This is a genomic window from Sphingobium sp. Ant17, assembly GCF_000588875.1.
GTDB lineage: Bacteria > Pseudomonadota > Alphaproteobacteria > Sphingomonadales > Sphingomonadaceae > Sphingobium.
The window spans coordinates 1-57671 of the sequence record NZ_JEMV01000013.1 but is presented as its reverse complement, the minus strand read 5'-3'; the positions used below and the strand labels follow the sequence as shown (position 1 = coordinate 57671).

At 63.2% G+C, this 57671-nt stretch carries 43 protein-coding genes and 7 pseudogenes (1 of these 50 running past the window's edge); 27 read left to right on the top strand and 23 right to left on the bottom strand.

Annotation, left to right across the window (positions count from 1 at the left end; all coding sequences use genetic code 11):
• The 10 genes and pseudogenes from gnd to BF95_RS28165 all read right to left on the bottom strand — a co-directional run.
• Window positions 1–68 carry the 5' portion of a phosphogluconate dehydrogenase (NAD(+)-dependent, decarboxylating) gene (gene gnd, locus BF95_RS08115; RefSeq protein ID WP_043150666.1) on the bottom strand. Its footprint begins 919 nt before the window's first position, so only the first 68 of its 987 coding nucleotides appear in the window; it begins with the start codon at window positions 66–68; its stop codon lies off the left edge, out of view.
• 15 nt (window positions 69–83) lie between these two features.
• Window positions 84–1745: a hypothetical protein gene (locus BF95_RS28175; RefSeq protein ID WP_235209634.1), complete on the bottom strand. Its 1662-nt coding sequence runs from the start codon at window positions 1743–1745 to the stop codon at window positions 84–86.
• Between the two features lie 5 nt (window positions 1746–1750).
• Window positions 1751–2818: pseudogene (gene tal / locus BF95_RS28170) on the bottom strand (transaldolase); the annotation flags it as partial.
• A 78-nt stretch (window positions 2819–2896) separates the two neighbouring features.
• Window positions 2897–4954: pseudogene (tkt, locus tag BF95_RS08105) on the bottom strand (transketolase); the annotation flags it as partial.
• Between the two features lie 289 nt (window positions 4955–5243).
• Window positions 5244–8930, bottom strand: a pseudogene (locus BF95_RS08100) (GH36-type glycosyl hydrolase domain-containing protein); the annotation flags it as partial.
• A gap of 59 nt (window positions 8931–8989) precedes the next feature.
• A complete protein-coding gene (locus BF95_RS08095; protein ID WP_043150663.1) occupies window positions 8990–9994 on the bottom strand; it encodes an IS30 family transposase in 1005 nt (334 codons plus the stop codon).
• 20 nt (window positions 9995–10014) lie between these two features.
• A complete protein-coding gene (locus tag BF95_RS08090) occupies window positions 10015–14580 on the bottom strand; it encodes a glucoamylase family protein (RefSeq protein ID WP_235209633.1) in 4566 nt (1521 codons plus the stop codon).
• A gap of 2 nt (window positions 14581–14582) precedes the next feature.
• Complete coding sequence (locus BF95_RS26210) at window positions 14583–15593, bottom strand: universal stress protein (RefSeq protein ID WP_081659635.1); 1011 nt, start codon at window positions 15591–15593, stop codon at window positions 14583–14585.
• Window positions 15594–16752: 1159 nt separating this feature from the next.
• Window positions 16753–18219 (bottom strand): multicopper oxidase family protein, encoded by a 1467-nt coding sequence (locus BF95_RS08080; protein WP_009823982.1) that lies wholly within the window; start codon window positions 18217–18219, stop codon window positions 16753–16755.
• A 621-nt stretch (window positions 18220–18840) separates the two neighbouring features.
• The gene (locus tag BF95_RS28165) at window positions 18841–19062 is read right to left on the bottom strand and encodes a hypothetical protein (RefSeq protein ID WP_037479748.1); all 222 of its coding nucleotides are present in this window, start codon (window positions 19060–19062) and stop codon (window positions 18841–18843) included.
• 396 nt (window positions 19063–19458) lie between these two features.
• On the opposite strand from BF95_RS28165, the gene BF95_RS28160 reads away from it, so the two are divergent.
• The 4 genes and pseudogenes from BF95_RS28160 to adhP all read left to right on the top strand — a co-directional run bounded on the left by BF95_RS28160 (window position 19459) and on the right by adhP (window position 23184).
• Window positions 19459–19875 (top strand): hypothetical protein, encoded by a 417-nt coding sequence (locus BF95_RS28160; RefSeq protein ID WP_043150657.1) that lies wholly within the window; start codon window positions 19459–19461, stop codon window positions 19873–19875.
• A gap of 151 nt (window positions 19876–20026) precedes the next feature.
• Window positions 20027–20356 (top strand): hypothetical protein, encoded by a 330-nt coding sequence (locus tag BF95_RS08065; protein WP_043150735.1) that lies wholly within the window; start codon window positions 20027–20029, stop codon window positions 20354–20356.
• A 253-nt stretch (window positions 20357–20609) separates the two neighbouring features.
• Window positions 20610–22130 carry an aldehyde dehydrogenase family protein gene (locus BF95_RS08060; protein WP_043150655.1) on the top strand — a complete coding sequence of 507 codons (1521 nt, stop codon included), beginning with the start codon at window positions 20610–20612 and terminating at the stop codon, window positions 22128–22130.
• A 26-nt stretch (window positions 22131–22156) separates the two neighbouring features.
• Window positions 22157–23184 (top strand): annotated as a pseudogene (gene adhP / locus BF95_RS08055) (alcohol dehydrogenase AdhP).
• A gap of 256 nt (window positions 23185–23440) precedes the next feature.
• On the opposite strand, the gene soxR reads toward adhP, so the two are convergent.
• Both soxR and BF95_RS08045 read right to left on the bottom strand, forming a co-directional pair.
• Entirely contained in the window at window positions 23441–23908 is a 468-nt protein-coding gene (gene soxR, locus BF95_RS08050) for a redox-sensitive transcriptional activator SoxR (protein ID WP_043150653.1), read from the bottom strand.
• Between the two features lie 84 nt (window positions 23909–23992).
• A complete protein-coding gene (locus BF95_RS08045; protein ID WP_152542613.1) occupies window positions 23993–24595 on the bottom strand; it encodes a helix-turn-helix transcriptional regulator in 603 nt (200 codons plus the stop codon).
• Here BF95_RS08045 and BF95_RS28070 point away from each other — a divergent pair.
• The 7 genes from BF95_RS28070 to BF95_RS08015 all read left to right on the top strand — a co-directional run bounded on the left by BF95_RS28070 (window position 24585) and on the right by BF95_RS08015 (window position 31805).
• Entirely contained in the window at window positions 24585–24755 is a 171-nt protein-coding gene (locus tag BF95_RS28070) for a hypothetical protein (protein WP_162472454.1), read from the top strand. The genes BF95_RS08045 and BF95_RS28070 overlap by 11 nt on opposite strands.
• Window positions 24748–26271: an efflux transporter outer membrane subunit gene (locus BF95_RS08040; RefSeq protein WP_081764079.1), complete on the top strand. Its 1524-nt coding sequence runs from the start codon at window positions 24748–24750 to the stop codon at window positions 26269–26271. The genes BF95_RS28070 and BF95_RS08040 overlap by 8 nt, the downstream gene beginning before the upstream one ends.
• A 43-nt stretch (window positions 26272–26314) precedes the next feature.
• Entirely contained in the window at window positions 26315–26944 is a 630-nt protein-coding gene (locus BF95_RS08035; RefSeq protein WP_043150650.1) for a superoxide dismutase, read from the top strand.
• A 420-nt stretch (window positions 26945–27364) separates the two neighbouring features.
• Window positions 27365–29071, top strand: a complete 1707-nt coding sequence (locus BF95_RS08030) for a copper resistance system multicopper oxidase (RefSeq protein WP_043150648.1) — start codon at window positions 27365–27367, stop codon at window positions 29069–29071.
• 178 nt (window positions 29072–29249) lie between these two features.
• Complete coding sequence (locus tag BF95_RS08025) at window positions 29250–30053, top strand: copper resistance protein B (RefSeq protein WP_043150646.1); 804 nt, start codon at window positions 29250–29252, stop codon at window positions 30051–30053.
• On the top strand, window positions 30047–31291 hold the full coding sequence (locus BF95_RS08020; protein WP_043150645.1) for an MFS transporter: 1245 nt from the start codon (window positions 30047–30049) through the stop codon (window positions 31289–31291). The genes BF95_RS08025 and BF95_RS08020 overlap by 7 nt, the downstream gene beginning before the upstream one ends.
• A gap of 76 nt (window positions 31292–31367) precedes the next feature.
• Window positions 31368–31805 (top strand): DUF411 domain-containing protein, encoded by a 438-nt coding sequence (locus BF95_RS08015; RefSeq protein WP_043150644.1) that lies wholly within the window; start codon window positions 31368–31370, stop codon window positions 31803–31805.
• A gap of 23 nt (window positions 31806–31828) precedes the next feature.
• On the opposite strand, the gene BF95_RS08010 is transcribed toward BF95_RS08015, so the two are convergent.
• Entirely contained in the window at window positions 31829–32707 is an 879-nt protein-coding gene (locus tag BF95_RS08010; RefSeq protein ID WP_081764078.1) for an APC family permease, read from the bottom strand.
• A 94-nt stretch (window positions 32708–32801) separates the two neighbouring features.
• On the opposite strand from BF95_RS08010, the gene BF95_RS08005 reads away from it, so the two are divergent.
• The 11 genes from BF95_RS08005 (at window position 32802) to BF95_RS07960 (ending at window position 42880) form a co-directional block, all read left to right on the top strand.
• Entirely contained in the window at window positions 32802–33398 is a 597-nt protein-coding gene (locus BF95_RS08005) for a recombinase family protein (protein ID WP_021245550.1), read from the top strand.
• Window positions 33399–33608: 210 nt separating this feature from the next.
• Window positions 33609–35759, top strand: a complete 2151-nt coding sequence (locus BF95_RS08000) for a TonB-dependent receptor (RefSeq protein ID WP_043150640.1) — start codon at window positions 33609–33611, stop codon at window positions 35757–35759.
• A 589-nt stretch (window positions 35760–36348) separates the two neighbouring features.
• A complete protein-coding gene (locus BF95_RS07995) occupies window positions 36349–36633 on the top strand; it encodes a hypothetical protein (protein WP_043150728.1) in 285 nt (94 codons plus the stop codon).
• 20 nt (window positions 36634–36653) lie between these two features.
• On the top strand, window positions 36654–37073 hold the full coding sequence (locus tag BF95_RS07990; protein ID WP_037473048.1) for a periplasmic heavy metal sensor: 420 nt from the start codon (window positions 36654–36656) through the stop codon (window positions 37071–37073).
• Window positions 37070–37642, top strand: a complete 573-nt coding sequence (locus BF95_RS07985; RefSeq protein WP_043150638.1) for an RNA polymerase sigma factor — start codon at window positions 37070–37072, stop codon at window positions 37640–37642. The genes BF95_RS07990 and BF95_RS07985 overlap by 4 nt, the downstream gene beginning before the upstream one ends.
• 88 nt (window positions 37643–37730) lie before the next feature.
• Window positions 37731–39791, top strand: coding sequence for a copper resistance system multicopper oxidase (locus BF95_RS07980; protein ID WP_043150636.1), 2061 nt, complete (start codon window positions 37731–37733; stop codon window positions 39789–39791).
• Window positions 39781–40452 carry a hypothetical protein gene (locus BF95_RS30965; RefSeq protein ID WP_443018349.1) on the top strand — a complete coding sequence of 224 codons (672 nt, stop codon included), beginning with the start codon at window positions 39781–39783 and terminating at the stop codon, window positions 40450–40452. Before BF95_RS07980 ends, BF95_RS30965 begins: the two co-directional genes overlap by 11 nt.
• Window positions 40445–41056 carry a copper resistance protein B gene (locus BF95_RS30960; RefSeq protein WP_443018348.1) on the top strand — a complete coding sequence of 204 codons (612 nt, stop codon included), beginning with the start codon at window positions 40445–40447 and terminating at the stop codon, window positions 41054–41056. The genes BF95_RS30965 and BF95_RS30960 overlap by 8 nt, the downstream gene beginning before the upstream one ends.
• Before the next feature lie 48 nt (window positions 41057–41104).
• Complete coding sequence (locus tag BF95_RS07970; protein ID WP_037472990.1) at window positions 41105–41488, top strand: DUF305 domain-containing protein; 384 nt, start codon at window positions 41105–41107, stop codon at window positions 41486–41488.
• Window positions 41489–41546: 58 nt separating this feature from the next.
• The gene (locus BF95_RS07965; protein WP_051519909.1) at window positions 41547–41996 is read left to right on the top strand and encodes a DUF411 domain-containing protein; all 450 of its coding nucleotides are present in this window, start codon (window positions 41547–41549) and stop codon (window positions 41994–41996) included.
• Window positions 41997–42154: 158 nt separating this feature from the next.
• Window positions 42155–42880 carry a DUF2231 domain-containing protein gene (locus BF95_RS07960; protein ID WP_235209632.1) on the top strand — a complete coding sequence of 242 codons (726 nt, stop codon included), beginning with the start codon at window positions 42155–42157 and terminating at the stop codon, window positions 42878–42880.
• Between the two features lie 87 nt (window positions 42881–42967).
• Here BF95_RS07960 and BF95_RS07955 read toward each other — a convergent pair whose 3' ends face one another.
• Together BF95_RS07955 and BF95_RS07950 are read right to left on the bottom strand one after the other, a co-directional pair.
• The gene (locus BF95_RS07955; RefSeq protein ID WP_043150631.1) at window positions 42968–43372 is read right to left on the bottom strand and encodes a four-helix bundle copper-binding protein; all 405 of its coding nucleotides are present in this window, start codon (window positions 43370–43372) and stop codon (window positions 42968–42970) included.
• 253 nt (window positions 43373–43625) lie between these two features.
• Window positions 43626–44636, bottom strand: a complete 1011-nt coding sequence (locus BF95_RS07950; RefSeq protein ID WP_327195431.1) for an NAD(P)/FAD-dependent oxidoreductase — start codon at window positions 44634–44636, stop codon at window positions 43626–43628.
• Between the two features lie 220 nt (window positions 44637–44856).
• On the opposite strand from BF95_RS07950, the gene copC reads away from it, so the two are divergent.
• The 4 genes and pseudogenes from copC to BF95_RS07930 all read left to right on the top strand — a co-directional run bounded on the left by copC (window position 44857) and on the right by BF95_RS07930 (window position 51079).
• Window positions 44857–45225 carry a copper homeostasis periplasmic binding protein CopC gene (gene copC, locus BF95_RS07945; RefSeq protein WP_037475981.1) on the top strand — a complete coding sequence of 123 codons (369 nt, stop codon included), beginning with the start codon at window positions 44857–44859 and terminating at the stop codon, window positions 45223–45225.
• Window positions 45226–45429: 204 nt separating this feature from the next.
• A complete protein-coding gene (copD, locus tag BF95_RS07940) occupies window positions 45430–46155 on the top strand; it encodes a copper homeostasis membrane protein CopD (protein WP_235209631.1) in 726 nt (241 codons plus the stop codon).
• Between the two features lie 63 nt (window positions 46156–46218).
• Window positions 46219–48906, top strand: coding sequence for a vitamin K epoxide reductase family protein (locus tag BF95_RS07935; RefSeq protein ID WP_043150630.1), 2688 nt, complete (start codon window positions 46219–46221; stop codon window positions 48904–48906).
• Window positions 48907–49214: 308 nt separating this feature from the next.
• Window positions 49215–51079, top strand: a pseudogene (locus BF95_RS07930) (FTR1 family protein).
• 63 nt (window positions 51080–51142) lie between these two features.
• Here the strand turns inward: BF95_RS07930 and BF95_RS07925 are convergent.
• Window positions 51143–51349 (bottom strand): DUF6118 family protein, encoded by a 207-nt coding sequence (locus BF95_RS07925; protein WP_051519908.1) that lies wholly within the window; start codon window positions 51347–51349, stop codon window positions 51143–51145.
• 256 nt (window positions 51350–51605) lie between these two features.
• Here BF95_RS07925 and BF95_RS07920 point away from each other — a divergent pair, with 256 nt between their 5' ends.
• Window positions 51606–52115 (top strand): YybH family protein, encoded by a 510-nt coding sequence (locus BF95_RS07920; RefSeq protein WP_235209630.1) that lies wholly within the window; start codon window positions 51606–51608, stop codon window positions 52113–52115.
• Window positions 52116–52471: 356 nt separating this feature from the next.
• Here BF95_RS07920 and BF95_RS25540 read toward each other — a convergent pair whose 3' ends face one another.
• The 7 genes and pseudogenes from BF95_RS25540 to tnpA form a co-directional block, all read right to left on the bottom strand.
• Window positions 52472–52921 (bottom strand): flagellar hook-basal body complex protein FliE, encoded by a 450-nt coding sequence (locus BF95_RS25540; RefSeq protein ID WP_235209629.1) that lies wholly within the window; start codon window positions 52919–52921, stop codon window positions 52472–52474.
• A gap of 166 nt (window positions 52922–53087) precedes the next feature.
• A pseudogene (locus BF95_RS07910) lies at window positions 53088–54450 on the bottom strand (IS3 family transposase).
• A 51-nt stretch (window positions 54451–54501) separates the two neighbouring features.
• Entirely contained in the window at window positions 54502–54969 is a 468-nt protein-coding gene (locus BF95_RS07900) for a plasmid pRiA4b ORF-3 family protein (protein WP_235209628.1), read from the bottom strand.
• Window positions 54966–55112, bottom strand: a complete 147-nt coding sequence (locus BF95_RS30955; RefSeq protein WP_443018346.1) for a transposase domain-containing protein — start codon at window positions 55110–55112, stop codon at window positions 54966–54968. Before BF95_RS30955 ends, BF95_RS07900 begins: the two co-directional genes overlap by 4 nt.
• Before the next feature lie 35 nt (window positions 55113–55147).
• Window positions 55148–56484: pseudogene (gene tnpC / locus BF95_RS28895) on the bottom strand (IS66 family transposase); the annotation flags it as partial.
• Between the two features lie 142 nt (window positions 56485–56626).
• A complete protein-coding gene (tnpB, locus tag BF95_RS07885; RefSeq protein ID WP_024018733.1) occupies window positions 56627–56983 on the bottom strand; it encodes an IS66 family insertion sequence element accessory protein TnpB in 357 nt (118 codons plus the stop codon).
• Entirely contained in the window at window positions 56980–57342 is a 363-nt protein-coding gene (gene tnpA, locus BF95_RS07880; RefSeq protein WP_043150621.1) for an IS66-like element accessory protein TnpA, read from the bottom strand. The genes tnpB and tnpA overlap by 4 nt, the downstream gene beginning before the upstream one ends.
• Window positions 57343–57671: the final 329 nt, after the last annotated feature.

The window sequence follows — 57671 nt, the reverse complement described above, 5'->3', positions numbered from 1 at the left end:
CCGCCGCGCAACAGGCGACGGACGATATTGCCGCCCATGCGCCCCAGTCCGATCATCGCGATACGCATTTATGCTGATCCCCTTCAATTCTGTAGCGAACGCGCCACCAATGTTTCGAGGGTATTGAGATCCCCTGTGTTGAGATGAATGCGCAAGGTGCGCTGCCCGCGCGCGGCGAGCACGTCGAGATCGCCACGCGCCTGCGCGAGCTGGACCGTGCCGAAGCTGGCCTTGCGTCCGGGCACCGGTACGTCCGGGTTCGGCGTCCGCGTGATCTCGAGGAACACGCCGCTCTTCGGACCGCCTTTGTAGGCCTGGCCGGTCGAATGGAGGAAACGGGGGCCGAAGCCGGCGACGGTCGCGACACCCTTTGCCTCGACCACCGCCTGGCGCATCCGTGCGACGGCTGCCTCATGTTCGGCATTGCGTTCTAGATAGACGAGGAAGCCGACATAGGCGCCGGGCTCGGCGCTGGCGAAATGGTCGCGCAATATCTCGACCGGATTGGTCGCGGCGAACATGTGGTCGCCCGGTGCGGAAAAGGCCATGGCCGCATCCTGGTGGAACGGCGTTTCGGGGGCGAGTGCACCCGATTCCTCATATTTGTCGATCAACTTGCGCGTCGCGATCTTGGCATCCTCGACATCGGGCTGGTCGAACGGATCGATGCCGATCACCGCACCGGCAAAAGCGGTTGCCACTTCCCAGCGGAAGAATTCCTGCCCTATCAAATCCTTGGATGCGAGCGTGATGCGCACCATCGGCTGACCGGCGGCAACCAGGGCATCGGCCTGCTGAGTCAACCGGCTCACGTCCTCGCCGTCGAGCGTCAGCAAAGCGAACAGCCGGTCGCTTCCATAATCGGCGGCGGGAGCATCCGGCTCGACATCGACGGGCACGATTCCCTTGCCATGCTTGCCGGTCGATTCGGCGATGAGCTGTTCGAGCCAGGCGCCGATCGGCTCGAGGCCGGGGCTGGTCTGGATGGTGAGCTTGTCGCGGCCGGAAACCGCCGCCTCGCCCATGATCGCACCCAGGATCAGGCCGGGATTGGCGGTGTCGCCCTTGCACGCCTCGACCAGAGGCTGGGTCGCGGCGAAAAAGGCTTCGACGTCGATCCCCATCATCGCTGCCGGCACCATGCCGAATACCGACAGGACCGAATAACGCCCGCCGATCGCCGGATCGCCGAGGAAGATGGCGTGATAGCCATGCTCCCTGGCCAGTTTCTCGAGCTTCGATCCCGGATCGGTCACGGCAACGAAGCGGTCACCATCCTTGCCGGCCAATTCCCAGAAATAGGCGCGGAGCAGTTCGGGCTCCATCGTCGATCCCGATTTGGATGCGACGAGGAACAGGGCCTCGCTGGGATCGATCTTCGACGCGACCGTGCTGATCTGGCCTGGGTCGGTTGAATCGAGGGCGTGGACGGTCGGATAGCCGGGCGCAGCGCCGATGATCTCGGCCAGCACTTCGGGGCCGAGGCTCGATCCGCCCATGCCGAGCAGGACGACGTCCTTATGCCCGCGCGCCTTGGCGGCGATCGCCTTCAGCTGGGCGAAATCGACCTGCTTGCCTCCACCGGCAGCGAGCCAGCCGACCCATTTGGCTTCGTCGCCGTTGGTCCAGAGCGATGCGTCGGCGGCCCACAGCCGCGTACCCCATTTCTCCGCCGCCGCTGTCTTGAGCCTGGCATCGACCGCGTGGCGCAGCGGCTCGGGCAGGTCGGCGTGGAAATGGTTCATGCGCTTCAGGCCTCCGCTTTGGCTTTCTTCGCCTCGATCGCGCCGAGCAGCGTGTCGGCCGCGTCGGCGAACAGTTTGACGCCATCTTCGACCAGCTTGGCGGTGACGCCGGACAGATCGAGCCCGAGCCGGTCGGTCTCGGCCAGGACATGTTCAGCCCCCGGCACGTCCGCGGTCAGCGTCTGCTTGAGCGTGCCGTGATCCCGGAACGCGTCCATCGTCTTGGGCGGAATGGTGTTGACCGTATCGGGGCCGATCAGCGCGTCGATATAGAGCGTGTCGGGGAAGGACGGATCCTTCGTGCCCGTCGATGCCCACAGCAGACGCTGTGGCATCGCCCCTTCGGCGGCAAGCTTCTTCCACCGGTCCGACTTCACGAAGTCGAGATACCATTGGTAAGCGAGCTTGGCGTTGGCGATCGCGACCTTGCCGCGTACCGCCTTGAGCGCGTCGGCATCCTTGTCGCCGGTGGCGACACGCTCGTCGATCTTCTTGTCGATCGCGCTGTCGATGCGGCTGACGAAGAAGCTGGCGACGCTGGCGATGCGATCGATCGTCTCGCCCTTGGCGAGCCGCGCCTCGAGCCCTTCGACGAAGGCCATCGCCACGGCGATGTAGGCCTCACGCGCAAACAACAAGGTGACGTTGATGCTGATCCCGTCCTCGATCAGCTGGCGGATCGCCGGGACGCCGACCCTGGTGCCCGGCACCTTGATCATCAGGTTCGGGCGATCGACCATCTTCGAGAGCCGCCGCGCCTCGGCGATCGTCTTGTCGGTATCGTTGGCGAGATAGGGCGAGACCTCGAGGCTGACATAGCCGTCCTTGCCGTCCAGCCGGTCGAACACCGGACGCAGCGTGTCGCAGGCATCCTGGATGTCCTTGACCGCCAGCGCTTCGTAGGTTTCGACCACCGATGCGCCCGGATTGGCGGTGACGAACGCCTTGTACTGATCGTCATAGGCGGTGCCCTGGCCCATCGCCTTCTCGAAGATCGACGGGTTCGAGGTGACGCCGGTCAGGCCGTCCTCCTCGACAAGCTTCCGGAGGCCGCCTTCCTTGAGGAAGGAGCGATCGACGAAATCGAGCCAGGGTGCCTGCCCCGATTCCTGGAGCTGCTTCAACAGACTCGTCATGGGGCAGACCTTTCCGATCAGTTCGCGAGCGAACTTGACGAGATTGTCGACGGTGAAACCGAATTCGTCCTGCAGTTTCGCGGCAGGGGCGGAGGCGCCGAAGGTCGACATGGTGATGGTTTTTCCCTTCGAGCCGACATAGCGATCCCAACCGATCTCGCCGCCCATTTCGACTGCGAGACGTGCCTCGACGCCGGGGATCAGGACACTGTCCTTGTAGGCCTGATCCTGCAGTTCAAAGAGATACCAGCTCGGCATCGATACGACGCGTGCCTTGACGCCGGCTTCGGTCAGTCTCTCGTATGCCGACACCACCAGGCCGACTTCGCTGCCCGTGCCGATCAGGATGATTTCAGGCTTGTCGTCGCCGGCGAGGACATAGGCGCCCTTCAGCAGCCCTTCGGCGCTGGCATATTTGCCGCGGTCGAGCGTCGGGATCGCCTGGCGCGAGAAGACCAGGGCGGTCGGGCGGTTGTTTTTGCTCAGCGCCGCACGCCAGGCCCAGGCGACCTCGTTGGCGTCGCATGGTCGGATCATGTCGAGGCCGGGTGTGGCGCGCAGCATGGTCAGCTGCTCGATCGGCTGGTGGGTCGGCCCGTCCTCGCCGACGCCGATCGAATCGTGGGTGAAGATGAAGGTGACGCCGAGCTCCATCAGCGCCGCCAGGCGGACCGGCGGGCGCATATAATCGAGGAAGATGAAAAAGGTCGCCGAATAGGGACGCAGGTGCGACAGGGCCATGCCGTTGACCACCGAACCCATCGCATGTTCGCGCACGCCGAAGTGGAGATTGCGGCCGGCATAGCTGCCCGTCTGGAACGATCCCGCGCCTTCGATCAGGGTCTTTGTCGAGGGGGCAAGATCGGCCGAGCCGCCGACCAGCCAGGGCAGGTTGGGCGCGATCGCGTTGAGCACCTTGCCGCCGGCATCGCGGGTCGCGATGCCTTTTTGGTCGGCGGGGAAGGTCGGGATGGCGGCATCCCAGCCGTCGGGAAGCCGGTCGGCAAAGATCGCCTCGAGCTCCTTGGCCAGGGCGGGTTCGGCCTGCGCATAGCGTTCGCGCATCGCCAGCCATTCGGCACGCAGCGGCTTGCCGCGCCCGGCAATGGCGCCTCCGAAATGCTCGGGCACGCCGTCGGGAACGAGGAAGGACGAATCCTCGGGCCAGCCATAGGCTTTCTTGGTGCCGCGTATGTCATCGCCGGTCATCGCCTCGCCATGCGCCTTGGCGGTTCCGGCGATCGAGCTGCCATAGCCGATAATCGAATGGACCACGATCATCGTCGGCCTGTCGGTGGTCGCCTTGAAGCTTTCGATCGCCGCAGCGACCGCCTTGGTATCGTTGGCGTCGTCCACATGGATGACGTGCCAACCATAAGCGTCGAAGCGCTGGCCGACATCCTCGTCGAAGGCGAGATCGGTGCCGCCCTCGATCGTCACATGGTTCGAATCGTAGATCCAGCAGAGGTTGGAGAGCTTCAGGTGGCCGGCCAGGCTCGCCGCCTCGCTCGCCACGCCTTCCATCATACAGCCGTCGCCGGCGAGGCAATAGACGTCATGGTCGAAGATCGGGAAACCGTCGCGATTGTAGCGCGCCGCGAGCCAGCGCTCGGCAATCGCCATGCCGACCGAATTGCCGCAGCCCTGGCCGAGCGGGCCGGTGGTCGTCTCGACACCCGTGGTGTGGCGATATTCGGGATGACCCGGCGTCTTCGAGCCGATCTGGCGGAAATCCTTGATGTCCTGCAGGCTCACCGCCGGTTTGCCGGTCAGCCTGCCGTCCTTGTCGATCTCCTTGACTCCGGCGAGATGCAGCAGGGAGTAAAGCAGCATCGACGCATGGCCGACCGACAGGACGAAGCGGTCGCGGTTGGGCCAATCCGGCGCGTCGGGATCGGTGCGCAGGAATTGCGACCAGAGCGTATAGCCGACCGGTGCCAGGGCCATCGGCGTGCCGATATGACCCGATTTCGCGGCGTGGACCGCATCCATCGACAAGGTGCGGATCGTGTCGATCGCCAGCCTTTCCGGGCTGCCGTCCCCATGCAGGGTAGAGGCGGGGATGGTCGACATGAGAATCCTTTCGTATTGCCGTTGTCGAATCGACGTCAGGCTTTAGCGGAACCCGCACGAGAACAATCCGCGTCGCGCCATCGTGGGGAAAGCAAACCCCGGGTTCTCGCAGGAGCTTGCCGTCAACGGTAATTTCCTCTCCGTCACCTTCAAGAGACGGGTCCGTTTCGATCGTTATCTGGATGGCTCCGTCGGCGCGCCGGAGCGTCAATTCCGCTTTGTGCCAGCTTTTCGGCATTGCTGGACGTATCTGTATTTTGCCGCCAATTAAGCGAACGCCCAGAATTTCTTCAACGGCCAGCCGCCATGTCCAACCTGCGGCGCCTGTATACCAAGTCCAGCCGCCGCGGCCGAGATGGGGTGCCACACCGGCGATGTCGCCCGCGACAGCATATGGCTCGGTTCGATAATGCTCTGCGCCTTCGCGTGTCGAACTGTGCGTTATCGGGCTAATTCGGTCGAACAGTGATTTGGCCACGTCGCCGTCGCGTATCCGTGCGAACGCGATGGCGAGCCACGTTGCCGCATGGGTATATTGCCCGCCATTCTCCCGGACGCCAGGCGGATAGGCCTTGATATAGCCCGGTTCGCGCGGCGTGTGGTCGAAGGGGGGATCGAGCAGGCGTATGAGGGCATCATCGTTGCGTACTAGGTAGCGCCTGGCCGACGCGAGCGCCGTTCTGGCTCGCTCCGGATCTGCAGCATTTGAGAGAACGGACCAGGATTGAGCGATGGAATCGATGCGACATTCCTGCTCCTCGGATGTGCCCCAAGGCCTGCCGTCGTCATCAAAGGCGCGCAGATACCATTCGCCATCCCAGCCAGACTGCTCGACCGCTGCGGCGAGCGCTTCGACACGCGCTTCCCAGCGATCACGAAACTCGGTTTGCCGCTCATCGACGCAGTGCAGTGTGAAGTTCCGGATAGTTGCGATGAGGAACCAGGCCAGCCATATGCTCTCGCCGCGTCCCCGCTCACCGACCCGATCCATGCCGTCATTCCAATCCCCGGTGCCGATCAGGGGAAGGCCGTGAGCTCCGAGGCGATAGGCATGGGCAAGCGCGCGGTCGCAGTGAACGAACAGCGATTGCTTATAGTCGGTAACTTCAAATCGGGCGTAACGATCGGCCTCGCCGGCCGCGAGCGGCGGCGCCCTCAGAAATGGAATTTCTTCGTCCAGAATGGATTTGTCGCCGGTCGCCTCGACATAGTGCGCGACGGCATAAGGAAGCCAGACGAGATCGTCGGAGCAGCGGGTTCGGACCCCGCGGTCCGAAGGCGGGTGCCACCAATGGAGCACGTCGCCCTCTTCGAATTGGTGCGCAGCGGCGGCGAGGATATGTTGCCGCGTTGCGTTCGGATCGACCTGGATCTGGGCAAGGACGTCCTGGAGCTGATCGCGAAATCCGAACGCGCCGCTGGCCTGATAGAAACCGGCGCGAGCGCGCACGCGGGCACTTAGCGATTGGTGAGGCAGCCACCGGTTGACCATCAGGTCGAAGGCAGGATCGGGTGTCTTGACCTGAACCCTTTCCAACCGATCGGCCCAGTCCGCTACGCGAACCCGGGCAGCAGTCTCGATGATGGACGGCGATTGCCAATGCCGGATAAGTTGGATTGCGTGCTCGAGGTTATCACCCTGGCCGAGGATGAAACAAACTTCGACGGTTCCTTCAGGGGGGATATCGAGATGCACCTGGAGGGCGCCGCAGCAATCGTCGCCGGCAGAATCCTGGCGGTTGCCCAGATCCCAGTTGAGCAGGCCGAGCGGTCGGGCCGGGTCGGCAATAACACCGTGGAAATCGCGGCGTGAGGTAGTGAAGCTATGAACGGCCTGGGTCGTGGCAAGAAAGGCGACGCGATCGCCGAACTCGTCCGTCCAGGAATTGCGTGCGAGAATTGCATGGGAGGCCGAGTCATAGCGCGACGTCCGAAAAGGGGCTTGCTCGCCCCTCACCGCGCCCAGGAGCCATTCCGCATAGTAGGTCGCCGTGATCCGGCGCGAGCGTGGCGTTTGATTGCGTAGGCGCAGACGCACCAGTTTTACCGGATCGTCGATTGGCACGAAGGTCGACAGCTCCTGCTCCAGGCCTTCGCTGTGGCGGTGCCATATGGTCCGATCGGGACTATGATGAATGCGGCACGCGGAGCCGCCGCCCGATGGCAAGGGTGTCGGGGTCCAGAGCCGCCCGTTCTCCTCGTCGCGCAGATAGAGCCGTTCACCTTGGGGATCCTCGACGGGATCATTGAACCAGGGCGTGAGCCTGTTCTCGCCGCTGTTGATCGCCCAGGCGAAGCCAAGCCCGGCCTCAGTAACGATCGTGCCGAACGCGTCGTTGGCCAGGACATTGGACCACGGAGCCGGGGTGGGAGCGTCGGGCTCTAGGTTGATCACATAGTCGCCAGTATCAGGCGCAAAGCCGCCCCAGCCGTTGTCGAAGAGGAGATCTACGGACCGCGGCACGGGTGCGGAGGTGGCTGGCGGCACGTTGGTGCCGACTGGGGCAAACGGCGGGCCGGGGTGCGGAGGTTGATCTACCCGGGCGAGTTGGTCGGCAAGCGTGACGCCGTCGTCTTCAAGGATCAGCTTGGCGGCCTGCTCGAGGAGCGCCACGCGCTCGTGATCGGAGGAACTGACGCCCACTAGGTGGATGCCGCCATGGGTGCCAAGGCGTTCCTGCGCGCCGGCGTCTCTCAGGACTTCCAGAAGGCGCTCGCGGACGGGTTCGACGTAACCTGAGGTGCCCTCGTGGACGATCGCGAGATCGAAGAGGATGCCGCGCTGGTGGCCGAGCCAATGCGCAGCGAGAACGAAGCGGAGCATACCGGTCTGTTCCGCGGTGCCGGCGCGCAGCATCACGATGGGATGATCGCCTGAAATACCAAGCGACCAGAGATCGACCTGCCGGAAGAGCCGTTCACCTCCGGGTGCAGGGTTTGTGCGGGCAGTAAAAAGATGGGAAAGGAAGGCCTGTACCTGAGGTACGAACTGTGGCTGTAGGCTCAGGTCGTGCATCTCGCGCGCTTTTGCCGCGATGGAATCGCTAACCACCCAATCCAGCGCGGACAACGTTGCATAGCGGTCGGCTAGGTCTAGCGCCGACTGACGCGATCCCGCCGCGATCGTGACGAAAGCGAGTTCGCGGCGCCCGTGCGGCGGCAGCATGACCTTTGCCCTGATCGCGCAGATCGGATCGAGCGACCAGCCCAATGCGCCCATCGGAGGCTCCTCTTTCATCGCGGCAGGATGCGTGACGTTGCCATGGCGACCGATGAAGGCTCTTCGATCAGCCTCAAGTCCGAGCAAGGCGACTCCTTCGTCATCTCCGATTATGCGAATCAGCAAAACCGGAGGCCGCTCGTCGGGATTGCGCGGTCGGCGCGTGAACACGAGTCCATCGCCTCCGGGCAAGGTTTCAGTGCCCACGAACAGCTTGCTGAAAGCAGGATGCCGAGCGGCATCCTGGGGTGGGGCGAGCACCACCTGGACGTAGCCCGTCAGTTCGATTGTCCGGGCACGATCCTCCTCATTGACGAGCGCGATGCGTCTGATTTCGAGATCGTCGCCATGGGCAACGTTGACTAGCGTCGAGATCGACAGACCGCGCGAACGCTGACGGAATTCGACCTGATGGGCATGAAACATGACCTCCGGCGGCTCGCCGATGGCGGGGAATGGCCCCCCTGTTGCGGACCAGAAATCCCCTTGATCGAGATCATGCAGATAGAGCCAGAAGCCTGCGTGGTCATCTGCAGGTTCGATGCGGGTAAGTGCATGCTGATTCCAGCTTAGACCCCCGGCGCCGTCCGTGCGGATTCGGCTCGAAAGCCGGCCGTTGCCGAGGATGTGCCAAGCATGCTGCCCCGACGGTCGGTCTGGCGACCAACTGTGCAGTGCCGGGATGTTCCCTTCGGCGTGAGCGGGCGGGTCGCGAACCTCTACTCGTGCAGGCGGTTTCGATTTGAAGCGCGACATCCATGGGATGCGTAGCATTTCATCGAGGGTGGGGCGAGCCCCACCCTCGATGGCAAAATCTATCGGGCCTTGAGGATGTTGATCTGCTCTCCCAGAACGTCATGCGGGGTGCGATAGTTCAGGCACTTGCGAGGGGTGCTGTTGATGCGATCAGCAACGGCCTGGATTTCCTTATCCGATAGCAACGCCAGGTCTGTGTCAGACGGCAGGAAGCGCCGTATCCGGCCATTGCTGTTTTCGACGCTGCCCTTTTGCCATGGTGCCGATGGCATGCAGAAATAGCTGGTCATCGCGAGTTTCTTCTGGAGTGTCGCAAAGGCGGCAAATTCCGTTCCCCGGTCAAAGGTGATGCTCTGACGCAGGGAAGGGGGCAGCATGTGCAAGTGGTGCTGGATTCCCGACATGACGCCGGCGGAATGCCGACTGGGATTGCGGGCGAGGATAGTAAATCGGCTGCGGCGCTCGACCAGCGAGGTGAGGTTGGCTTTGCCATATTCCAACCTGAAGATCATCAGGTCGCCTTCCCAATGACCAAAGCTGCTGCGATTACCGATTTCGGAAGGGCGTTTGCCAATGGTGTTGGCCAAGGGGATATGCAGACCGCGGGGCTTACGCGCATAGCGTTGACGTCGAGATCGACGGGCAACAGGCAGAAGGCGCCACAGGCCCTGGCTGCGTCCGTCCGGTCCATAGACGAACTGGTAGATGGTCTCGTGACAGACGGCTTCACGATTACCGCGATGGCGTCGAAGATATCCTGCAATCTGCTCCGGCGACCAGGCTGCTGACAAGCGGTCGGCGATATAGGCGGCAAGCTCGGGCTTTCGGGCGATTTTGCCGCCACGCACCCGGCGCCTGTCCGCCATCGTTTGTGCGGCCGTTGGAAAATAGCCACGAAACAGCGGCTCGTCATCGAGATGCCGGTTACGTTTGAGTTCACGATAGATGGTCGAACGATGTCGCTGCAGCGCCGCTGCTATCTGCTGCACGGACCGCCCGGTTGCAGCCAGTTGGTAAACCTGTCGTCGCTCGTCCAAACCCAGATGCTGATAGCCGTTCATCATGTGCCTTCCTGGAAAAGGGATCAATCCCCTATAAATCCTAGGATTTCGCACTTCGATCTAGAATCCACCGCAATTTCTGGCGGAAGCTCCCACGGTATGCGTTCGTTGAGCAGGAGATCGACGGTGCCGACGTAAGGGTCCGCATGGAACCAGCGCACTAGCATGTTGTCGCACAGTGCATTTCCCAGCGCGGCGAGACTCATGCCATGGTGGTGCGCCATGTACGAGCGGACGATAGCGAACCGCTCGCCCGCCGGCACGCGGGCCGGCGTGAAATCGGCGGCTTCGAAGAAGCCGAACCGTCCAATTAACCTCTGCTCGGCCAGCAGCTTGAGGTTGATTGTCGCAAGTGCTGGCCGGATCATGAGCGCAAGCGCCGTTGCGTAGGGGCTCACGACGAGGTCGTGGCCGAGGCCACGTTGAAGTCCGAGGGCAGGGACGCCGAAGGCGTGATAGCGATAGACGCGATCAGACCCCATCGAGGCGAATGATGATTCGGAGATTCCCCAAGGGATTTTGTGCGATTTGCCGAAGGCGGCCTGGATGCTGACGGCTGTTCGGTCGCTCATACCAAGCAGCGTGCCGGGATCGCTGTGCAAAAAGATGTTCGGCATCAGATATTCGAACATCGAGCCATTCCAGGACAGCAGCGCAAGCCCGGCCTCCTGTTTCGTGATGGGGCGACCGAGGTGGAACCAGTGGGAAGGATCGATATCGCCCTTCGCAATGGCGAAGAAGCTGGCGAGCCGTGCTTCGCTGGCGAGGAGATCGTAGTGATGCGCGTCGATGCGGTCGGCGCTGACGTTGTAGCCGATGTGAAAGAGCCGGCTACCTTCATCAAGCAGAAGTGAAAAGTCCATCGCGTGCGCACTGACGTTGGCCCGGCGGGCAAGGCTGTCGAAGCGACCATGAAGCTCGCGCGAGACGGCCTGCCCTTCGGCGATGGCAGCCAGCATCTTGTCGACCCATTGACGGGCCGCGTCGGATAATCCGCCTTCCTTGGTCGCGCTGAGCAGGCTGATGACGTGCGCGGTGCGCGAATCGGATGGCGTCGCCGAGCCGCCAGCCATGAAATCGGCGACCTTGGCTGCGGTTTCCGCGCAGTCTGCGGGATGGTCGGTTATAACTTCCCACCACGGGCAGAAAACCTGCAAATCGCGACGTATCCCGGACACGTGATGCTCGAGCCGCTCGAGCCAGACTTGCACTTCGCGCAAGATGCCGACGTCGGCTTCGGCAACGCTCGCGGCCATCACGCCCACCTGCTCGCGCAGTCTCGGCAAGTCGGCCGAAATGAGATCGTCGATCCCCCTGAGCCATTCGCGCTCATCGTCCGAAACCCGCTTCACCGTCTCGCCCACGGTAGCCAGGATCACACCGGCCGTTGAGCCCGCTTCGGTCCCGATAGACCGGATCGCCTGGGAGAGCAGCCCGATAATATCTTCTAGGCCTTGCCAGAGCTCGCTGCCTACCGGCGGTGCCCTCCCAGCATCTCGAAGAGCCTGGGCAACGGTAATCAGGCTGACGGCAAGATTGCCGCTGTCGACCGTGGAAATGTAACGTGGCTCAAGGGGAGCGAGCGTCCTGGTATCATACCAGTTGAGAATGTGGCCGCGGTAGCGTTCGAGCCGGTCAAGCGTATCGAACGTGTCGCCAAGACGGGTAGCCAGCTCGTTGAGACCGATATGCCCAAGCCGCCACGCTGTCAGGATCGACACCATCAACATGCCGATGTTGGTAGGCGACGTTCGGTGAGCGGTGTCCTCGTCGGGCGGCTCCTGGTAGTTGTCGGGAGGCAGCCAATTGTCCTCAGGCCGGACGAAGGTTTCAAAAAAAAGCCAGGTGCGCCGAGCGACGAGTCTGAGAAATCTCCTGTCTGCTTCGGTAAGCGCCTCGATCGGTGGTCTACGCGGGCGGCTGATCCAAACCGCGATCTCGGGTGCGAAGAACCAGAGCAGCAATAGCGGCGCCGCGACAGGCATCGATCCCGGCGTATAAGCGAGTAATGCGCCGGCTATAAGCACCGCAAGAAGGGGCGAGCTCCACATGTCGCGCCACGCCGCTAATCGCGGATGGCGCGCCGCGTTTCGCGTGGCCATATGAGCGGCCGAGGTCCATTCGAGCCGCCGCCGCCCCGATTGCAGCCGCCAGATCGTGACGGCTATGGCGTGCAGCGCGATGTATGCGTCGCTGACAAGGAAGGCGATGGCTAAAATCCAGCGCCCGAGATGATCCGTGAGGCGCCGCAGGACGCGCTGCATGACACCGCGACGGCGGCCCTGAGCGAAGCCCGTTACGAGATCGGTAAAAAGATAAGCCCCGGGCGCGACGATCGCGAGCAGTGTCCAGACCCAGGGTCGACCGTGAAACAGGAACCAACCGCCTAGGAGCAAGGCAACGATGCTGGCGGGTACCAGACTGCGCCTTAGATTGTCGAAGATCTTGAGCCTGTCGAACCACCCAAGCCGATTGCGCAGCCATCGGCCGTCACGCCCTGGGACAAAGGGAAACAGCCAGGGCAGGATTTGCCAATCACCCCGCACCCAGCGGTGCCAGCGCGCGGAAAAGTCGAGATACCCGGTCGGAAAGCGCTCGTAGACAATGACGTCGCTAACGAGCGCCGCGCGCCCATGAAGCCCCTCGAACAGGTCATGGCTAAGCAAAGCATTCTCTGGGACACGGCCCTCCAGACTCCGTTCGAATGCCGCCACATCGTAGAGGCCTTTGCCCACAAACACGCCGGTGCCCAGAAGGTCCTGGTACACGTCGGAAACCGCGCGAGAGTAGATGTCGATCATAGTATCGCCGCCGTAGAGGCGAGCGAACAGGGATTGCTCGGGGCCCTCCGGCGCTAGTTCAACGCGAGGTTGAAGGATAGTGTAGCCTCGTTCCACAATGCCGGTGTCGGGGGCAAAATGAGCCCGATTGAGTGGATGGGCGAGAGTGCCGACCAGACGGCGCACCACACCACCCGGAAGTCTGGTATCTGCGTCTGCCGTCAGTACGAAGCGGCATCGCCGCAGCCTTTCCACCTTGCCGGTGGTCAAATGGAATGCAGTGGCGTCGCCGCGCAGGATATAGGCGTTGAACTGCTCCAGCTTACCGCGCTTGCGCTCCCAGCCCATCCAACAGCCCTGCGCCTCGTTGAAGAGGCGCGGTCGGTGGAGCAGATGAAAAGGTCCATTGCCCCTTGCGTCCTTGTAGCGGGCATTCAATTCTTCGATGCCTCGTACCAGCATCTGCTCGATCTCATCGTCGCCCGAAACCCTGGCGGTTGCGGCATCGGCAAGGTCGGTCAGGAGAACGAACTCCAGCGCTTCATCAGGGTTGGCTAGGCGATGCGCCTCAAGTCGCTCAAGAAGGGGAGCGATGTCGGAGGTCCGAGCGACGAGAACGGGGATTGCGATGGCCGTCGCAAAATCTCCGGGAATTCCTTTCTTGAATTCCAGCTTGGGAAGAACGCATGGAGGAACGATTTGCGTGACCATCCAATTCACAAAGGTGATGCTGAGGATGGAAGCGGGCAGCAGCGTCAGCGCGATACACAGCAGCCAGGATAAGGGAGACGGTCCGGTCGAGGACATGTATGCTGCAGGAACTGCAGAGGCCGCGATACCGGCAAACACCAGCGCGGTCGCGTAAAGCATACCCTTATGACGCAAGATGCGCCGCAGCATCGAACGGGGTGTCCAGGGGCGGGGATCGAGTGCATCCGTGAAAGCAGGCAGGCCGGCATCGATGAGCCAATAACCTACATGCCCTGAGGGGGCCTCTTCACTACTTTGACACTGCCGCAGAGCGCGCTGGGCAACCTCTCGCTCTAGGAGGCCGGATCGCGCTGCGAGCCGTTCTACCGCGTGACGATATTGGTCGCGAGTAGCGAAATCCATGCGCGGATAAATCCCTGCAGGATCACGCTTCAGAACCGCCTCGACCTGGCGGGTTCTGTCGAAGAAGTCGTTCCATTGGATAGTCGCGATCACGGCAAGATTGGCTATGCCGCGTGCCACGCACTCCGTGTTGTCGAATCCCCCGGTCGCGACGTCGGGAGAGTCCGTTAGTGCAAAAGGGGGAGCGACTTGAGGAAAAAGCTGGGTGAAACCCGTAACGATCATTTCAAGACAAACGATACGCAGCATCGTAGGAATCGCCCAGGTTTCAGCGATGCTGAGCGGCATCTTATTCTGATATCGAACGACGAATTCGACAGCCGAGGACAGCGAGACTTGCAGGTGAGACGCCAGAAGCAGAGACTGCGCGACTTGATGGGCGCGCGGTCGCCTGAGGCCGTCTTCAGCAAGACCGGGAAGTTTCGCGTAGAAGGCCTTGGGAAGACCCTCACCAATTTGCAGGATCGCGCGCTGGATCTGATAGTCGTTGTCGAGTAGCCATTCGGCTGCGGCGCTGCCGCGTTGGTCGGCTTGCGTGGCTGCCTGGCGGGCTCGAGCCAGCCAGTCCTTCATGGCGTCGAGATGCGCCCAGATGGGAAGAGGCGCTGAGCGACCGATCAATCCTGTCAGCTGATGGCGTGTGGCGGTCTCGTCGGCCGCCCCCGAAATAGGGTCGGTCCCCTCAATATCGGCCATGATCAGGCTTGGGCGGCGAGGGGTAGCCGGAGGCAATTATGCCCTACGGCGATCTGCGCTTTTCCCGAGCGGATTGTCGCAGGCGTTACGAGCATTGGTACATTGCAATGCGTCATCAGGTAGGAGGCGACCGTTCCATAGGGTACGTCGGAAACATGCCGATGGCTGTGGCCGCGCGCGGACAGGACGGCAATATCGGCCCTCTCGCGCTGAATAAGATCGCACAGCACCTCGCGTACATCCTCGCCACGGATCGAAATCGTACGCATTCGTAGACCGGACGCCGAGAGGTTGGATTTCGTTCGATCCAGGTAGCTGCGTGCTGCTTGCTCATTTCGCTCTATAAGGGCTTGTTGAAGCTTCTTGTCCTCGACTTCCAGGGGCCGTGCCTCGATCATCTCGGGCGTAGGGACGACATGGACGAGCAGGAGTTCCGCTTCCGAGGCCTTCGCAAGACGCACAGCTAGGGGCAGCACGCTCTCAGCCCAACGAGAGCCGTCAAGCGGCACCACAACCCTTCTGTAGGGCGCTGCCGGAAGCGGGGCCTCTACCGGTACGAGCAGGACCGGGGCTGGCGTCTGCATGAGCACCTTGTGCACGGTTGCCCCCATGCCCGGGCGACCGGCCTCTTGCCTGCCTCGTCTTCCCAGTACGACCATGCCGTCGTCGCACTCTCGGACAAAGCGGCAAATTTCCTCCGCGGTTTGGCCTTCGGCCAATTCGATGGAGGTTTTGGTTGGAGGTGCGCTGGTCGCGGCGGCGCATCGATCGAGGGCGCGCAGGGCTTCGCGCCGCCGGAGGTTACATTCAATCGGGTCTGGACGAGAGCGCGTCGAGCCCTCGCCGTCAAGTACTTGTAGCAGGGTAATAGGGACGTCGAGCGTTGTCGCGAGCGCACGAGCGTGTGAGTAGATCCACGCATCATGATCGGAGCAATCGATACAGGCGACAATCCCGGACTGCGGTCGGGGGGACGCCTGCGCCAGAGCTGGAAATGCTGAAGCGGCTGACATCAAATGCTCCTCTTGCCTTGGATCTCCATCGAATTCGTGGCGGCTAGGACAGCGGGAACAACCGGCATTTCGGCCTGGCGTCCCCTCCACGACTCGAACCTGCTCTGACCCTATCTGGGGGGAACGACCCGCGAAATTGTGATATATACGAATGGCGATCGGTCGGTTGACTGGGGCGCAAGAGCATCAGAACCGAAAACCGGTCGCTTGCGATTAGTACATCGGGCGGGCCTATATGCCTCCGCCTCGCCACCCGGCTTGAGCGTCCAAACCAACATGTCGGGATAGAATGAAGGTCACCGGGCCACCTTTTCCTCGTCCGGAAGCGAACTCGTCGCCCCCGTTACCGCTCATGTGGTTGCTCGCTTGCACTGCGCATGAGACGATCACAGTCATCCCAAGTTCTGCGCCGGCTGCCTTGTCCTGGGCGATCTGCGATCAGATGCCATCGCAGGCGTCCCTTCTGTCTAGCGACAAATACGCATTACCACCGGCAGATGGTCTGCATAGTCTGCCAAGGGCAACCAACGAAGCTCTCAGCGGAGTGAGTGTGGATCGGAAGGGAACAGTATGACGATCGCGCTTAACGGGTTATATCGATGCCGGCTGCTCACTTTCACACGGTGGTCGTGTTCCATCTGGGCGATTTTCGCCGCGCTCACTGTGCCAACGCTACCTTCGCCGGCCAGGGTCGTTCCCGCAGGGGAAGATACCTCGACCACCAAGCTCGCGGGTGTCTGGTCATTTGATGGCCGATCCGGCTGTAAGTCGGGGATGGCTGGGTTCTTAATCGCAACGGATCTTACAGCGAAATCCGATTGCCTGACCAGACGCCGCTTGGCGGAGGAAAGTGGTATGAACGCGGCGATACCATCTATTACTCATTGCCGCGAGTACTGACAGCGGCCGCGGGACGGCCCGACAAGCGTATGGTCATTATAGAGCGCGGCCCGCGGCGCCTGGTGGCCGTGACTAACCGCAGGGTTCGTCATGTGATGCACAAGTGTCCGGGATGATCGAATGCCTTCGATCGAGATGTGCGAAACGTTCTGGCCCAAGCCCGAAAAGGGAACAAAAACGAGAGTGGAGTTCGAAGTCATACGTCGAGCATTGCCCCCTTATTGGCATATGCGGGATTTCGATTCTTGAGTTGTTCCCACTACGTCACGGAAAACTGACCCATCATGCCTTCGTCCTCGTGCTCCAGGATATGGCAATGGAACAGGAAGGGCGCTTTTGAAGCAGGCTGGTCGAAACGGATTAATAACTCGACCGGTTCGTCCACGACGATGGTGTCACGTGGCCCCTGATCAAGAAGATCTGGTTCCTCGCCATCGCGACGTAGCACGTCGAAGTGCACTCCATGAATGTGGAAGGGATGGGCCATTTTCTGCCCGGAGACTTTCCATATCTCGACGGCGCCAAGCTCGACTTCCTCATCGATGCGATCAATATCGAATCGCCGGTGGTTGATCGTTAGCGGCTCTTCGTCGCTATCCATCATACCTCCCAGCCTCATGTTGAGCACCAGACGTCGCCGTGCGACGACCGTCGCCGGATCTGGCACCGCGCGGGACGCCAGGAGGAGCGGAAGCGTGGTGCTACCTCGCTTACTCGATGCCAAGCGCGGTGAAAATGTGAGGACAGTTTCATCCCCTGCGTTGTTTTCGCTAGCCTCGTGCCGATGCATCATGCCCATGCCATGCATCCTGAGGGTGCTTTGGTCCGGAGCCGATACCAACGAGACCGGTTTGCCATCGCTGAAGTCCACCAAGATCTCAGCCCGCTGACCGGAGGCCAGAGTGAGGGACTGCAATTCAACGGACTTTTCCAAAAGGCCGCCCTCGGTGCCGATCCAATAAAAGGCTCGTCCGTCGCTGAACGAAAGATCGTAAGTCCGGGCATTCGAACCATTTACAAGCCGCAGCCGCACTAAGCTTCTGGGAACGTCTGCTCGCGGGTTGTACGCGCCGTTTACGAGAATAACGTTGCCCCGCCTCCCGTCCAGCGCCACCATCATGCCCGCCGGTAACACCAGACGGCCATCCACGAACTGCCGATCCTGGATCAAGATTGGTAGATCGTCGACGCCGTAATCCGAAGGCAAACCGAGACCTTGCTCTTCCTCGTCGGTGACGAAGAGCAATCCCGCTAGGCCTGCATAGACCTGCTCCGCCGTTCGGCCATGTGCATGCGAATGATAAAAGAGAGTGGCCGCCGGCTGACGGATCGGCAGCGTCGGACGCCAAGTCTCGCCTGGACTAATGGTCTGGTGGGGGCTGCCGTCCAGCTCTCCCGGTACGAGCAGCCCGTGCCAGTGAACCGTGGTATCAGCAGACAGATTGTTGCTGACAGTCACCGTCACGTCGTCCCCGCGATGTACCCGCAGAGTCGGGCCGAGATAGCTTCCGTTGTATCCCATGGTGGCGCTCCGCCGCCCTGGGAAGAAAGTGGTTTCCCCTTCCTGCGCCCTCAGTCCAATTCTCTGCCCATGGTCGCGTGCATCTAACAGGCGAGGAATGGGCAGCGTGCCTGCTTGGTCCGGCGTCGCAAATCTGCGCGTGCATGCCGCCCCCAGCAGGAGGCCTCCGCCCGCCAAGACAGTTCGCCGGCTCAGAAAAGTCATTTCGAAGCCCCTCCTGAGCAATCGTGAAACTGACGCAAACGCGCTTTTCTCGATCCGATGAGATCCACCGAGGCGAAGCGCCGCTCTTCCCTTAAAGGGCGCGCGGGAGGGCAATATCCGTAATACCCGAACCGATCGCTTTTGTGCCCGCCCCCTCTGGGAAGACAAAATTGCCCTTCTAAGCTGGTTGCGGCCCTCGCCAGTTGATCAATAATCAGCCAGGCGAGCGTTCAATCACTGCGGCACCGATCCGAGCGAGCGTCTATTCCGACAATTTAGCCTGGGCCAGTCCGAGTGGCTGGTTCGGCGGTGGGCCTTGCCACGATCGCGCCGAAGAAAAAGCGGCGTGCGATTTACGTTTCGCTGTTCGCCACTGCAGCAGGCGGCGTCGCTTTCCAGTGCTCGGGCTAGGCGGAGGCTTTGATTGCCGCCGTCTTCGGTCATCCGCGCCCAGCTTTTGCTAGTAGCCGAACTAAAGCTGACATTGCAGGCTGACCGCCAGCTTCGCAAATTACGTATACTGCCACCTCCAGGCCGATACCATCTCAACGGCAAGCTCCCTGGGGAGCGAGAATCGACCGGGCATGTGTCCGGTCGAACTGAAACTCAGACTTGAAGGAATCATATTTGCGCAAGAAAGCAGCGATTATCGCTTCGCTCGCAGCCTTTGGCGTCCTTGCCGTCGGCGCCGGGCCAGTTCTCGCCGATGGGATGCCGCCGGGCATGCCCGACCTTGAACAGACGCTCAAGGCGAAGCCGGCGCCGGCTCGGTCCGACACGGCCCAGATGCAAGGCATGCGACACCGCGAAGTGCGGATGCCCGGTGAGATGATGCAGGACCATCGGATGCTACGCGGGAGATGGGGACCCAGGACGGAGCCTCCCGCATGTTGCATAGGTCGCGGGGCGGTTGCTGACCCTGCAATTAAGCCAGCTCCGACCACGAGGCGGGGTGGCCAACGACCGTGGCCTGGTTCAACCGCAGCTTTGGCCCGCGTTCTCCCACGGCGGGCCAATTGGTTTTTGCACTTCGCTGCCGGCCGCCATCAAGCGGGATCATGAATTGGCTTGACCTTGGACCATGGTCCACCCCGCACGATCCCGCGCATGCTTGTCGCGATCAAAAGCGGATTCGTAAGTTACGTATACAGACTGCGTCTCGCTAGCAGCATTGAAGCTTCGGAATTGCCGGGATCGGAACGTCGATCGGGCAACAGGACGAACACTCGGAGACCCTCAATGCGACAGACGACATTTCGCGCGGCGACCATCAGCCTCTTCGTGACGCTAACCTTCGCCGCCGGCACCGCTCTCGCCCAGTCGACGCCCGCGCCCGCGCAGACTGCGCCGGCCCATGCCCACCAGCAGGGCATGGATCATGGCGGGCAGCAGATGCACGATCAGATGATGAAGGATCATCAGGCCGGCGCGCAGAAGCAGCAGGGGAAACCGGCCCAGCAGGATCAACAGGGCATGTCGGGGATGGCCGGCATGTCCGGCGGGTCGCCTGCATCGAACGGCTCGGGCATGGCCGGTAAGGCGAAGAGTGGCTGCTGCAAGATGCCGATGAAGAAGGCCAAGCCGGCCGCGAAGAAGAAGACCGCCAAGCCCATGGCCGACAAGCCCATGGCCGACAAGCCGATGAGCGACATGTGACGTTTCCAGCCCCGATAAAACACCCCCCCCGGGGCTGAGGGCCCGCCGCCGCCCCCGCGGCGGGCCAGTTCTTTGACGATGCCCAGCGTCGCCCCGTGCTCCCGGCCTTCAAAGCCGGGTCCGAGCGTCTGACGTGACAGAGGAAACAGTGATGCGAAAACATCTTGGCGTCGGTGCTGCCGTTGGCTTTCTGCTCTTTGGCAGCACGCCGCTCCTCGCACAGGGTATCGGCCATCGCTTGTTCATGCGCGGCAAGATCGTCCGTATGGATGCGGGCGGCACAGTGGCCTGCCTGGGCAAAGCCGATGGCGCACACATCGGGCAGATACTCGACGTCTATCACGCAACGCCGCGCCACCGCCGCCTTGTCGGTCATGTCGAAGTCGACCAGATTTTCGACGACCATTACGCTCATTTCCGCGTGAGGGACGGGACGCTTCAGAAAGGCGATTGGGTGAGCCTAAAGCGCGTCCGGGCGTAACGCCAGAATTGGAATGCCAAGCGCCGCCCTCGCCAAAAGAAGAAGCGGCCGAGTAACGCCTGTCTCGGCATAATTCCGATCAGGCGTGCGCGAATAGGTTCGGGAGTCGATGAATACTCATCGGCTCCGTCGGCGTGTCTGACCCTCAAAGCCCGCGACAGCGACACCAGACTACCTTCTGCGGAACTTACTTATAGGCCGCCCGGGCAAAGAGATTACTCCGTCAGGCTATCGATAGAGATGGAGTCAGGTTATGTTCGAGAAGGCGATCGGGACCATCAATGCGGCGGCCTCCTTCCGACACCGCTATGATAATTTCATCGGAGGCCGCTGGAGCGCTCCTGCGGGCGGCGAGTATTTCGCGGACACGAGCCCGATCAATGGCGCCCAGATCGCCGAGTTCGCGCTGTCGACGCCGGAAGATGTCGAGCGCGCGCTCGATGCGGCGCACGCCGCCAGGGATCAATGGGCAAGGATCGCGCCCGCCGAGCGCGCCAGGATTCTCAATCGCGTCGCCGACCGGCTCGAGGATAATCTGGAGCTGCTGGCGCTTGCCGAGACGATCGACAACGGCAAGCCGATCCGCGAGACCCGCGCTGCCGACGTGCCGCTTGCGATCGACCATTTCCGCTACTTCGCCGGCTGCATTCGGGCGGAGGAAGGCGGCATCTCGACGATCGATGCGGACACCATCGCCTATCATTTCCGCGAGCCGCTCGGCGTCGTCGGCCAGATCATCCCGTGGAACTTCCCGCTGCTGATGGCGGCGTGGAAGATCGCCCCGGCGCTGGCGGCGGGCAACTGCACCGTCATCAAGCCCGCATCCCAGACGCCGCTCACCTTGCTGATGTTCGCCGAGCTCACCGCCGACATCCTGCCGCCCGGCGTGCTCAATGTCGTCACCGGCCCGGGACGGACCGTCGGCCAGGCGATCGCCGCCAATCCGCGCATCGCCAAGGTCTCGTTCACCGGCGAGACCGTCACCGGCAAGCAGATCATGCACGCGGCTGCCGACCATCTGATCCCCCAGACGATGGAGCTTGGCGGCAAGTCGCCCAACATCTTCATGGCGGACGTGCTCGACGAGGACGATGCCTTCTTCGACAAGGCGCTCGAAGGCTTTACTTTGTTCGCGTTCAACAAGGGCGAGGTCTGCACCTGCCCGTCGCGCGCGCTGATCCATGAGTCGATCTTCGACCGCTTCATCGAGCGCGCCGTGGCGCGCGTCGCCGCGATCCGCCAGGGCGATCCGCTCGACCCCTCGGTCCAGGTCGGCGCGCAGGCGTCGGAGGACCAGCTCCACAAGATCCTGGGCTATATCGATATCGGCAAGGCCGAGGGCGCGCAGTGTCTGGTCGGTGGCGCCAGGGCGCTGCCGGGCGGTGCGCTGGACCAGGGCTATTTCGTGCAGCCGACCGTGTTCGTGGGTCAGAACCACATGCGCATCTTCCAGGAGGAGATCTTCGGTCCCGTCCTGTCGGTCACCACGTTCAAGACGGTCGAGGAGGCGATCGCACTTGCCAACGACACCGCCTACGGTCTTGGCGCGGGCGTCTGGACCCGGAGCGGCAACACCGCCTACCGGCTCGGCCGCGCGATCGAGGCCGGACGGGTCTGGACCAACTGCTATCATCAGTACCCCGCCCATGCCGCCTTCGGCGGATACAAGGCGTCGGGCTTCGGGCGTGAAAATCACCGGATGATGCTCGACCATTATCAGCAGACCAAGAACCTGCTCGTCTCCTATGACGAGCACGCGCTCGGCCTGTTCTGACCCCTCGCTCAAAAGGAGAAACGGACATGGCGAAAACCATGAAGGCGGCGGTCGTCCGCGAATTCGGCAAGCCCCTGGTCATCGAGGAGGCGCCGATCCCGACGGTCGGCCCCGGGCAGATCCTGGTCAAGATTGCGGCAACCGGCGTGTGCCATACCGACCTGCACGCGGCAGAAGGAGACTGGCCGGTCAAGCCCAACCCGCCCTTCATTCCCGGCCATGAAGCGTCGGGCATGTCGCCGCCGTCGGTGCGGGCGTCACCCATGTGAAGGAAGGCGACCGGGTCGGCGTGCCCTGGCTCTACACCGCCTGCGGGCACTGCGTGCATTGCCTGGGTGGCTGGGAGACGCTTTGCCACGAACAGCAGAACACCGGCTATTCGGTCAATGGCAGCTTTGCCGAATATGTCCTGGCTGATCCCAACTATGTTGGTCACCTTCCCGACAATGTCGACTTCCTCGACATTGCGCCGATCCTCTGCGCGGGCGTCACCGTCTACAAGGGACTGAAGGCCACCGAGGCCCGGCCCGGCGAGTGGGTGGTCGTCTCCGGCATTGGCGGGCTCGGCCACATGGCGGTGCAATATGCCCGAGCCATGGGTCTCAATGTGGCCGCGGTCGACATCGACGACAGCAAGCTCGACCTCGCCACACGCCTTGGCGCCACACTGACGGTCAACGCGCGCAACGAGGACCCTTCGGCAGCGCTCAAGAAAGCCATTGGCGGCGCGCACGGGGCGCTCGTCACCGCCGTTTCGCCCAAGGCGTTCCAGCAGGCGCTCGGCATGGTCCGGCGCGGCGGCACGGTCGCGCTCAACGGCCTGCCGCCGGGCGACTTCCCGCTGTCGATCTTCGACACCGTGCTGAACGGCATTACCGTGCGCGGCTCGATCGTCGGCACGCGGCTCGATCTGCTCGAGGCACTGGCGTTCGCCGGCGAGGGCAAGGTCAAGGCCACGGTCCATGCGGACAGGCTCGAGAACATCAACGACGTCTTCTCGCGCATGCACCATGGCGATATCGAGGGCAGGATCGTCATCGATATGGAGCGGTAAGATCCAGGGGGCGCCTCTTCATGCAAGGCTGAACCAGCCTGGCGCACCCTCGCGGCTGTGGGAACCGCACAGCCGCGGATCTTACCGGCTCCTGGCGCTGCCGCGCATAGGGTCAGATTGCCTATGGGTAGGGACGAGGGGTGTTTGCCTTCATCCGGCCCGGCGACGGCACGACCGGGGTCTTGCCCGGCCGTCGAATGAAGGCTGGGCCGATGGATGGGCGGGCTCCATCGCTCGTGATGCGTGGGACCGCTTGTTATCTGTCCGCGTCGAGGAGGCACGGCCCGCAGCCTTCGCCAGCTAAAATATCTTGCGGATTGCGCATCTGGCACTCGGCCAGCGAAAGGCATCCACAGCCGATGCAATGGTCAAGCTGATCACGCAGTTGAACCAGGCTGACAATGCGCTGATCGAGGTCGGAGCGCCACGCTTCACGAAGGTCTCGCCAGGCGCTTTGATCGACCGGTCCGTGTGGCAGCTTGCCCAGATGCTGCTTGATGAAGGCGAGCGATAGCCCGGCCCGCTGGCCCAGGCGGATAATCGCAATCCGTCGCAAGACCGTGCGTTCGTATCGCCGCTGGTTTCCACTCGTGCGCGTGCTTTCGATCAGGCCTTTTGCCTCATAGAAATGAAGGGTCGAAACCGCGACGCCGCTCCGCCGCGCGATATCGCCCACCGTCAGCTGCTCTGCCGGCAGTCGTTCCGGCTCAGACTGCCTGGCCATGGCGCGGCTGTTTGGCTGAACTTGCGCGCGTGCATGGCCTCGGCGATCGCTTCCGGCGAACCCGATGGGTGCGAAGAGCGTGCGTCATTGTGGATTGGCCCTGATGATGTAGGTGCATCGACGCCCGCCGCTGATGATATGCTCAGCCCTTGCAATGGAAACGCGGGGCCCAAGAGCCGAGCGAAAAACCTCGAGCTCGGCGCGGCAGAAACCGACGCAGGCCGCGGCGGCGGCGCAGATCGGGCAATGATTTTCAATGAGGACGAAAGATCCATCGGGTTCCTCGCGCCACTCGGCCATATAGCCTTCTTCGGTGCGGAGCGCGGCGAGGGCGGCCACCCTGTCGGCAAGGTCCTGCTTGCCTGCAAGTTCGCTCTGGTAGCGCGTGCGGGTCTCAGCCTCGCGCACGTCGATAATCGTCTCGAGCGCGCCTTCGCCCATATGCGTTCGAATGATGCCGAGAAGCTGGGCGGTGAGGCTCGCATGCGTATCAGGAAAGCGCGACTGCGCCGCTGACGTCAGGTCCCAGAGGAGAAGTGGGCGACCCACGCCCTTTGCCTCGCTGGATGACACGACGAGATCCTGTTCGGCGAGGCGCAGCAGCTGCTGACGCGCCGCCTCGCCGGTAATGCCGAGCTGCTTGCCGAGCGCCGCCGACGAGAGCGCACCGTGCATCTTGAGCGCCATCGGCATCGTGGTGGTGATGGGCATGCTGATCGGCACGCTCTTCACGCTCTTCGTCTTGCCGACGATCTATACCCTGCTCGCCGCCGACCATCGGCCCAAGCCGAAGCCGGACGGCAAACCCACCGTCCCGCCGCTCGAAGGAGGGCTGGCCCATGCGTAAATTCCCTCATGTCCTCGCGCCGCTGGCCGGGCTGGCGCTCTCTGCCTGCGCGGTGGGACCGGATTACCGGCCGCCCGCGCCGCCTTCGGCCGCTGCGGGAGCCTTCGTCACCACCGCGCCCCGGATCGATGCGGCCGCCGCGCTGCCCGACGACTGGTGGAAGCTCTATGAGGATCCGGCACTCGACGCATTGGTCACACAAGCGTTTGTTGCCAACACCGACCTGCGTGTCGCGTCCGCCAATCTCGCCAAGGCGCGCGCGGTGCTGAGCGAGGCGCGGGCGGGGCGGCTGCCCTCCACCACCCTCAACGGCGGCGCTCCCTATGGCGACGGCATCCAGGGAGCCGGGCAAAGCGGCTTTCCAGGCAACCTTGGCGATGCGCAATGGTCGCAGTTCGCGGGCATGTCGCTATCGTGGGAAGCCGACCTGTTCGGCCGCGTGTCCCGCGCCATCCAGGCCGCCCGCGCCGATGCCGGCGCGATCGAGGCGGCGCGCGACACGGTGCGGGTGACGGTCGCGGCCGAGACGACGCGTGCCTATCTCAACGCCTGCGCGGCCGCCTATGCGCTCGATGTCGCGCGCCAGTCCTACAAGGCGAGTGGCGACAGCTTCCGGCTTGTCTCGGAACAGGAGAAGGCGGGCTCGGTCGGCAAGCTCGACGTCGAACGCGCGGGCGCCGCGACCGCGACGGCGCGTGCGGCGATCCCGGCGCTCGAAGGCCAGCAGCAGGTGGCGCTCTTCGAACTGGCGGCGCTGCTTGGCACCACGCCCGATCAGGTGCCGGAATCTGCCCGGCGCTGTACGACCCCACCCGAACCGAAGGCGTCGATCCCCGTCGGCGATGGCGCCGCCCTGCTGCGCCGCCGACCTGACCTGCGGCAAGCCGAGCGTCAGCTTGCGGCCGATACGGCGCGCATCGGTGTGGCGACCGCCGATCTTTATCCGCGCATCAGCCTGGGCGGCTCGGGCAATTTCTTTCGCAACGACCAGGTGCGCGGTGCCAACAGCTTCTCCTTCTCGCTGGGACCGCTCATCTCCTGGAGCTTCCCCAATATCGCGGTCGCCCGCACGCGTATCCGGCAGGCGCAGGCGCAGGGCGAGGCCTCGCTCGCGGCCTTTGATGGGCGGCTTATCACTGCGCTCAAGGAGGTCGAGCAGGCGCTGACGGTGGTCACCACCGAACAGCGCAGGCTCGATGCGCTGGGCGAAGCGCAGGCCCGGGCGGAGAAGGCGTATGAATTTGCCGACCTGCGCTATCGCGCTGGCTCTGTCGCCTATCTCGACGTGCTGGTGGCGCAAAGCGAGATGCTCAACGCCCGCAGCAGCTATGCCGGCTCCATCCAGCGGCTTTCCTCGGCCCGGGTCGATCTCTTCAAGGCGCTGGGCGGGGGATGGCAGGGCATCCAAAGCGCACAGGGCCCTGTGCAAGAGCCGGCCGGGTCTGGGGACGCATCTGCCGCGACAGAGCAGGACTCCCTTCCGTTCAGGGATGCCACGAAGGCGCTACGGCACTGACCCGCTTTTCGAGCGCCATCTGAAGACACCAAGGAGACCAGGAATGAGCTTCACCCTCCCGCCCCTGCCATATCCTAAGGATGCATTTGGTGACCTGATCTCACCTGAGACGTTCGACTATCATCACGGCAAGCATCACAACGCCTATGTCGTCAAGGCGAACGAACTGGTCGCGGCCGATCCCGCGCTGCAGGGCAAGTCGCTCGTGGAATTGATCGAGCTTGCTGCTACCAATGGCCCCAGGGGGCTGTTCAATCAGGTCGGCCAGATCTGGAACCACAGTTTCTACTGGCGCGGTCTCAGCCCGCAAAAGAAGCAGCCGACCGGCCCGCTGCTCGATCTCATCACCGAGGCCTTCGGATCGGTGGACGGGCTGATCGACACGCTCAAGGCTGAGGCCGTCGGTCATTTCGGCAGCGGATGGGCCGCGCTCAACCTCAAGGACGGCAAGCTCGAGGTAACCTCCTATCACGATGCCGACACCCCTGTCGCGCATGGTGCGGCGCCCCTCTTCATCTTCGATGTCTGGGAGCACGCTTATTATGTCGACTATCGCAACGCGCGACCCGACTATGCCGACAAGATTCTGCGCAATGCGATCGACTGGGATTTTGTCGCCCTGAACCTCGACGGCCTGGGACTGACTCGAGCCGACCAAATACCAGGCGGTTGACCAGGCATCCACGCTCATCGAGCTGGTCGCGCGATGGGCGTGGGGTTCGAAAGGAGAATCAGGACGGCGAGGCCGCAGAGCCGACCGCCAACTGCGCGGCGGGGCGTCAGCCAAGCGCCCGCTTCGTAACATACGTATACTGCTCGACGTGATGACATCGCATGGAGGGGCCAGCGCCACCCGGTTCGCAAGCCGGTGACCGCGGCGCAGGCTCTTGGAGATCGCCCATGCAAACACGACAATCCTCACTGGAACAAGGTTCTGATCGCGCGCCGTGAAGCCGGTGCCGCTACGGTCTTGCCCCAGTTCGCGGGTGAAGATCACGCCCCCTCGCCAGCGCACCCTGACGGTCGGCGAGATGGCACAAGCCGGCGCGCCTGGCGCCGCAGGCAAACCCTGTTCCAGAAAGATGCACGATCCATGTTCGACCTGAACGCCCGCCCGATTGCGCGGCGCCAATTCGTCCAGGGGCTGGCGATCGGCGGCGCGGTCGCCGGTTTCGCCCCGGCGCTTCTCGCGCGATCCGCCCCAGTCTCGCCCGCTGAGCTGAGCGGGACCGAGTTCGACCTCGAGATCGCCGAGCTGCCGGTCAACTTCACCGGCAAGCGCCGTATCGCGACCGCCGTGAACGGCAGCGTGCCCGCGCCGGTCCTGCGCCTGCGCGAAGGCGACACGGTCACGCTGCGCGTGCGCAACGGCCTCAAGGAGATGTCGAGCATCCATTGGCACGGCATCATCGTGCCGGCGGAGATGGACGGCGTGCCCGGCATCAGCTTTGCCGGCATCGCGCCGGGTGAGACCTTCACCTATCGCTTCGAGGTCCGCCAGAGCGGAACCTACTGGTATCACGCTCACACGCTCGCCGAGCAGACGGGACTCTATGGAGCGATCATCGTCGAGCCGAAACAGGCGCCGACGGCGCGGGCGCCCGATCGCGACTATTGCATCGTGCTCAGCGACTGGTCGGACGAGCCGCCGCTGCAGATCTTCCTCAATCTCAAGAAGCAGAGCAGCTACTATAATTTTGCGCAGCCGACCGCCGGCGATTTCCTCAAGGATGTCGGCGCCATGGGCTTGGGCAAGGCGCTCGAGCGCCGGCGGATGTGGAACAGCTCGCGGATGAACCCGACCGACTACAGCGATGTCTCTGCCGCGACCTACACCTATCTGATGAACGGCGCGCCGCCCGCCGGCAACTGGACCGGTATCGCCGCGCCCGGCGAGCGCGTGCGCCTGCGCTTCGTCGGCGCGGGGACGGCGACGTTCTTCGACGTGCGGATCCCCGGGGTCGAGCTGACGGTCGTATCGACCGACGGGCAGCCGGTCGAGCCGGTCACGGTCGAGGAATTCCGGATCGGCCCGGGCGAGACCTACGACGTCGAGTTCACCATGCCCGAGGGCGGCGCCCGCACCATCTTCGCGCAGGCGATCGATCGGAGCGGCTATGCGCGTGGCACGATCGCACCGGCCCCGGGCATGGCGGCAGCCGTGCCGCCGCTCGATGCCCGGACCTGGCTCGAGCCGGTCGACATGATGGGCGCGATGGCGACGATGGGCGCAATGGGAGGCGACGCGCATGCCGGGCACGGCATGACCGAGATGCCGGCCAGGGCACGGCACGCCCGCACCGAATATGGCTCCAATACCGACATGCGCGTCGACTATCCGCGCACCAATCTCGACGATCCGGGCGCAGGCCTGCGCGGGCGCGACTGGCGCGTGCTGACGCTGGCCGACCTGCGCACGCCGGGCGGCGATCCCGACCCGCGCGAGCCCGAGCGCGACATCGAGCTGCATCTCACGGGCAATATGGAACGGTTCATCTGGTCGCTCGACGGCATCAAGCTCAACGATTCCAGGCCGCTCCATTTCAGGCCGAACGAGCGGCTGCGCGTCACCTTCGTCAACGACACGATGATGGCGCATCCGATGCATCTGCACGGCATGTGGAGCGATGTCGAAGGCCCGGACGGCGCCTTCCAGGTCCGCAAGCATACGGTCGTGGTCCAGCCCGCCCAACGGGTGAGCTTCCGCGTCACCGCCGACGCCTTGGGTCGATGGGCCTTTCACTGTCATCTGCTCTATCACATGGCGGCCGGCATGTTCCGGGAGGTGGTGGTCGCATGATCCGGATTTTCCCCTCGCGCGGCATCGCTCTTGGCGCTGCCCTCTTCCTGCGCCGGCGATCACGGCTCCCGCTCTCGCGCAGGATGCCTCGCCCCCGTCGCCCGCCACCACCCCTGCCCAAACGGCCACTCCCGCTCCGCAGACTCCTTCCGCGCAAGGCTCTCAGGACCATGCGGGCATGGACATGCCGGGCATGGATATGACCGACACGACGGCGTCCGGTAACGGCGCCACGATGGACATGGGCTCGATGCAGGGTGGCAAGGCCCCGCCGGACGCGCGCAACTCGGACGATTATGCCGACGGCTATCGCAACTCGACGCTGCCGGGCTATGAGATGGCCGACAAGCTGTCGATCCCCAAGATACTTGTGGATGAGCTCGAATTCACCAGCGGCAACGAGGGTCAGGGCGTGGGCTGGACCGTGCTCGTGACCAAGGGTCAGGACAATGACAAGCTCTGGCTGCGCAGCCAGGGGCTCAAGAACTCCCGCGACCAACGTCTCGATCCGGAGAGCAGCGTCGAGGCGCTGTGGTGGCACAGCAAGAACCCGTTCTGGGGCACGCTGCTCGGGGTCAGGCAGGATCTCGGCAAGGGTGCGACCACCTGGCTGGCCGCCGGCGTCGAGGGACTGGCGCCTTATTGGTTCGACGTCCAGCTCACCGGCTATGTAGGAACCGATGGGCGTCTCGCGGCGCGCGCCAAGGCGTCCTATGAGGTCCTGTTCACCAATCGGTTGATCCTCACGCCGCAGGTAGAGGCCAATATCTATTCGAAGCGGTCGAGCGATCGGCAGCTCGGCAGCGGTTTCAGCAATGTCGAGCTGAGCGGGCGGTTGCGCTACGAAGTGTCGCGCAAGTTCGCGCCCTATATCGGCTTTGTCTGGGAGCGCGCATTTGACGGCACGGCCGATTTCCGTCGCCTGCGCGGGGAAGGGCCTTCCGAACACAGGGTGGTGATCGGCTTGCGCGCCTGGTGGTGATCCGCGGATGGCGACTTGAGGGATCGACCGCGAACGCGCCGCGTGACAAGGCTGGATCGCAAGCCAACGGTCGCTGGCCGGCCTCTTTTTTCGTCTTGCTGCTCGCGGCGGCTGCGGCGTCGGCGGGACAGACGGCCATTCTCGCCTTCCTTCCGACACTGGTCGACCCGGCTCGTGGCGCGCTATCGTCAAGCGCTCATGATTTTCATGTCGCGAGCCTGACCGCGGTCCACCCCCTCGCTGCCTTGCTGGCGGCGCCGCTCTGGGGCTGGATCGCGGACCGGGTCGACTATCGGGCGATGTTGCGCGCAGCGCTGGTCATCCTCGCGCTGGTGACCGCGCCGATCGGCCTCATCGGGCTGCCTGAGCTTTATGCATTGCGCCTGGTGGCGGGGATGGCGGCCGCCGCCATCATACCGCTGGGATTGCTCTGCGCGAGCTTTGCCGCAAGGGGGCGCGCGGACCAGGCGCGGCGCTTCACCTGGCTGACCGCCTTCGTGTTTCTGGGCGATCTCGCCGGTCCGCTGGTGGCGGAGGTCTCGGCCGCGATCCTGCCCCGCGCTCCCCTCATGATCCTCGCTCTCGGCATCGGTGCCGTCGGGGCGGCGCTTTGCGCCGTGCGTCTGCCGCGCTGGTGTGCACCCTGCAACGATGGCGGAGACCTGCCCGCGCCGACGCTCGGCGCGACGTTGATCCTGCTTTTCGTCACGATCGTCGCGGGCGGCGGGCTGGCGGCGATGCATGTCAATCTCCTGGTGACGCGGAGCGCCGTTTCGCTGAGCCGCGAAGAGATCGCCTGGATGCTCAGTCTTTGCGGATTGGGCATGCTGGCGGCACAGATCTTCCATGCGAGGCTCGATTGGCTGGTGACCATGCCGAGGCGGCTTGCGGGGCTGACGCTCGGCCTGCTGGCCGTGGCGCTCTTCCTGTTCCCTGTCGCCGCGAGCATGGCCGAGCTCAGTGGGATCATCGTTGCTGCCGGCTGGAGCTCGGCAACCCTTCGATTGGTCACCAGCTTCTGGATCAGCGGTGCGGCAGCCCCTTCGGGTCTGAAGCTCGGTCTCCAGCATTCCGCCGCCAGCATCGGGCAGGCGCTCGCGCCGCTGGCGATCGCTGTGGTCGCTCCGGGGGCACAGCACTTAGTCTTGTGGGGGATTGGTGGTCTATCGCTAGCGCTGCTTGTGTCCCTGCCGCTAGCCTGGAGGCCGCCCGCCATCGGAAAATCATCTGCGCGATGAGGGGAGGGGCGCATTGATGCGTAGAGTAAAGGAGGGGCCACTGTCCCATGCTCATCGTTCTTCCGGGAGTCATTTCATGAAGACCCGCCTATCCGCCGCCTTGCTGTTCCTCGCCATGCCCGGCGTAGCGCTTGCGGCCAGTGATGTCGTCGTCCACCGGGATCCGGGATGTGGATGCTGCGAGAAGTGGGCGCAGGCCGTGCGCGAGAAGCTGGGACGCAAGGTCGTCATGCGTGACGATGCGTCGCGCAACGAGCTTCAGCGCAGGGCCGGCATGCCCCGGACGCTGGCGTCCTGCCACAGCGCGATCGTCGATGGCTATATGATCGAGGGCCATGTCCCGATATCCGACGTCAAGCGCTTGCTGGCGACCCGTCCTGCGGGTGTCAAAGGCATTGCGGTTGCAGGGATGCCGATCGGTTCGGAGGGCATGGAAGTGGCAGGCGCTGCCCACCAACCCTATACAGTAGTGTCGTTCGGCAGCGCCGGTCAGCGTACTTTCGCCCGGCACTGATATCGCTCGCGTCACAGGTCTGGTCAGGATTGCCTGTCTATAGGGAAGGCATCGCCTGACCGGCTGATGCAGGCCCAATAGATGATGCTGCCAAGGGCGACGACAATGCCCATGATGGCAAAGGATTCCATGCTTGAATGGCTCAAAAGCCAGATCGTGAGAAGGAGGCCACATGCAGGAATGACAAGCCCCCCGGGCAGCGCGAATTGCCCTGGATCTTTCGGCAAGCTCTTCTCGATCTTCGGCAAGGCTGCAATGCACAAGGCGTAGGTCATCAAGCGGACCGAGGTGCTCAAGAGCACGAGCCACACGAACTGCTGCCCGACGGCAAGCGCCAGACTGAGCGCTCCGCAGAACAGGATCGAGTTCGCCGGCGTGCGGGTTCTCTCGTTCACAATACCGAACCACATGGGGAGCGTTCCATCGCGGGCCAGTGCGAAGGTGAGGCGTGGCGCGGTGAGCAAAGACGTCAGACTGCCTCCGCCAATCGAGAATATAGCGCCCAGCGAAAGGGCTATTGCCCCGGTCGCTCCTGTCAATCGCCTCGCCAGCTCGACGAGTGGTGAGGCGCTGTTCCCGAGGTCGGGGCCTACCGAGACGGCTACGAGCTGGATCAGAGCATAGCAAAGGGCGATGGCGATCACCGTACCGATCAAGGCGCGGGGAACGGTTGCCTTTGCATTCCGTGTTTCACCCGCGGCGATGAGGCTGAACTCAAAGCCGATAAAGGCGTACATCAGGACGAGCATCGACTGGCCAAGCTGCGTGGGCGCGATCAGACCGCTGTCGACGACACGTGCCCACTCGATGGCGGGGAAGCCGATGACGATCAGTAGCAGCAATGGGGCGAGTTTCAGGATGCTGATCAGGTACAGGACCGTCATACCGGCGCGCACGCCCATGGCATTCAGAAGAGTTGACCGTCCCGAAGCTACCGTTCAGCTCGCCTGACACCGTCTTCGTCGGGAGCGGATTAGGGACAGGGGTTACACCACGATGCCGGACGTGCTGGGCTATGCCCGCGTCTCCACCAGCGACCAGGACCTGGAGGTGCAGCGTCGCCGGTTGCGCGACGAAGCGGGCGCGATCCGCGTGTTCGACGATGTGATCTCGGGCAAGAGCTTCGATCGGCCCGGCCTAAACGAGCTGATTGGCTTCTGCCGACCCGGCGATATCATCTGCGTCGTCCGGCTCGATCGCCTCGGCCGATCGCTCAAGGAGCTGCTGGAAACCGTCGACATGTTCAAGGCGCGCGGGCTCGCATTCCGTTCGCTGGAGGAACGGCTCGATACATCCTCGGCTGCAGGCGAGCTGGTGTTCCATGTGTTCGGTGCCATCGCGCATTTCGAGCGGCGGCTGATCGTCGAGCGCACCCGCGACGGCATCGCCGCGGCGCGCGCGCGGGGAAAAGTGCCTGGACGCCCTACGCTCGACGCCGACAAGCTGGCGTCGGCGCTCAAGCTGATCGAGGCCGGCGTGCGTCCGGCGCAGGCGGCGAAGCAGCTTGGGCTTGGCCGATCCACTCTCTACCGCGAACTCGCTGCACTCAAAACCGAGGCACCCACCACGCCCGCACTCAACGCCGCAGAATGAGCCGTAACGTCGTGGCTGTCATCGTCTCTGACATATAGCTGACATCGACTTTGAAAACCGACAGCTCCGGCCGCGATCGGCGGGGCTGTCGCGCGAACGACCGTTCGCGGGAGATTACTCGAAATCGACGCAATGCCTCCCGGATTGTCTATTGCGATGCATTACCAACTTCTCTACTCAGTTGAGAATAGTTCGCAAAGGGGCGGTGTGGTGAAAAAATCTGGTTTTGCAGCTATGTTCAGCTTTGGGGTGATTGCCGTCCCAGCAGCGGCTCAGGCTCAGGATCAGCTTGCCTTGGCGCAGGGAAGTCCCTCGCAGACGATCATCGTGACCGGCGTTCGGGACGGCTACCAGGCTGATACGACCAGCACCGCCACCCGCACGCCGACGGAGCTCAACGACGTCCCCCAATCAGTCTCCGTTATCACGGAAGCGCAGATTGACGATCAGGCGATGCGCTCGATCGCCGACGTGCTTCGCTATGTACCCGGCGCGGTGATCTCTCAAGGCGAAGGCCACCGCGATCAGATCATCCTGCGCGGTAACAACAGCACCGCGGATTTCTTCGTCGATGGCCTGCGTGACGACGTGCAATATTACCGCGGCCTCTACAACGCAGAGCGGATCGAGGTTCTGAAAGGCCCCAACGCGATGATCTTCGGGCGCGGCGGTGGGGGCGGGATCGTCAACCGCGTCACCAAGCGCCCGGGTGCCAACGCCTTCATCAGCAGCAGCGGCTCGGCGGACACATATGGCGCATGGTATGTCGATACCGACATCAATCAGCCGATCAGTGGGTCCGCCTCCGCTCGGCTGAACGCCGTTTACGAGGAGTTCAGCAGCAACCGCGACTTCTACGACGGACGCCGGTTTGCGATCAATCCCACCGTCGCGCTCTCACTTGGCGCCACCACCCGGATAGACCTGGGCTTCGAATACAATAATGACAAGCGCACGATCGATCGGGGCGTCCCCTCAGCTACGCAAGGCTCTCTGACGAGCCCGTCACGCCCCCTCACCGGCTTCCGCGACACCTTCTTCGGTGTGCCGGGGTTCAACGTCAGCGATTTCGAGGCCAAGGTCCTGAGCGGGCGCATCGAGCATCGGTTCGGCGACAACCTGATTCTGACAAGTCGGGTCCTGTATGGCGACTATGACAAGCTCTATCGAAATGCCTTCGCGGTAACCCCGGTCACCCTGCGCGGGGGCGTCCAGAGCGTCGGCCTTGAAGCCTATAGCGATCCCACGACGCGCAAAAACCTGCTCAACCAGAACGATCTCGTCTGGACGGTTACGACCGGACCCGTTCGCCATGTGCTGCTCGCCGGCTTCGAGTTCGGCGATCAGCGCACGCGCAACCAGCGGATCAATGGCTTTTTCGAAAGCGGCGATATCGTGAACGGGGGCCGGCGCGCGTTTGTTGGGTTAGCTGACCGGATCACGGTGCCGCCGGTCACGCTGCGCACCACCGCCAATACCGGCTACCGGTCGATCCGGACAAACGCCGACGCCACTGCCTTCTATGTGCAGGACCAGATCTCGATCGGCGAACATGTCGATGTCATCGGCGGCGTTCGCCGCGACCGCTTCAAGCTTAGCATCGACGATCTCGTCGCCGGGCGGAGCTATAGCCGGACCGACACCCTCTGGTCTCCCCGTTTGGGCGTAGTGTTGAAGCCGGTGCAACCCGTATCGATCTACGCCAGCTATAGCCGGTCCTTCCTGCCCCAGTCAGGCGATCAGTTTTCATCGCTCGACATAACAAGCGCCGCGCTGGAGCCGGAGAAATTCGACAATTACGAACTCGGCCTCAAATGGGATATCTTTCCAACGCTTAACCTGACCGCTGCCGTCTACCGGCTCGACCGCACCAACACTCGCGCGACCGACCCCAACGACGCCACGCGGACGGTGCTTACGGGCGCGCAGCGCAGCAAAGGGCTAGAGATCGGCCTCAGCGGCGCGATCACACCCCAATGGCAGGTTAGTGCGGGCTATGCCTTGCAGGACGCGGAAATCCGCAAGACAACGAGTGCGGCTCCTGCCGGCCGCGATGTCCCGCTCGTGCCCAAGCAGCAGGCCTCGCTCTGGACCCGCTACGATTTCACCCCTCGCTTCGGGGCCGGTGTCGGCGTCTACCGCCAGTCCAAAAGCTTCACCTCGGTCAGCAATACCGCCGTCCTGCCCGCGTTCACCCGCGTCGATGCCGCCGCATTCTTCAAACTCACCCCCCGGGTCGAGGCGCAAATCAACGTCGAGAACCTCCTCAACAGCAACTATTTCTCGTCCGCCTACAACGACAACAACATCATGCCCGGTGCACCGACGACGGCGCGAGCGACGGTTAGAATGAGCTTTTAGACAGGTGGGAGTTTTCCCGTTGCTGCTGGATGCTTCACCACAGTCGTTCAGCATGCGCTAAACCGCCTCCTCGTTGGGGGGGCACACTGAACCGCCCCATTCATTTCCTCCAGAAGTCGATAGTGTCGGTCCATCTACCGAGCCGCTACCATTCTTTGACGATTCCGCTGGCCATCGTCCAGCTCCTGCGGGCAGCGGCATGGCCATGTGCCGCTGCCCGGCTCACGAGCAATATCGGCGGCTTGTCGCCAATCGCGCTATGTGGCCGCGATAAACGTCGGCATATGTACGGCCATGCCCTTGCCGGCAGCCGCCACGCACATAATAGTCGCCGCCTCGCTTGACCTAACGAGCACCATGGTTGCCGCCGTAGCTGCGCTCGGAATGTCAACAGAGGTTAATCAGGGAAATTGAAACAGCGGGACGCGTGGATCGCCGGCCTGCGTGCGAGCTGTGAACGATTGGACGCAATGGAAAAGTGCGCCGCCGCGCCCGGGGGCGTTCCCGCTTAGTGACATTCGTTCACGTCGGATTCGAGGGGTGTTCGCCGGCCGTGCGTAAAGGATGTGAGCACGGCGGAGGAATGAACATGGATATGGATTTGGACAGCGCCTTGCGCCGCCTTGCCGAGCAGCCGCTTCATCCCCGGCTCGCTGAACTGGAAGGCGATGTCATGCGGTTGATCGCGGCGGAGCGGCGCGCCGGCGGCGGAGTGACACTGCGGACTGGCATGCTGGCAGCGGTAGGCGCAGTCGCCTTGGGAGTGGTGGGCGGCGGCTTGTCGTCCGCAGCGGCGACTGCGCAGGTGCCGGCGCTGACACCTTTCGGGCCCGCCACGCCGCTAGCGCCTTCGACCTTGCTGGCGTTCCAGTGACGAGCAGCGCCCGGAGAACGATGCTGATCGCGGCCGTCGTGTTCTTGGCAGCGATCGCAGGCGTGTGGGCTGGGCGCGAGTTGTTCCCTTCCCCACCGAGCCCGGGCGTGGAACTTCATAGCTTGCTCCACGACGGGCTCGAGCTGGACGAAGCTCAACGGACCAAGCTCGAGACGCTGGAGTCACGCTTCGCCGTTCGAAGGCGTGCCTTGGAGCTTGAACTCAGGGCCGACAACGCCCGGCTTGCCGACGCCATCGAGGCCGAACATGGTAACGGGCCGCAGGTCGCGGCGGCCGTCGATCGTTCGCACGGCGCGATGGGCGAGCTCCAAAAGGAGACGTTGAACCATATGTTCGCGATGCGGCAGATCCTGCGGCCCGACCAGGCGAGGACGTTCGACCGCGCGGTGGTGAAGGCGCTGACCGCAGACGCGCGGTGAGTCTTGAACTTTCGGCCTGCACGGACGGCGAACTCGCCGCCTTGACGCTCGCTGGACGTCAGGCCGCCTTCGCCGAGATCATGCGCCGGCACAAGGGGCCGGTTTACCGCCTGATCCGTGCACATATCGGCGATGCCGAAGAGGCGCTTGACCTCACTCGGGAATGCTTCGCGTCCGCCTTTCAGAACCTGCCAAGATATGACGGAGATCGGCCGCTCGCTGCGTGGCTGGCCCGCGTGGCGATCAACAAGAGCCGCGACTGGCATCGGTGGCGTCGCATACGCCAGATATTATCGTTCGCCTCTTCGCTGCCGCCCGAGACGATGGAAAGTGAGTGGGACGAGGCGCCAGGCGCCGACGCGGTAACCTTCGATCGCGCAGAACTAGTCCGGCTTTCGCGCGCGGTGTCCCAGCTGCCGGCCACGCTTAAGGAGACGCTCTTGCTGCGGACCGTGGAAGGCTTGTCCCAAGGGGAAACTGCCGCCGCGCTGGGGATCAGCGGCAAGGCCGTGGAGACGCGGCTCCGGCGCGCGCGAATAAAATTGTCGAATATTCTTAATTGCGCATGAGGGGGCGGGCTGGTTCATGCGTAATAAGGGGTAATGTCAGCGGCGGCGTCCCCCGGCTGCAAGCATTGAATTGGAGTGAAGGAACAGCATGAGCCGCAATCTGAACCGGCGCGACGTGATGCGCGGAACCGCCATGCTCGGCGGCACGCTGGCCATGTCGGCCTATCTGCCAGCCTGGGCGCAACCTGTGTCGCGCGGCATCGCCAAGCCGCTGCCGACCGTATCAGGCACGGAAATCGCGCTGACGATCGACCGGATGAAGCTGGTCATGGACGGAATTACAACGCCCGCGATCGGGGTGAACGGCACGGTCCCGGCGCCACTCGTCCGCCTCAAGGAGGGCCAGAAGGTCCGGCTCGCGGTGACCAACAATCTTGACGAGGATAGCTCGATCCACTGGCACGGTCTCATTCTGCCGTTCCAAATGGACGGCGTGCCGGGCATCAGTTTCCCCGGCATCAAGGCACGTTCGACTTTCGTGTACGAATTTCCAGTCGTGCAGTCAGGCACCTACTGGTACCACAGCCACTCGGGCGAGCAGGAGCAGGGCGGGCTCTACGGCCCCATCGTCATCGATCCCGCGGGACCCGACCCGATCGCATTCGACCGCGAGCATGTGATCGTGCTCTCCGATCACAGCCAGATGACCGGTGAGGAGATCTTCCGCAAGCTCAAGCAGATGGGCGGTGCCTATTTCAACTATCAGCGCCCGACGCTGAGTGGACTGCTCGCCGGACGGGAAATGCCCCTCAAGGATCGCCTGAAGTGGGGGCAGATGCGGATGGACCCGGCGGACATCGCGGACGTCACGGGTTCGACCTACACCTTCCTGGTCAATGGCTTTGGGCCTTACGACAATTGGACGGGTCTCTTCCGGCCGGGGGAGCGCGTCCGGCTACGCATCGTCAACGCCGCGGCGCAGACCAACTTCAACGTCCGCATCCCTGACCTGCCAATGACAGTGGTGCAGGCCGACGGCCAGAACGTCCGGCCCGTCGAAGTGGACGAGTTCCAGATCGGGGTCGCGGAGACGTTCGACGTGATCGTGACGCCCGGCGACCGCGCCTACAGCTTCGTGTCCGAAGCGATCGACCGTTCCGGCATGGGGCGCGCCACCCTGGCACCGCGCGAGGGCATGATCGCCCCAGTCCCGCCGCTTCGCCCGCGCACGCTCCTGACCATGACCGACATGGGCATGGATATGGGAGGCATGAAGGGGATGGAGGGAATGTCGGGGATGTCCGACGAGAACCCGGTGGCGAAGCGCGGCCTCGACCCCACGGTCCAGCAGAACGCATCGCGTAACCTGTGGAAGCTAACCGGCTGGAAGGGACCGACTGACCACGGGGCGGTCGCGGTTGCGTCCGGGATGGCCGGCATGGCCGGCATGGATCATGGCCAAATGAACTCCGGCGCGATGGCGGGAATGGACCACAGCCAAATGGGTGCCAGCGCGTCGGGCATAACCCCAAGCCAGACGGGCAGCGGCGGCATGGCGGGGATGGACCACGGCGCCATGCAAGGCGGTGCAGGGCAGGCCGGTGGGATGGCCGGAATGGATCACGGCTCCGGGGGCATGGACATGAACATGCGCAACCCGAAGAACGCGCCCGGCGTCAAGATGGGGCCGGGGGTGCAGACCATCTCGCCGATGCCGAAGGACCGCACGGCCGAGCCGCCGCAGGGGCTGGAGGACGTCGATCATCGCGTGCTCACCTATCGCGACCTTGTCGCGCTGGATCGCAACCCGGACGCTCGTGCCCCGGCGCGCCAGTTGGAGATCCACCTGACGGGCAATATGGAGCGCTATATGTGGGGCTTTGACGGCCAGAAGCTCAGCGACCCCGCCGACCCCATCCCGTTCCGCAAGGACGAACGCGCGCGCGTCACCCTGATCAATGACACGATGATGCCGCACCCAATCCACTTGCACGGGCACTTCTTTGAACTGGTGACCGGGCATGGCGACTTGGCGCCTCGCAAGCACACGGTGAATGTAGCGCCTGGCGGCAAGATGACGTTCGACGTGACGACCGATGCGGTCGGCGACTGGGCGTTCCACTGCCACAATCTCTATCACATGACCGCAGGGATGATGCGTGTCGTGACCGTTCGCCCGATGGGCGAGGAGAATCGCGATGCAGCTTAAGCTCCTCCTGATCGCGAGCGGCGCAGCGCTCGGCCTGGCAACCCCGGCGGCCGCGCAGATGGACCATTCCAATATGCCCGGCATGAAGATGCCGCCGCCAAAGACGCCAGCGGTGAAAAAGCCTGCCGCTAAGAAGCCAGCAGCGACCAAGCCCGCCGCGCGCAAGAAGTCCGTGAAGCCCGCCGCCAAGTCGACACCGCGCGCGAAGGCGGGATCGGGGGCCAAGCCCGCCGCAAGTCGGTCCGCCAAGCCGCCGGCCCCTGGAGCGGTCGTTGCCGATCCTCACGCCGGTCATGACATGACGGCCATGCCGGGCATGACTACGCCTGGAGCCAACCCCAATCCTGGTGCCGGGCACGACATGTCGCGATGCCAGATACCTCCGGCGGTGCCGCCCCCGGCCAGCCAGGTGCCATGCAGGGCATGGACCATGGTTCGGGCGCTATGCAAGGCATGGCAGGTCACGACATGGGAAGCATGCCTCCTTCGGCGACCGGCACGACAATGGTCGGGACCAACCTGCCGGCCGGCAACGCTCCGCCGCCGCCCATCCCGATGGATCGGGCCGCAGACCAAGTCTACTCTGCCCCCGCCATGGCGCATTCGCAGCAGCATCTGCAGTCGATGCACGGCGCCAGAATTTCTCGCAGGTCATATTTAATCTGGCCGAATACCAGGTCCGCGACGGTCGCGACGCCTATCGATGGGATGGCGGTGCCTGGTACGGTGGCGACATCAATCGCCTGGTTCTTAAAACCGAAGGCGAAGGGAACTTTGGGAGAAGCCTGGAAAGGGCGGAGCTGCAGGCGCTCTATGCACGGGCGATCGGACCCTTCACCGACTTCCAGGCCGGGATTCGTTACGACTTCAAGCCCAACCCCTCCCGTGTCTACGCTACGGTTGGGTTCGAGAGCCTGGCCCCAGGCTTTTTCGATGTGGAGGGCGCACTGTTCTTGTCTAGCAAGGGTGACGTGCTCGGCCGCGTTGAAGGGTATTACGATCAGCGTATCACCCAGCGCCTGATCCTCCAGCCTCGTCTCGAAGCGGAATTTGCGGCGCAAGACGTTCCGGAAGACCGGATCGGCTCGGGCTTGTCGGACCTCGAGCTTGGCTTGCGGCTGCGCTACGAGGTGAAGCGCGAGTTTGCCCCTTATATCGGTGTTTCATACGAGCGCAGAGTGGGCCGCTCTGCTCGTTTTGCACGCGAGGACGGCGAGGATGCGTCATCGACCAGCCTTGTTCTGGGCATTCGCACATGGTTTTGAGGCCGATTGGGCTTTGTTGCGTTGACTAAGTCCAAGAAGGAGCAGGCAATGTTTAAGACACTTACAGCTCTGGCTCTGGCGGCGATGGCAGCGAGCCCGGCTTTGGCTCAGCAGCAGATGCAAGGCATGGACCACTCGAAAATGCAGGGCATGAACCACGACAACATGCCTGGCATGAACACGCCCTTCATGCCCGCCGAGATGGCGATGCACGAGAAGATGATGAGGGCCAAAGGCGCCAATGCAAATGAGACGTGGGCCCGCAAGATGATCGAGCATCACCGCGGTGCGATTGCCATGTCGCAGATCGTTCTCCGCGAGGCGCCCGATGCGAAGACCCGGCAAATGGCTCAGAAGTCTATTGCCGAGCAAAACAAGAGCATCGGTGAACTCCAGGCGATGCTCCGGTCGATGAGCAAGCGACCTCAGTGATAATCTTCGTTCCTCCCGCCCCACGAGGGGGCGGGAGGAATGACCAAGGAGTTTTTCCATGAAGACAGCTTTACGATCCGCGCTTACTGCCGCAGCCTTGTTGGTTCCGGTTGCCGTCAGCGCGGCCACCCCGATCGTTATGCACCGCGATCCCGGCTGCGGCTGTTGCGCCAAGTGGGCAGCACAGGTGCAGCGGCAGCTCGGGCGCCAGGTGCGCGTCGTCGATGATTCCAATCGCCCGGCGCTGCAGAAGCGCGCGGGGGTCCCTGCGGACGTCTCGTCTTGCCACACAGCAATCGCCGATGGGATGGCTTTCGAGGGCCACGTGCCGATTGCCGACATGAAGCGGGCTCTGGCGACCCGGCCCAAGGGTGTGCGAGGCCTCGCGGTCGGCGGTATGCCGCTCGGCTCGCCGGGAATGGAAGTGCCGGGCGTCAAGGCGCAGGCCTATGACGTGGTCGCCTTCGGCTCCACCGGGCGCCGCCTATTTGCCCGCCACGGCAGCTGATTGGCGATTTTTTCGGGGCGGGGCCGCAGGACGCGGTCGCCGCAGCTGGTGTAGCTCCACGGTCCAGTTCGTCTTGGAGAGCAGACGATGAGTTTCACAAGAGGATTCGGACGGGTGAGGCAACGGGAATTGATGAGTATGAATCAAGGAGTTGGGTGATGGGCGGTAAACGAGGCGGGGCCTTCGCTTTGCTCCTTGCGGTTGCAATGTCAGTAAGCACGTCGGCATCGGCGCATGAAGATCATGATGCGCTTGGGGCCGGTCCCGGGCCCACCGCTAACAGCGCAGTCGAGACTCAGAAAAAGGATAGAGCGGACGCCGGCGACGGCCATATGGACATGGGCTCTATGTCGACCGTGGACATGAACATGGGCGACCGCGATATCGCCGGCGACGACATGGACATGGGCGGCATGCACGAGGAGACCGCCAACAAGAACAAAAGTTTCGGCGAACGGCTTGTGAGTTGGCTGGGCCGGCTTCACACCATGGTCATTCATTTTCCCATCGCACTGTTCATCGGTGCATTCGGGGTGGAGTTGTTCGGGTTGTGGCGCCGCAACCGGGACTATCAGCATGTCGCACACATAATGCTGGTCGTAGGCGCGCTCGGAGCTATCGCGGCAGCATTCCTGGGCTGGTTCGCAGGCGGGTTCTACCTGACCGACCGCAACCCGATCCTGATGACGCATCGCTGGCTAGGGACGTTGATCGCGGTCTTCGGCGTTGCGCTGGCTTGGATGGCAGCGCGCCACCGTAAGGGTCCCGAGCGGTCGCGGACGTTGTACTGGGTGTTGCTTGGCCTGATGACGCTGGCGATCTCCATCCAGGGGTTCCTTGGCGGAACCTTCATGCATGGCGGAATAAACCACTTGGCGTTCTGACCCAGTCCGGCTGTGTGCGTGAAGCGGTCGTTTCCTGAACAGGGACCGTCGAGGACGCGTCTCCGCCAAGGACGCGTCCTCGGCTGATCAGCGGATCGACTGAACCGCTTCGTTGCAAGCCTGTTCGCAGCGGCGACAGTGTTCAGCGCAGATGCGGCAATGCTCGTGCATGCTCGCATGCTTCTCGCACTCCTCCGCGCACAACCCGCAGGCGATGGCGCAGGCTTGAAGAACGGCGATCAGCGCTTGCTCATTGCTGCCGGTGCGGCGGGTGCCGAGCGAACCTGCCGCCAAGCAGATGTCGGCGCAGTCAAGGTTCAGACGAATGCACTGGCGAAGCTGTGCGACCATGTCTTCCGCCAGACAGGCATCAGCGCACGACGTACAAGTCTGAGCACATGAGTAGCACTCCTCGATACAGCGGATCAGTGCGTCGTTCGTGCTTCCCTTCACGTCCGGATGCGTGGCGATCATCTCTTGCATGTGTTGCATGGTTCTCTCCTGGTAGCGCGGTCTAACAACTGTCGAAGCAAGAGGTTACAAACCTGAAATGTTCCGGCCTTTGCGTTGGACCGTGCGGCCGCTTGGGCGTGTCGAGTAACCGCCGGCGCTGGTCGTAGCGCACCGTCGACGCCCACGCCGCCTGCGTGAGCGAGTCCCGGGATCGTGCTGCGGGATCATCGAACCGAGAAGCGCCGTGTCGCCGATCGTCGTGTGGGTACAAATCAGCGCTGGGTGGCGGCTTTCACTCGTTGCACTGCCGATGGTTCGCGCTACGTCGCAGTACGCCCCGAGCGGGACACAGCCCGGCCATGGCGGATGCCAATCCGCTGTCGCGGTCGCGCAACAGGTTATGGATTGCGGTCGCAGCGACCGCTGCTTGTCCGGTCGCGACGCTGATCTGATCGAGCCCTTCCACAACGTCGCCAACCGCGTAGAGGCCAGCAACAGAGGATTGTTGGTGGGCGTTGGTCAGCACGCAACCTGATTCGCTGAGCTTCGCGCCCAGCGAAGTGGCAAGCCGCGTTCGAGGCGACGAGCCGAGCGCAGGGTAAAGCGTGTCGAATTGTAGCTCCAGGCCATTGGCCAACCGCACCTCGACACAATCGCCAAGACGCAGCTGCTCGACAGGCGAGGGCGCGACATCGATGCCCTGCTGGTTCAGCTTGGCAAATTCGGTCGGTGCGAGGTCGAGCGACCGTTCGGCGAGAAGCATGACCTTCGCGCCATAAGCGCGCAGGAATTCGGCTTCGTCAGCGCCGTGGCCGTCGCAGCCGAGCACCGCCACGTTCATTCGCCGAGCCTCATAACCATCGCAAATCGGGCAGTAGCGAATAAGACCACGCGCAACGCCGATGTCATGCATCGCATCAGGCATCTCGGGGCGTCGATTGACGACACCGGTCGCGAGCACGACGGTCCGCGCGTGCAGGACGTTCAGTCCGCAACTTGCCGAGAAGTGGTCGCCTGATGCGACGATCGCGTCGATCTCACCGTTCTGGACCGTACCGCCATATTCATGCAGCTGAGCCTGCAGGCGCGCAAGAAACGAGGCGCCCGAAATGCCGCCGGGAAATCCTGGGAGGTTGTGCGAGCGCGGGATGGAGGCGGCGCGCCCCGCCGCCGCGTCGTAAACGACGCAGCTCCTGAGAAAGCGGGACAGATAGATCGCGGTCGTGAGGCCAGCGGGACCACCGCCCACAATCAGACAATCGAGGACCTCCTCGGGATCGCCAGTCCAGCCTTGATTGGTCAACCGCAACCTCATCATTACCCCGCGAGCGCCCGTCAGGCCCGCGGCCACAGCTCGTCCGGACGGGAAGGCGCAGTGAAAAGCGCTCTGTACTCCCTTCTGAATACGCGCCGGTGCCGTTGACCCCTCATCGAGAGGGTGCGGCGGCACGAAAAAGATCGTGAGGGGTGAAACGTCCGGCTGCGTAATACAAGTGAACCCAATGGAAATGGAGATTGCCCAGATGCGTCGCTTGTTCATCACGACTGCCGCCGCCGCCTTGTTCTTCGCAGGCGGCGTCGCAAACGCGCACCCGAAGCTGGTATCCGCCAGCCCCGCCGCCAACGCGGCGGTTGCGACCCCGGAGAAGATCAGCCTCCAGTTCAGCGAGAAACTCGTGCCTGCTTTCTCCAAGGCCGAACTGATCATGGCCGCGATGCCTGGCATGGCGGCCATGAAGATGCCGAGCAGCGCCGCGGTCGGCTCCGACGGGCGTACGCTCACGATCATCCCGAAGCAGCGTCTCCCGCGTGGGCGTTACAACGTCGACTGGCAGGTCGTTTCCGGCGACACGCACAAAATCACTGGCAGCTACACCTTCACGGTGAAGTGAGCGGATGATTGACTGGCCGACCGTCGCCATCCGCTTGGCGTTATACCTCGTCCTGGCGGTGCTGTTCGGCCTGTCGGCGTTCAGCCTCTATGGCCTTCGGCTCGGCGAGCGCGAGGATGCAATCGCTCTGCGGCCTTGGCTTTCGGGAAGTGCTGTGCTCGGGTTGCTGCTCTCAGCCGCTGGCCTGATCCTCATGCCTCGTCGATGGCCGGATCTCCATTCTGGCCGGTCGACGAGGCCGCGGTGGCTGCCTTGCTCGGAGGGCCACCGGTTGGCTCCGCCTGGAAGGTGCGCATGGTAGCGCTGGTCATTGCCGGGGGCGCGGTCCTACTGGCGCGAGGCAGAGCATCATGGCTGGCGATGGCCATGATTGCCGCCGCTACGGCGTTGGCGACACTCGCATGGAACGGGCACGGTGCCATGGACGAGGGAAGCACCGGATGGCTTCACCTGGGCGCGGACATTCTCCATCTCCTCGCAGGCGGTATATGGGTTGGCGCACTGTTCGGATTGCTTCTCCTGATGATGCGCCGCGCCGAGGCGATCGATGCCGCGCACCTTCAGCTTACCCATCGGGCGCTGCACGGCTTCGGGGCGGTGGGCACGCTCGTGGTTGCCATTTTAGTGATTACCGGCTTGATCAACAGCTGGCTGCTCGTGGGCCCAGCCAATTTCACGGCCTTGGGCACGACGCTCTACGGCTTGCTGCTGCTCGCCAAGCTGGTCTTGTTCGCAGCGATGCTGGGACTCGCGTCGCTTAATCGGTTCCGCCTCACGCCGGCCTTCGAACGCTCGATTGCCATGAACGATCATGACGGAGCGCTTATGACGCTGCGGGTCAGCCTGGCGGTCGAGACAACCTGCGTGATTGGTATCTTGGCGCTCGTAGCATGGCTCGGCACCCTCGCACCGCCCGCATCGGGCATGTAGGTGAGGTTAGCTCTGCTGGGTCTGTTGATGTATTCAAAGGTGAACGAACGAGGGTAGCAAGTCATGGCCGATGTCAAACGCAGTGAAGCCGGCAGCGGCCAGGCCGACGGCGACGTCGTTCTGACCACGGGCGCGAGCGGCTTCATCGCCGCCGCGCTGATCGCCCGGCTCGGGAAACGCTACACCGTTGTTGGCCTGGATCGTGCCGGTCCTCCAGACCCGCCGCCGCCCGCAGCGGCGATCGACATAGACCTCGGGTCGGACGAAGCGGTCCGGGTTGCACTCGACGAAGTGCGCGCACGGTACGGTAACCGCATCGCCTCGGTGATCCACCTCGCCGCCTATTACGACATTACGGGCGATCCGAATCCGCTCTACGACAAGGTCACCGTGCAGGGCACCCGCCGGCTGATTGACGGGCTGCAATCGTTCGAGGTCGAGCAATTCGTCTTCGCCAGCACGATGCTGGTCCATAAGCCGACCGCCACTCCGGAGGAGCGCATCAGCGAGGAGTCGCCAATCGGTGCGTCCTGGGCGTATCCGCAGTCCAAGGTCGACACCGAGGCATTGCTGCATGAGCGCCACGGGAACATCCCCGTCGTCTTCCTCCGCGCCGCAGGAGTTTACGACGACGACGGGCGCTCGGCGTTTCTCGCGCAGCAGATATCGCAGATCTACGAGCACCGCCTGATCTCGCACTTCTATCCCGGCATGCTGTGTGCGGCGCAGTCGTCCGTGCACCGCGACGACTTGGCTGACGCCGTGCTGCGCCTGGTCGATCGGCGGCACGAATTGCCGTCAGAACTGCCACTGCTCGTCGGCGAGCCCGACGCGCCCGGCTATGCCGAAATCCAGGACATCGTCGGCGAGACGCTCCACGGCGAGGGCTGGAAGACGATCCGGATCCCGCAGCCGATCGCAAAGGCCGGAATCATCCTGCAGAACGAGGCGCTCGGCAGCGACGACTTCATCCAGCCCTGGATGATCGACAGCAGCAACGACCACTATATCCTCGACATCTCGCGCGCGCGTTCGCTGCTCGGATGGGAGCCGAAACACAGTCTCCGCGACACGCTGCCCGCGATCGTTGCCGCGTTGAAGCGCCATCCGCGGGCCTGGTATCGGAACAACAAGCTCAACGAGAATCTGGTTGCCTGGCACGATAAACCAGGGGCCGAACCTGTCGGACCGGGCCATCAACCCGCAGCGGCAGGCGATGGGATGGCCGGCATGGATCACGGGGCTGTGGATCATAGCAGCATGGACCATGCAGCCATGGGGCACGGACCTGGCGCGGCGGACATGGCGATGACCGGCCACGGTGCACACGGCGATCACATGGCCATAATGGACCGCGACGAGCGCCGTGCGCGCTGGGCTCTTTACGCCAACATCGGCCTCGGGCTGTGGCTCGCCTCCAGCCCGCTTATCTACGACTCCGTCACGACGCAGAGCGTCGGCGAGGCGGTGCGCTTCGTCACGGTCGATCGCGGCCTGCCTTCAGTCGAATGGCGCGCAAGCGCACTGGCGATCAGCGATCTCGTCAGCGGTCTGGCGATCGCGCTGTTTGGCGTACTGTCGCTGTGGCCTCGAACCAAGACCTGGGCGCAATGGGCAGTGGCGTTCGTCGGCATCTGGCTGTTCTTTGCGCCTTTGATCTTCTGGAGCCCGAGCGCCGCTCAGTACAACAACAACCTGCTCATCGGCTCGGCCGTGATCGCCCTGTCGGTGCTCGTGCCGATGATGCCGGGCATGAGCATGGCGGGCATGATGGACCCCAAGAACATCCCGCCCGGCTGGACCTATTCGCCGTCGACGGACGCGCAGCGGCTGCCGATCGTCGCCATGGGCCTGGTCGGCCTTCTCACCTCGCGCATCCTGACCGCCTACCAGCTGGGGCACATCGACACCGCGTGGGAGCCGTTCTTCGTCGGATCGCTCAGCGACCCGCGCAACGGGACCGAGGAGATCATCACTTCGGGCATGTCGAAGGCGTGGCCGATCCCTGATGGGGGCCTTGGCACGATCAGCTACGTACTCGAGATCCTGATGGCGGTGATGGGCACGCGCGATCGCTGGCGGACCATGCCGTGGATGGTGACCTTCTTTGGCATCCTGGTCATTCCTCTCGGCGTGGTCAGCATCTACTTCATCATCAGTCAGCCGATCGTGATCGGCACGTGGAGCACGCTGGCGCTGGTCGCTGCGCTCGCGATGCTGATCATGATCCCGTTCGCACTGGACGAGGTCATCGCCATGGGCCAGTTTCTCGCCTGGGCGAAACGCAAAGGCAGGCCGCTGATCCGCACCTTCTTCCAGGGCGACACGCTCGAAGCAGGCGAGATGGATGCGGCTGACGTAATGGCTTCACCTTCGATCTTGTGGGCGGATGCGAAGCGAGGTCTGACGATGCCATGGACTCTGGCAGCTAGCATCGCCCTCGGTGCGTTCCTGATGCTGTCACGGGTGATCCTGGGCAACGACGGGGCCATGGCGAACAGCGACCATGTGGTCGGCGCCCTCGTGATCACAGTCGCGATCATTGCCACCGCAGAGGTGGCCCGCGCTCTCCGCTTCATCAATGTCGCGTTCGGGGCATGGCTCGTCGCTGCCCCGTTCCTGCTGACAGGGGCCGGCCCCCTTGGGGCGATCGTGTCGGTGGTCGTGGGAATCGCGCTCATCGGGCTCAGCCTGCCGCGCGGCAAGCGCAGCCCCGAACATTATGCGAGCTGGGACAAATACGTAATTTGAGGCCTTACTCGCCTCCAGAGAGGAGGGGCACAGCATGGCGCAGTCCAGGTACCGAGTTCTATCCGGGCGGTCATTCAGGCGGCGGGGGTGATGACGGGGGCGGTGGACCGCGGCTACAGCTTTAAGCGAGCATCGACACTGTTCCGGTACGGTCCAGCATGCTAATGCGATTCCTTCGCAGGATCGTTGGTGGCCTGCGGCTAAGCTGCATCGCATCGAGACAAAGATAATATGAAGTGAAGCGCCTCAAACTTGTCCTCCTGCGGCTTGCCATCACGCTCACCGCGCTGTTCATCCCGGCCGCGACAATGGCCGAACCCGGCGACGTGCAAACCGCATGGCGGCTGCTCGACTATATCGCCGTCGATTATGGCGGTGCGGTTGCCGAGGGCCGGGTCAAGAGCGCGGCCGAATATGCCGAGATGAACGAGTTCTCCGCGTCCGTTACGACGCGGCTGCGCGATCTGCCGGCGAAGCCGGAACGGCCGGCGCTGGTTCAAGGAGCCGACAACCTGCAAGGGATGATCGCGCGCAAGGCATCGGCTGAACAGGTGGCGACCACCGCGCACGGGCTGGCGGCTGATCTGCTGCGCGCTATCCAGTGCCGCTCGCGCCCGACAAGGCTCCGGACCTCGCCTCGGCCGATGCGCTGTTTCGACAATCCTGCGCGTCCTGCCACGGCATGACGGGCGACGGGCATGGCCCCGACGCCGCCAAGCTCGATCCGCCGCCGATCGCGTTCACTGATGCCGAGCGCGCCCGCCAGCGAAGCGTGTTCGCGCTCTATCAGGTGGTGACGCAAGGGATCGACGGGACAGGGATGCAGAGCTTCGCCGATGTGGCGAACGATCAGCGCTGGGCGCTCGCCTTCCGCGCCGGGAGCTTCGCCTTCACCGACGAACAGGCGCGCGAAGGCGAGCGGCTGTGGAAGTCAAACCCGGCGCTTCGCCAGCGCATACCGGACCTGAAAACCCTCGTCGCGCTCACCCCGGCCGCGCTCGCCACCTCGATTGGCGAAGCGAAGGCCGATGCGGTCATGGCCTATCTCCGCCGCCATCCCGATCAGGTGATGCAACACGCGCCTGGCTCGCTTGCGGTTGCGCGCGCCAAGCTCGCCCAAAGCCTAGCGGCAGCGCGGCGTGGCGATGCGCGCGGGGCGAGGGAGCTGGCCTTGTCGGCTTATCTCGACGGGTTCGAGCCGGTCGAACCAACGCTCACCGCGCGCGACGCGGCGCTGATGGGCCGGATCGAAGGCGCGATGGGCGAGTTTCGCGCCGCGATCGACCGCGGTGCCTCGCCCAACGAGCTCGCGGAAAAGGTGTCAGTGCTCGACGGGCTGTTCGACGATGCGGAAGCGGCGCTGGCGCCTGATGCCGCCACGGAAGCGTCCACGTTCCTGGGCGCATTCACGATCTTGCTGCGCGAGGGGCTCGAAGCCTTGCTCATCGTCGTCGCCATGATCGCGTTCCTTCGCAAGGCGGAGCGAGGAGAGGCGCTGCGATACGTGCATGGCGGTTGGATCAGCGCGCTCGTTGCCGGGGGGATCACCTGGGTGGTGGCCACCTATGCAATCGGGATCAGCGGCGCGAGCCGGGAGCTGACCGAAGGGTTTGGGTCGCTGTTCGCTGCGGTCGTGCTGCTCTCGGTTGGAATATGGATGCACGGCAAGGCGCAAGCCGATCAGTGGCAACGCTATATCCGGGAAAAAATGTCACGGGCGCTCACCGGAGGATCGGGCTGGTTCCTGTTCGGGCTGGCGTTCGTGGTGGTCTATCGGGAGGTCTTTGAGACAATCCTGTTCTACGCGGCGCTCTGGTCGCAAGGAAACGGTCCCGTGCTGCTGGCCGGGGCGGGCTCGGCCGTTCTCCTGCTTGCGGTGATCGCCTGGGCCATGCTTCGCTACAGCCGCACGCTGCCGATCACGCAGTTCTTCCGCTACAGCTCCTGGCTGATGGCGATCCTGACGGTCGTGCTCGCGGGGAAGGGCGTCGCGGCCCTTCAAGAGGCGGGCATCATTGCCATAGCGCCGCTTCGCGATGTGCCCAGGCTCTCAATGCTTGGCCTGTTCCCTACATGGCAGTCGGTGCTGGCGCAGCTCCTGATGGCGGTGGCTATCGCGATCGGGTTCGCCTGGAACCGTCGCGGCGATCGGGGCAGGGCATCGGCTCACTAGCACCGATGCGAGTCCATGACGGAGACCATCACCTCTTGCGGCTGAGCCGGGAGGCGTCCGTAGCTATTCCGCCGCCTTTTTCTGGATCGTGCAGCGCACCGCCTGCTTCGCCTTCACAGCGGCTTTGCGGCATCCCTTGATCGTCTCGCGATTGTCGCGCAAGACCCTGTCGGCCGTGACTATCACCTCCCAGCTCGGCTGCGATGCGCTGACCATCAGATGCTGGCCGGCATCCCAAAGGGTGGGTTCATCCAGCACGCGCGCCGCCATGCGCTCGGGCCATTTGCCAGCTCGCCGGTGCAAGGTGCGCGATCGGCCCCGCCAGCGGACCTAGAGTAGCAGCACCAAAAGCTTCCCGCCGCCGCTGGCTCGGCACCTCGATCGCGACATTTGGAATAGGCCTCGCCTAACTGGCCACAGTGCACCGCACCGCGCCCGACCGATCGTGCGCGGTGTATTGGGGGTTTGCTCGGTTTGATGACGCTGGCGATATCGGTACAAGGGTTCCTGGGGCGCGCCTTCATGCATGGCGGCCTCAACCATCTGGCATTTTGAAGGGGGAAACATGATTTTGGCGTTTAGGGTGGCAATGGCCACAGCACTGGCGATGCCGATCGCGGTCGCCGCCCAGCCTGCATCGCGCTTCGCGGATACGAAGGCCGTGGAGGCAGTACTGTCGCAGTACAAGGCGGCGATTGAAAAGCTCGATGCGAAAGGAACAGAGCGACTCTTCGCGGCCGACTCCCAGATATTCGAAACGGGTGGCTCGGAGGGAACCTACGCGACATACCTCGCCCATCATCTTGGGCCAGAGCTGGCAGCCTTCAAGTCGTTTACATTTTCCGACTACAAGGTGAAGGTTCGCTTTGAGGGTCCGGTCGCACTTGCCACCGAGACCTACCGCTATCGGATCGAGCCGAAGAACGGGGCTGTTGCCGAACGTATTGGCGTCGCAACCAGCGTCTTAACGCGCTCGGGGAGCAGCTGGAAGATCATCAGCATGCACAGTAGCGCTCGCAAGCCGAAAGGCTCCTGATCGGTCAAGATCACATTGCGCCCGGACCCAGCTTCAGGGGTCGGCAATATGGCCGCTACTGCTTCTTCGCTGGATTCGGCGTAGCCGACTGCGGTGTCGCATTTGTAGAATTCGTCGGGTGATCGTGCTCCGGTATGCCAGCATAATGGTTCATCTGATCCTCGGAGATGTCCGACGTTTCCTCGCTGCTGCCACAAGCCGTTACGGCCAGAGGTAACAGAAACATGGCTGTGATAATCGCCCTCGATCTTCTCATAACAGAATACCCTTCGATGCCGATCTGAACCCATCATAGCTGATACGGTGGGATGCTCGTATCTGACTTCCTTACAATGATATGATCGACAAGGTTTTCGCTAGACTGGCATGCTCATGATGTCCTTATACGCGGAAAGCAACTTATTGCGAACTTGCAACGTCGCCTCGAACGCGATCGACGACTCCTGCCGCGCGAGCATTACCTTTGCAATATCGACCTCTTCGCCGCGTTCATAGGCAACCGTCAACTTTCCGGCGCGAGCGTTGATTTCATTGATCTTTTGAAGCTGTGTTTGCAGTGTAGAGGTAAAGCCACCTGGTTCCGCGCGCCCGGCAGCCGAGATCCCTTGGGTCGAACCTGGACCTACGACCGAGTCTGCACCGTCCGCCTTTCCAAGCACGGTATTCATCGCTGCTTCGAATTTTGCTCCCGCACCCTCGGGGCTACCAACAGAAACCGCGCTGCTTGCTACATTCCGAAGCGCCGCATTCCTGTCGAGAATGGCGCTTCGCACGGCCATGACGTCGTTGATGAAGATGCTGCTCATGTTCACCCCGGTGCGACCTCTAGCATAGCTGCATGATCGCATCGCAAGCGTTAGAGGATGGTTAACGACGCTTAGGAATGATTTCTTCATCGTGTCCGTCGTCAGAACATTCGGCACAACTCGCGGCGTAGATTAGCGGAGTGCGGGCCTCGTCTGGGGGTTGATGTTAAGCGGCGAGCTTGCGGTGTTGCAAGCGCCGATATTCGATGGTCTGTCGCTTGATTCTTTCGCGCTGTTTGATGATGGCTGGCGCCCTGCCGAAGTAGGCGTCGGCGGGCGTCACGTTGTTCAAGCTCTCGTGGTAACGCTGGTGGTTGTAGTGATCGACGAAGGCCTTGATCTGGGCCTCGAGGTCGCCGGGCAGGAAGTAGTTCTCCAGCAGGATTCGGTTTTTCAGGGTCTGGTGCCAGCGTTCTATCTTGCCCTGGGTCTGCGGGTGGCACGGGGCGCCGCGCACATGGCTCATCTTTCGGGCCTCGATGTATTCCGCCAGTTCGCCCGCGATGTAACTGGGGCCATTGTCGCTGAGCAGCCTGGGCTTGTGCAGCACCGTGGCGCTGTCGCAGCCCGAGCCTTGAGGGCGAGGTCCAGCGTGTCGGTCACATCCTCGGCCCGCATGTTGGTGCACAGCTTCCAGGCGATGATGTAGCGCGAGAAGTCGTCGAGCACGGTCGACAGGTACATCCAGCCCCATCCGATGATCTTGAAGTAGGTAAAATCAGTCTGCCACATCTCGTTTGGCCGGGTGGTCTTGGTATGGAACTGATCGGCGGCCTTGATTACGACATAGGCCGGGCTGGTGATCAGATCATGGGCCTTCAACAGGCGATAAACCGTGGCTTCCGAGACGAAGTAGCGCTTCTCGTCGGTGAAGCGCACCGCCAGTTCGCGGGGGCTCAGGTCGGTTTCCTCCAGCGCCAGTTCCACGATCTGGTCCTGGATATCGTCGCCGATGCGGTTCCACACTCGGCTCGGCGCCGATGGCCGATCCGCCAGCGCCTCCGGCCCGCCTTCAAGGTAGCGATCATACCAGCGGTAGAACGTCCGGCGGGCGATACCCAGCTTGTCCAACGTGTGTTTGGCGGGCAGGTGCGACTGCTCGACGATCCGGATGATCTCAAGCTTTTCGGATGCGGGATACCTCATGCGTCGTCGCCCCCATCCGCGATCATGCTTTTTTTCAGCAGACGGTTTTCGAGTGTCAGGTCGGCGACGCATTCCTTCAGGGCACGAGCCTCGCGGCGCAGATCCTGCACCTCGCCGGTGGTCGCGGCACGTGAGGTGTCGCCGGCCAGGCGGCGCTTGCCAGCCTCCATGAACTCCTTCGACCAGGTGTAATACAGGCTCTGCGCGATGCCTTCCTTGCGGCACAGCTCGGCAATGCTGTCCTCGCCGCGAAGGCCATCGAGCACGATGCGGATCTTGTCCTCGGCCGAGAAGTGGCGACGGGTCTGACGCCGAATATCCTTCACCACCCGCTCAGCAGGGGCCTTCGCGGGCGATTTTCTCAAGGAGGGTTGGGCCTTCATCTTCGTTCCTTCGTCACTGCGACGAAGCCCCAACCTCCTTGCATCACAACCTCAAATCTGCGCCATAGGTGCTGACGGCGGACAGAGCTTTTCGACGTAACCCCATGGGCCGCCACAGTCCTCCGGCGGCCGCATACCTACTGCATCGAGGATGAGCGGATATGTCAGGTGCGGGCTGGCCGTGCTGATGCGCTCGATTTTGACGCTATGCTCCCAGGCATCGCCAAAGTCGTAGAGATATCGGAAGGTCTTGCGCCTCGTATCCGCCAGGACCTGGGCGAGAGTGGCCTTACGGGCGTCAAGAGGTCCGTCGAAGCCATATTCGGGATCAGGGATGCCAAAGCCGGTCTGCCCGAAGCTCATTTCCCACAGGTGAGAGTCCGTCCACGAGAAGGCGGTCTGGATGACGGTGTGCAGACGGTCGAGCCGGATATTGAGGGGCACCTCCAGCGTTCGGCTGACGGCCGGCGTGACATCGTCCAGCGTAATCTTCATCCGCACGACAGTGCCGTTGCTCACGCAGCCTTCTCCAGATCGTTGGTCAGCCTTGATGCCTGCCATTTCCACGGCAAAAAGTCATCGATCCGATTGATCGGGTGATCACCGATGCGTTCGATGACGTCGGTGAACCATGCCTCGGGCTCGACGCCGTTGAGCGACATGTACCGGCCAGGGCGTAGAAGAGCGCGGCGGCTTCTCCCCCCTTCATGGAGCCGACGAACATCCAGTTCCGGCGCCCGAGCGCGACACCGCGCAGGGCGTTCTCCACCAGATTGTTGCTGATCTCGAGCCGACCGTCATCACAGTAGCGGACCATAGCCTGCCAGCGATTGAGCGGATAGCGACACGCACGCGCCAGATTGCTGTCAGATGACAGGCCTCGGTTCTGGGTTTCGAGCCAGACGCGCAATGCCTCCAGCTTCGGCACCGCCTTGATCTGGCGGATGCGTCTTCGCTCATCGGGTGGCGCACCCTTGATATCGCGCTCGATGGCGAAGAGCTCGGCGATCCGCACGACCGCCTCTGCCGCAATCGGTGACGGACTTTTCTCCAGGATGTCGGTAAATTTCCGGCGTGCGTGGCTCCAGCATCCCACTTCGACGATATCCTTGGGCGCCTTGGTCCTGGGGTCGCGGTAAAGCGCGTTGTACCCGGCAAAGCCGTCTGCCTGTAGATACCCCCGATAGTCGGCGAGATGTTCTGCCGGATGCGCTCCGCCACGATCGGCGCTGAAGCGGAAGACCACGGCAGGCGGGCTCATGTCGCCGCTTGAGCGGTCATCACGCAGATATACCCAGAAGTGCCCGGTCCGACTGCGTCGCCATTGCCCAGCAAGGTGACCGGCGTGTCGTCACCGTGGATCTTGGCGGCTTCCCGGATATAGGCGAACAGTCGCTCGCCCAGTGGCGCGAGCAGCCATGCCAGTTTCCGTGCCCAACGGCTCATCACATCCCGATCGATATGAAGCCCCACCCGTCGGAAGATCACCGACTGCCGGTGCCAGGGCTGATGATCGACAAAGCGATTGACGACGAGATGGGCCAGCAAGGCGCTGCTCGCCATCACCTTGGGCAGGGGCAGATCGACAGCGGGCGCCTGGCGGATTTGCTCGCAGGACCGGCACACCAGCCTGGGCCGGACATGGCGGATGACGCGGAAGCGCGCCGGGACATAATCGAGAACCTCAGTGACGGCCTCGTCGATCTGGACTGAGGGTCCGTTACAACCGCCACTGCACGGGCTGGGCTGATGATCGATTGTCTGACGCGGGAAGTGCGCAGGAAGCGGAACGCGGCCGCCGGGTTTGCGAGCCGATTTCGCCACAGGCGGCGCCGGCACCTCATCGTTGGCGGGTTCCGGTGCCTCGACCTCCTCGAACATCAGCCGCAACTGGGCGATATCCATTTTCTCGGAGCTGCGGCCGAACTGGACGCGCAGCAGCCGCGCGACACGATGTTCGAGCTTTTCGATCCGCAAGGTCTGGGCTTTGACCGTGGCTTGCGCCGCCGTCAGTTCGGCCCGTTCCTGCTCCATGACATCGGCCATCTCCAGCAGCATTTTCTGCAGGAGAACCGGGTCTGTGGGAAGGCGATCAAGGGCGAACCGCATGCCGCAGATAATAGCGGAAGCCGACGGCAAAGCCTACATAAAATAGCGGTTTTCCTGATCTTTTTGGCTATGCGAGGCTCGGCGTGATGACCTCGTCGTGGACGATCGCCTGCTTCCAGTTCAGGCCTTCGAGCAACATCGCAAGCTGGGCTGCCGACAGCCGCAGCGCACCCTCATGGGCACGTGGCCAAACAAACTTTCCGCGCTCAAGACGCTTCGCATACAGGCATAGCCCTGAGCCGTCCCAGACCAAGGCCTTCAGCCTGTCGCCCCTCCTCCCGCGGAACAGGAACACCGCCCCCGAGAATGGATCCAGCTGAAGGATATTGCGCACCTGCGCCGAGAGCCCGTCAAAGCCCTTGCGCATGTCGCACGGCGCCAGCGACAGGTAGACCTTCGTCGAAGGCGGGAACGCCAGGCTCAATGATCCAGCTCCCGCAGGACATCGAGCACCTGTTTCAGGGCGGTCCGATCAACTTCGCCATCCACCGACACCGTCAGGCCGCACCGTCCGCGAACCTCGATCCGTCCAGCTTCTCGGGCTTTGGCCGACGGCGATGATGCTGCCAGTTCGACAGGTACGAAGCCTGCCATCGCTCCCCGGAGCAGTTGCTTGCGCCAGGTGTAGAGCTGACCCGTGCCTATCCCATGCCGCCGCGCTACGGCCGATATGACAACGCCCGGCACCGTCGTCTCCTTTAGGATCGCCAGCTTCTCCTCGTCGCTCCAGTTCCGACGCCGCTCCACCTGTACAAGCACTCCGCCGTCCCCGCGACTGCTCATACGAGGCTTCTGTGGTTGCCGCCCGTGATGCAAGAAGTTTCTGATCCGAAGAGCGAGTGATCGAGTGCGGTCTTCTGTCAGGCCTTTGGTTGCGGCGTTTCAGAAGCCGCTGGCCGGTATGGTGATCTGCGGTTCGAGTCCAAATCTCGTTTTCGAGCTGGGATGCTCACGCCTCGTAACTGGTTTTCCCGAACCAGATCTGTTCGCTCATTTCGCCCATTCGGGTCGTCGCCTTCTCACACCCCCATCATCCGACGTTAGGTAAGCTTGTTGGCATGCCGATCATGCAACTGCTGCCTGCGCCGGAATTCTGTATTCATTACCATTTT

Coding starts and splice junctions, on each gene's coding strand:
- BF95_RS08025 (WP_043150646.1), top strand. CDS start 29,250: ATGGACATGCCGGGCATGGATATGACCGACACGACGGCGTCCGGTAAC.
- BF95_RS07935 (WP_043150630.1), top strand. CDS start 46,219: ATGGCCGATGTCAAACGCAGTGAAGCCGGCAGCGGCCAGGCCGACGGC.
- BF95_RS08040 (WP_081764079.1), top strand. CDS start 24,748: ATGCGTAAATTCCCTCATGTCCTCGCGCCGCTGGCCGGGCTGGCGCTC.
- BF95_RS07990 (WP_037473048.1), top strand. CDS start 36,654: ATGCTGATCGCGGCCGTCGTGTTCTTGGCAGCGATCGCAGGCGTGTGG.
- BF95_RS07980 (WP_043150636.1), top strand. CDS start 37,731: ATGAGCCGCAATCTGAACCGGCGCGACGTGATGCGCGGAACCGCCATG.
- BF95_RS07970 (WP_037472990.1), top strand. CDS start 41,105: ATGTTTAAGACACTTACAGCTCTGGCTCTGGCGGCGATGGCAGCGAGC.
- BF95_RS08090 (WP_235209633.1), bottom strand. CDS start 14,580: ATGGCCGATATTGAGGGGACCGACCCTATTTCGGGGGCGGCCGACGAG.
- BF95_RS08060 (WP_043150655.1), top strand. CDS start 20,610: ATGTTCGAGAAGGCGATCGGGACCATCAATGCGGCGGCCTCCTTCCGA.
- BF95_RS07925 (WP_051519908.1), bottom strand. CDS start 51,349: ATGGCGGCGCGCGTGCTGGATGAACCCACCCTTTGGGATGCCGGCCAG.
- BF95_RS30955 (WP_443018346.1), bottom strand. CDS start 55,112: ATGTCGCTCAACGGCGTCGAGCCCGAGGCATGGTTCACCGACGTCATC.
- BF95_RS08005 (WP_021245550.1), top strand. CDS start 32,802: ATGCCGGACGTGCTGGGCTATGCCCGCGTCTCCACCAGCGACCAGGAC.
- BF95_RS07965 (WP_051519909.1), top strand. CDS start 41,547: ATGAAGACAGCTTTACGATCCGCGCTTACTGCCGCAGCCTTGTTGGTT.
- BF95_RS07960 (WP_235209632.1), top strand. CDS start 42,155: ATGGGCGGTAAACGAGGCGGGGCCTTCGCTTTGCTCCTTGCGGTTGCA.
- BF95_RS08095 (WP_043150663.1), bottom strand. CDS start 9,994: ATGATGAACGGCTATCAGCATCTGGGTTTGGACGAGCGACGACAGGTT.
- BF95_RS08010 (WP_081764078.1), bottom strand. CDS start 32,707: ATGGGCGTGCGCGCCGGTATGACGGTCCTGTACCTGATCAGCATCCTG.
- BF95_RS28175 (WP_235209634.1), bottom strand. CDS start 1,745: ATGAACCATTTCCACGCCGACCTGCCCGAGCCGCTGCGCCACGCGGTC.
- BF95_RS08015 (WP_043150644.1), top strand. CDS start 31,368: ATGAAGACCCGCCTATCCGCCGCCTTGCTGTTCCTCGCCATGCCCGGC.
- BF95_RS07920 (WP_235209630.1), top strand. CDS start 51,606: ATGGCGGCCTCAACCATCTGGCATTTTGAAGGGGGAAACATGATTTTG.
- BF95_RS08065 (WP_043150735.1), top strand. CDS start 20,027: ATGCGAAAACATCTTGGCGTCGGTGCTGCCGTTGGCTTTCTGCTCTTT.
- BF95_RS28160 (WP_043150657.1), top strand. CDS start 19,459: ATGCGACAGACGACATTTCGCGCGGCGACCATCAGCCTCTTCGTGACG.
- BF95_RS07995 (WP_043150728.1), top strand. CDS start 36,349: ATGGATATGGATTTGGACAGCGCCTTGCGCCGCCTTGCCGAGCAGCCG.
- BF95_RS25540 (WP_235209629.1), bottom strand. CDS start 52,921: ATGAGCAGCATCTTCATCAACGACGTCATGGCCGTGCGAAGCGCCATT.
- BF95_RS28165 (WP_037479748.1), bottom strand. CDS start 19,062: ATGGTCCTGCATCATCTCACCGGGCATCCGCACTTCGCGGTGTCGCAT.
- BF95_RS26210 (WP_081659635.1), bottom strand. CDS start 15,593: ATGTCAGCCGCTTCAGCATTTCCAGCTCTGGCGCAGGCGTCCCCCCGA.
- BF95_RS08035 (WP_043150650.1), top strand. CDS start 26,315: ATGAGCTTCACCCTCCCGCCCCTGCCATATCCTAAGGATGCATTTGGT.
- BF95_RS30965 (WP_443018349.1), top strand. CDS start 39,781: ATGCAGCTTAAGCTCCTCCTGATCGCGAGCGGCGCAGCGCTCGGCCTG.
- BF95_RS08030 (WP_043150648.1), top strand. CDS start 27,365: ATGTTCGACCTGAACGCCCGCCCGATTGCGCGGCGCCAATTCGTCCAG.
- copC (WP_037475981.1), top strand. CDS start 44,857: ATGCGTCGCTTGTTCATCACGACTGCCGCCGCCGCCTTGTTCTTCGCA.
- BF95_RS08080 (WP_009823982.1), bottom strand. CDS start 18,219: ATGACTTTTCTGAGCCGGCGAACTGTCTTGGCGGGCGGAGGCCTCCTG.
- tnpA (WP_043150621.1), bottom strand. CDS start 57,342: ATGAGCAGTCGCGGGGACGGCGGAGTGCTTGTACAGGTGGAGCGGCGT.
- copD (WP_235209631.1), top strand. CDS start 45,430: ATGGCCGGATCTCCATTCTGGCCGGTCGACGAGGCCGCGGTGGCTGCC.
- soxR (WP_043150653.1), bottom strand. CDS start 23,908: ATGGCCAGGCAGTCTGAGCCGGAACGACTGCCGGCAGAGCAGCTGACG.
- BF95_RS07955 (WP_043150631.1), bottom strand. CDS start 43,372: ATGCAACACATGCAAGAGATGATCGCCACGCATCCGGACGTGAAGGGA.
- BF95_RS08045 (WP_152542613.1), bottom strand. CDS start 24,595: ATGGCGCTCAAGATGCACGGTGCGCTCTCGTCGGCGGCGCTCGGCAAG.